44 protein-coding genes and 1 tRNA gene (1 of these 45 cut by a window edge) are annotated in these 55,469 nt (G+C 68.0%); 17 read left to right on the forward strand and 28 right to left on the reverse strand.

Features of this window, described 5'->3' with window-relative positions:
* Together AB0L53_RS28150 and AB0L53_RS28155 are read right to left on the reverse strand one after the other, a co-directional pair.
* A protein-coding gene (locus AB0L53_RS28150; protein WP_363999706.1) for a hypothetical protein crosses the window boundary here: on the reverse strand, positions 1-703 show its 5' portion. The gene continues 98 nt to the left of window position 1, outside the view; only the first 703 of its 801 coding nucleotides appear in the window; the start codon lies at positions 701-703; its stop codon lies beyond the left edge, outside the window.
* Positions 704-788: 85 nt separating this feature from the next.
* Positions 789-2,399 (reverse strand): ATP-binding cassette domain-containing protein, encoded by a 1,611-nt coding sequence (locus AB0L53_RS28155; RefSeq protein ID WP_363999709.1) that lies wholly within the window; start codon positions 2,397-2,399, stop codon positions 789-791.
* Positions 2,400-2,574: 175 nt separating this feature from the next.
* On the opposite strand from AB0L53_RS28155, the gene AB0L53_RS28160 reads away from it, so the two are divergent.
* Both AB0L53_RS28160 and AB0L53_RS28165 read left to right on the forward strand, forming a co-directional pair.
* Positions 2,575-3,168, forward strand: a complete 594-nt coding sequence (locus AB0L53_RS28160; protein ID WP_363999712.1) for a hypothetical protein — start codon at positions 2,575-2,577, stop codon at positions 3,166-3,168.
* Between the two features lie 116 nt (positions 3,169-3,284).
* Positions 3,285-3,746: a hypothetical protein gene (locus AB0L53_RS28165; protein ID WP_363999715.1), complete on the forward strand. Its 462-nt coding sequence runs from the start codon at positions 3,285-3,287 to the stop codon at positions 3,744-3,746.
* A gap of 362 nt (positions 3,747-4,108) precedes the next feature.
* On the opposite strand, the gene AB0L53_RS28170 is transcribed toward AB0L53_RS28165, so the two are convergent.
* Positions 4,109-5,635, reverse strand: coding sequence for a serine/threonine-protein kinase (locus tag AB0L53_RS28170; protein WP_363999718.1), 1,527 nt, complete (start codon positions 5,633-5,635; stop codon positions 4,109-4,111).
* A 174-nt stretch (positions 5,636-5,809) separates the two neighbouring features.
* Here AB0L53_RS28170 and AB0L53_RS28175 point away from each other — a divergent pair, with 174 nt between their 5' ends.
* The 3 genes from AB0L53_RS28175 to AB0L53_RS28185 are packed head-to-tail and all read left to right on the forward strand — an operon-like array spanning position 5,810 to position 8,762.
* Positions 5,810-6,979: a DUF4185 domain-containing protein gene (locus AB0L53_RS28175; RefSeq protein ID WP_363999721.1), complete on the forward strand. Its 1,170-nt coding sequence runs from the start codon at positions 5,810-5,812 to the stop codon at positions 6,977-6,979.
* Positions 6,976-7,989, forward strand: a complete 1,014-nt coding sequence (locus AB0L53_RS28180) for a DUF4432 family protein (RefSeq protein ID WP_363999724.1) — start codon at positions 6,976-6,978, stop codon at positions 7,987-7,989. Before AB0L53_RS28175 ends, AB0L53_RS28180 begins: the two co-directional genes overlap by 4 nt.
* Positions 7,986-8,762, forward strand: coding sequence for an SDR family oxidoreductase (locus AB0L53_RS28185; protein ID WP_363999727.1), 777 nt, complete (start codon positions 7,986-7,988; stop codon positions 8,760-8,762). The genes AB0L53_RS28180 and AB0L53_RS28185 overlap by 4 nt, the downstream gene beginning before the upstream one ends.
* Here the strand turns inward: AB0L53_RS28185 and AB0L53_RS28190 are convergent.
* From AB0L53_RS28190 to AB0L53_RS28205, 4 genes are read right to left on the reverse strand one after another with little or no spacing between them, the layout of a single operon-like run.
* On the reverse strand, positions 8,759-9,142 hold the full coding sequence (locus AB0L53_RS28190) for a DUF6069 family protein (protein ID WP_363999730.1): 384 nt from the start codon (positions 9,140-9,142) through the stop codon (positions 8,759-8,761). The two genes, AB0L53_RS28185 and AB0L53_RS28190, sit on opposite strands and share 4 nt — an antisense overlap.
* 23 nt (positions 9,143-9,165) lie before the next feature.
* Positions 9,166-9,840 (reverse strand): VC0807 family protein, encoded by a 675-nt coding sequence (locus AB0L53_RS28195; RefSeq protein WP_363999733.1) that lies wholly within the window; start codon positions 9,838-9,840, stop codon positions 9,166-9,168.
* A complete protein-coding gene (locus AB0L53_RS28200) occupies positions 9,837-10,448 on the reverse strand; it encodes a TetR/AcrR family transcriptional regulator (RefSeq protein ID WP_358533625.1) in 612 nt (203 codons plus the stop codon). Before AB0L53_RS28200 ends, AB0L53_RS28195 begins: the two co-directional genes overlap by 4 nt.
* A gap of 39 nt (positions 10,449-10,487) precedes the next feature.
* Entirely contained in the window at positions 10,488-11,351 is an 864-nt protein-coding gene (locus AB0L53_RS28205; protein WP_363999736.1) for an oxidoreductase, read from the reverse strand.
* A 110-nt stretch (positions 11,352-11,461) separates the two neighbouring features.
* Here AB0L53_RS28205 and AB0L53_RS28210 point away from each other — a divergent pair, with 110 nt between their 5' ends.
* Positions 11,462-12,067: a TetR family transcriptional regulator gene (locus AB0L53_RS28210; protein ID WP_363999739.1), complete on the forward strand. Its 606-nt coding sequence runs from the start codon at positions 11,462-11,464 to the stop codon at positions 12,065-12,067.
* A 3-nt stretch (positions 12,068-12,070) separates the two neighbouring features.
* Here the strand turns inward: AB0L53_RS28210 and AB0L53_RS28215 are convergent, their stop codons facing one another.
* The 11 genes from AB0L53_RS28215 to AB0L53_RS28265 form a co-directional block, all read right to left on the reverse strand.
* Positions 12,071-13,033, reverse strand: a complete 963-nt coding sequence (locus AB0L53_RS28215) for a hypothetical protein (protein WP_363999742.1) — start codon at positions 13,031-13,033, stop codon at positions 12,071-12,073.
* Positions 13,024-13,413 (reverse strand): peptidase inhibitor family I36 protein, encoded by a 390-nt coding sequence (locus AB0L53_RS28220; RefSeq protein ID WP_363999745.1) that lies wholly within the window; start codon positions 13,411-13,413, stop codon positions 13,024-13,026. Before AB0L53_RS28220 ends, AB0L53_RS28215 begins: the two co-directional genes overlap by 10 nt.
* Positions 13,414-13,503: 90 nt before the next feature.
* Positions 13,504-14,736, reverse strand: coding sequence for an enolase C-terminal domain-like protein (locus AB0L53_RS28225; RefSeq protein WP_363999748.1), 1,233 nt, complete (start codon positions 14,734-14,736; stop codon positions 13,504-13,506).
* Positions 14,733-17,780 carry a hypothetical protein gene (locus AB0L53_RS28230; RefSeq protein ID WP_363999751.1) on the reverse strand — a complete coding sequence of 1,016 codons (3,048 nt, stop codon included), beginning with the start codon at positions 17,778-17,780 and terminating at the stop codon, positions 14,733-14,735. Before AB0L53_RS28230 ends, AB0L53_RS28225 begins: the two co-directional genes overlap by 4 nt.
* A complete protein-coding gene (locus tag AB0L53_RS28235; protein WP_358533646.1) occupies positions 17,780-18,589 on the reverse strand; it encodes a carbohydrate ABC transporter permease in 810 nt (269 codons plus the stop codon). Before AB0L53_RS28235 ends, AB0L53_RS28230 begins: the two co-directional genes overlap by 1 nt.
* Positions 18,586-19,431 (reverse strand): sugar ABC transporter permease, encoded by an 846-nt coding sequence (locus AB0L53_RS28240; RefSeq protein WP_363999754.1) that lies wholly within the window; start codon positions 19,429-19,431, stop codon positions 18,586-18,588. The genes AB0L53_RS28235 and AB0L53_RS28240 overlap by 4 nt, the downstream gene beginning before the upstream one ends.
* A 112-nt stretch (positions 19,432-19,543) precedes the next feature.
* Positions 19,544-20,791 carry an extracellular solute-binding protein gene (locus AB0L53_RS28245; protein ID WP_363999757.1) on the reverse strand — a complete coding sequence of 416 codons (1,248 nt, stop codon included), beginning with the start codon at positions 20,789-20,791 and terminating at the stop codon, positions 19,544-19,546.
* A gap of 17 nt (positions 20,792-20,808) precedes the next feature.
* Positions 20,809-21,510 (reverse strand): FCD domain-containing protein, encoded by a 702-nt coding sequence (locus tag AB0L53_RS28250; protein WP_357938728.1) that lies wholly within the window; start codon positions 21,508-21,510, stop codon positions 20,809-20,811.
* 125 nt (positions 21,511-21,635) lie between these two features.
* Positions 21,636-22,640, reverse strand: coding sequence for a T3SS effector HopA1 family protein (locus tag AB0L53_RS28255; RefSeq protein WP_363999760.1), 1,005 nt, complete (start codon positions 22,638-22,640; stop codon positions 21,636-21,638).
* 15 nt (positions 22,641-22,655) lie between these two features.
* Positions 22,656-23,639 carry a T3SS effector HopA1 family protein gene (locus AB0L53_RS28260; RefSeq protein ID WP_363999763.1) on the reverse strand — a complete coding sequence of 328 codons (984 nt, stop codon included), beginning with the start codon at positions 23,637-23,639 and terminating at the stop codon, positions 22,656-22,658.
* Between the two features lie 9 nt (positions 23,640-23,648).
* Positions 23,649-36,641 (reverse strand): hemopexin repeat-containing protein, encoded by a 12,993-nt coding sequence (locus tag AB0L53_RS28265; RefSeq protein WP_363999766.1) that lies wholly within the window; start codon positions 36,639-36,641, stop codon positions 23,649-23,651.
* A 131-nt stretch (positions 36,642-36,772) separates the two neighbouring features.
* Between AB0L53_RS28265 and AB0L53_RS28270 the strand changes: the two genes are divergently transcribed.
* The 4 genes from AB0L53_RS28270 to AB0L53_RS28285 all read left to right on the forward strand — a co-directional run bounded on the left by AB0L53_RS28270 (position 36,773) and on the right by AB0L53_RS28285 (position 40,526).
* A complete protein-coding gene (locus AB0L53_RS28270; protein ID WP_363999769.1) occupies positions 36,773-37,762 on the forward strand; it encodes an LLM class flavin-dependent oxidoreductase in 990 nt (329 codons plus the stop codon).
* A gap of 229 nt (positions 37,763-37,991) precedes the next feature.
* Positions 37,992-38,918 (forward strand): ATP-binding cassette domain-containing protein, encoded by a 927-nt coding sequence (locus AB0L53_RS28275; RefSeq protein WP_363999772.1) that lies wholly within the window; start codon positions 37,992-37,994, stop codon positions 38,916-38,918.
* Positions 38,915-39,733 carry an ABC-2 family transporter protein gene (locus AB0L53_RS28280; RefSeq protein WP_363999775.1) on the forward strand — a complete coding sequence of 273 codons (819 nt, stop codon included), beginning with the start codon at positions 38,915-38,917 and terminating at the stop codon, positions 39,731-39,733. Before AB0L53_RS28275 ends, AB0L53_RS28280 begins: the two co-directional genes overlap by 4 nt.
* Positions 39,726-40,526: an ABC-2 family transporter protein gene (locus AB0L53_RS28285; RefSeq protein ID WP_363999778.1), complete on the forward strand. Its 801-nt coding sequence runs from the start codon at positions 39,726-39,728 to the stop codon at positions 40,524-40,526. The genes AB0L53_RS28280 and AB0L53_RS28285 overlap by 8 nt, the downstream gene beginning before the upstream one ends.
* A 12-nt stretch (positions 40,527-40,538) precedes the next feature.
* Here AB0L53_RS28285 and AB0L53_RS28290 read toward each other — a convergent pair whose 3' ends face one another.
* Entirely contained in the window at positions 40,539-41,318 is a 780-nt protein-coding gene (locus AB0L53_RS28290) for a DeoR/GlpR family DNA-binding transcription regulator (RefSeq protein ID WP_363999781.1), read from the reverse strand.
* Between the two features lie 463 nt (positions 41,319-41,781).
* On the opposite strand from AB0L53_RS28290, the gene AB0L53_RS28295 reads away from it, so the two are divergent.
* The 3 genes from AB0L53_RS28295 (at position 41,782) to AB0L53_RS28305 (ending at position 44,152) form a co-directional block, all read left to right on the forward strand.
* Positions 41,782-42,780: a tagatose 1,6-diphosphate aldolase gene (locus AB0L53_RS28295; protein ID WP_363999784.1), complete on the forward strand. Its 999-nt coding sequence runs from the start codon at positions 41,782-41,784 to the stop codon at positions 42,778-42,780.
* 15 nt (positions 42,781-42,795) lie between these two features.
* Entirely contained in the window at positions 42,796-43,833 is a 1,038-nt protein-coding gene (locus tag AB0L53_RS28300) for a class I mannose-6-phosphate isomerase (protein WP_363999787.1), read from the forward strand.
* Between the two features lie 136 nt (positions 43,834-43,969).
* Positions 43,970-44,152, forward strand: a complete 183-nt coding sequence (locus AB0L53_RS28305; RefSeq protein WP_363999790.1) for a hypothetical protein — start codon at positions 43,970-43,972, stop codon at positions 44,150-44,152.
* Between the two features lie 178 nt (positions 44,153-44,330).
* Here the strand turns inward: AB0L53_RS28305 and AB0L53_RS28310 are convergent, their stop codons facing one another.
* A complete protein-coding gene (locus AB0L53_RS28310) occupies positions 44,331-45,131 on the reverse strand; it encodes an SDR family oxidoreductase (protein WP_363999793.1) in 801 nt (266 codons plus the stop codon).
* Positions 45,132-45,182: 51 nt separating this feature from the next.
* Between AB0L53_RS28310 and AB0L53_RS28315 the strand changes: the two genes are divergently transcribed.
* A complete protein-coding gene (locus AB0L53_RS28315; protein WP_363999796.1) occupies positions 45,183-45,773 on the forward strand; it encodes a TetR family transcriptional regulator in 591 nt (196 codons plus the stop codon).
* A 1,147-nt stretch (positions 45,774-46,920) separates the two neighbouring features.
* On the opposite strand, the gene AB0L53_RS28320 is transcribed toward AB0L53_RS28315, so the two are convergent.
* Both AB0L53_RS28320 and AB0L53_RS28325 read right to left on the reverse strand, forming a co-directional pair.
* Positions 46,921-47,574: a 4a-hydroxytetrahydrobiopterin dehydratase gene (locus AB0L53_RS28320; RefSeq protein WP_363999799.1), complete on the reverse strand. Its 654-nt coding sequence runs from the start codon at positions 47,572-47,574 to the stop codon at positions 46,921-46,923.
* A 516-nt stretch (positions 47,575-48,090) separates the two neighbouring features.
* A complete protein-coding gene (locus tag AB0L53_RS28325) occupies positions 48,091-49,380 on the reverse strand; it encodes a hypothetical protein (RefSeq protein ID WP_363999802.1) in 1,290 nt (429 codons plus the stop codon).
* Between the two features lie 412 nt (positions 49,381-49,792).
* On the opposite strand from AB0L53_RS28325, the gene AB0L53_RS28330 reads away from it, so the two are divergent.
* On the forward strand, positions 49,793-50,032 hold the full coding sequence (locus tag AB0L53_RS28330) for a hypothetical protein (RefSeq protein ID WP_363999805.1): 240 nt from the start codon (positions 49,793-49,795) through the stop codon (positions 50,030-50,032).
* A 207-nt stretch (positions 50,033-50,239) separates the two neighbouring features.
* Here AB0L53_RS28330 and AB0L53_RS28335 read toward each other — a convergent pair whose 3' ends face one another.
* Positions 50,240-50,731 carry a hypothetical protein gene (locus AB0L53_RS28335; protein WP_363999808.1) on the reverse strand — a complete coding sequence of 164 codons (492 nt, stop codon included), beginning with the start codon at positions 50,729-50,731 and terminating at the stop codon, positions 50,240-50,242.
* A 419-nt stretch (positions 50,732-51,150) separates the two neighbouring features.
* Here AB0L53_RS28335 and AB0L53_RS28340 point away from each other — a divergent pair, with 419 nt between their 5' ends.
* Positions 51,151-51,447: a hypothetical protein gene (locus AB0L53_RS28340; RefSeq protein ID WP_363999811.1), complete on the forward strand. Its 297-nt coding sequence runs from the start codon at positions 51,151-51,153 to the stop codon at positions 51,445-51,447.
* Between the two features lie 273 nt (positions 51,448-51,720).
* On the opposite strand, the gene AB0L53_RS28345 is transcribed toward AB0L53_RS28340, so the two are convergent.
* Together AB0L53_RS28345 and AB0L53_RS28350 are read right to left on the reverse strand one after the other, a co-directional pair.
* The gene (locus AB0L53_RS28345) at positions 51,721-52,206 is read right to left on the reverse strand and encodes a hypothetical protein (RefSeq protein ID WP_363999813.1); all 486 of its coding nucleotides are present in this window, start codon (positions 52,204-52,206) and stop codon (positions 51,721-51,723) included.
* Positions 52,207-52,208: 2 nt separating this feature from the next.
* Complete coding sequence (locus AB0L53_RS28350) at positions 52,209-52,535, reverse strand: helix-turn-helix transcriptional regulator (protein ID WP_363999816.1); 327 nt, start codon at positions 52,533-52,535, stop codon at positions 52,209-52,211.
* 106 nt (positions 52,536-52,641) lie between these two features.
* Between AB0L53_RS28350 and AB0L53_RS28355 the strand changes: the two genes are divergently transcribed.
* A complete protein-coding gene (locus AB0L53_RS28355) occupies positions 52,642-52,899 on the forward strand; it encodes a tyrosine-type recombinase/integrase (RefSeq protein ID WP_363999819.1) in 258 nt (85 codons plus the stop codon).
* 51 nt (positions 52,900-52,950) lie between these two features.
* Here AB0L53_RS28355 and AB0L53_RS28360 read toward each other — a convergent pair whose 3' ends face one another.
* The 3 genes from AB0L53_RS28360 to AB0L53_RS28370 all read right to left on the reverse strand — a co-directional run bounded on the left by AB0L53_RS28360 (position 52,951) and on the right by AB0L53_RS28370 (position 55,156).
* A complete protein-coding gene (locus tag AB0L53_RS28360; RefSeq protein ID WP_363999822.1) occupies positions 52,951-53,469 on the reverse strand; it encodes a pyridoxamine 5'-phosphate oxidase family protein in 519 nt (172 codons plus the stop codon).
* A gap of 106 nt (positions 53,470-53,575) precedes the next feature.
* Positions 53,576-53,649: transfer RNA gene (locus AB0L53_RS28365), tRNA-Thr, on the reverse strand.
* A 55-nt stretch (positions 53,650-53,704) separates the two neighbouring features.
* Positions 53,705-55,156: an alpha/beta hydrolase gene (locus AB0L53_RS28370; protein WP_363999825.1), complete on the reverse strand. Its 1,452-nt coding sequence runs from the start codon at positions 55,154-55,156 to the stop codon at positions 53,705-53,707.
* Positions 55,157-55,469 lie beyond the last annotated feature (313 nt).

Raw genomic sequence — 55,469 nt, forward strand, 5'->3', positions numbered from 1 at the left:
CCAGGTCCTCGAAGGGCCGTCCGGTCGAACCCCAGGTCCGGGCCGTTACATCGGTCTTGGCCACCACGCTGTCGGCGGGCAGGCCGCTCACGGTCAGGATGAAGCGCGGTGGGCTGCCCGCCTTCACGTCGTCGACGAACGTACTGCCGCCGCCGAGCAGTTTGCCCGCCTTGTCGCGCAGCAACACGTTCACCACCAGGCTACTTGCGGGCAGCTGATAGGGATTGTCGACATAGCCGGTAATAAGATAAGAACGGTCCTTTTGCCGGAGCGTCTGCACCCGCGAAACGGGAAACTCCTTGAACGCCGACGCGATGCGAGCGGCCGGCCGCCACTGGGCGGGGCGATAGTCGATGGTCACCTTGGCCGGCTTCTGGGGCGCGTTGACCTGGCCGGTGAAGGCCAGCGAGCCGCCCGGCGGCACGGCGTCGAGCGACTGGTCCATCCGGACCACCTCGGTGCCGGCGGCGTCACGCCCGACGATCGTCGCCACGACGTGCTCGCCGAAGTGCCACGGGTTGGCGTTGGTGAGGATTCCTGCCCAGTTCACGGCGTAGCCGTCGGACGACTTGACGACGTTCGACACCTGCTCCTTGAGGACGAGGGGCTTGAGCTGCTGTTTGGACGGTTCCTCGCTGGAGCACCCGGCTAGGCAGATCGCCCCGAGTGCGAGGAGGCTGACGGTTCGGCTACGCGGGATCACTTTGCCGTGATAGCCGGTCTATGGGCACGGCAGGGGCGGGACACGCGCCTGCCGTACCAACTCTTTATGGAGCTCTTTAACGCGTTCAGCGGGGACGGACGACCCTGGCCTCATCCCAGACCGGTTCGGAAGCCTCGTAAACGGTGCCATCCGCGCCGAACACCAGGAAGCGATCGAAATCCGCCGCGAACCAGCGGTCGTGCGTGACCGCCACCACCGTGCCCGCGAACGCGTCCAGACCCGCTTGGAGCGCTTCGGCGCTGGCCAGGTCGAGGTTGTCGGTCGGCTCGTCGAGCAGCAGCAGCGTCGCGCCGGACAGCTCCAGCAGCAGGATCTGCAGCCGCGCCTGCTGACCGCCCGAGAGCGTGTCGAACCGCTGCTCCGCGATCTGCCCGGCCAGTTCGTAGCGGGCCAGGACCTTCATCGCCTCGTTCTTCAGCCTGGCGTGCTCGGTCATGACGATCTCCACCGGCGAGCGACCCAGCAGGTCGGGCCGGGCGTGCGTCTGGGCGAAGTGACCCGGGACCACGCGGGCGCCGAGTCTGGCGACGCCGGAGTGGCCGATCTGCTCGCCCGCGAGCAGCCGCAGGAAGTGGGATTTGCCCGAGCCGTTGGAGCCGAGCACGGCGATGCGCTCGGCGTACCAGACCTCCAGGTCGAACGGCCGCATCAGGCCGGTCAGCTCCAGCCCCTCGCAGATGACCGCGCGCTTGCCCGTGCGACCGCCTTTGAGGCGCATTTTGATGTTCTGGTCGGCGGGGGCCTCCTCGGGCGGCCCCGCCTCCTCGAACCTGCGCAGCCGTGTCTGAGCCGCATGGTAGGCGGGGGCCATGCCGTCGTTGTACCTGGCCTTGTTCTTCAGCATGATGACCAGGGCCTTGAGCTTGGCGTGCTCCTCGTCCCAGCGCCTGCGCAGCTCGTCGAGGCGCTCGTTGCGGGCCTTACGGGCCTCCGCGTACGTGGCGAACCCACCACCATGGATCCAGATATTTCCGGACTCGACGGTGACGATCCGGTCGGCCGCGTTGGCCAGCAGCTGCCGGTCGTGGCTGACCAGCAGGACCGTCTTGGGAGTCTCCCTGAGCGCCTGCTCCAGCCATTCCTTGCCCGGCACGTCGAGGTAGTTGTCGGGCTCGTCGAGCAGCAGCGTCTGGTCCGGTCCACGAAGCAGCGCTTCGAGCACGAGCCGCTTCTGCTCGCCGCCGGACAACGTCGCCACATCCCGATATTTCACGTTGTCGTACGGCACGCCGAGCGCGGCCACCGTACACGTGTCCCAGAGCACCTCGATGTCGTAGCCACCGGCGTCGGTGTAGTCGGTGATGGCCTGCGCGTAGCGCATCTGCGCCTTCTCGTCGTCGCGCTCCATCATCACCAGCTCGGCCCGCTCCAGCCGCTCGGCCGCCTCCCGCACGGCCGGCGGAGCGACGCTGAGCAGCAGATCATGCACCGTGCTCCCATCACGCACGCTGCCGATGAACTGCCGCATCACCCCCAGCCCACCGGAACTGGCCACACTCCCCGCCACCGGCTGCAGGTCCCCGGCGACGAGCCGCATCAACGTGGTCTTGCCCGCCCCGTTGGGCCCGACCAGCGCGGCCTTGACGCCTTCGCCGATCCGGAAGGACACGTCGTCGAGCAACGGCCGCCCGTCGGGCAGTACGTATGTCAGATGTCCTACTTCGACGTGCGCCACGGCGATTCCCTTCGCAATTCCCCCGCGCAGGGTACCTACCGAGAACTCAGAACAGCACCTCCTTTTACTCCCCCGGCCTGGCGGCGCTTCGCACGGTTCTTCGGACGTGACGGTATGCGCCGTGTCGATCACATAGAGTGTTGGACTTGCTATAGATGCATAGTAGTATGCATCTATGAGGCCAACCTCGCCCCTGCTGTTGCCTCTCCTTCGCTCCAACGCTGTCGGTGAGCTGCTCGCCTGGTTGTACCTCCACCCGGAGAAGGAGTACTCAACCACCGATCTCGCCGCATGGACCGGAACGTCGCAGTCGACGGTGAGCCGAGAAGCGGACCGATTCGCCGCGGCCGGCCTGACCCGGGAAAGGCGGCATGGCAACCTTCGCCTGATCCGCGCCGACATGGACACGATCATCGCGAAACCCCTCACCGATCTGCTGATCGTGACCTTCGGTCCGGCCGCCGTACTGCCCCCACTGCTCCGGCCCATCTCCGGTATCGACGAGGCGTACATCTACGGCTCCTGGGCCGCTCGACACGCGAACCAGCCGGGACCACCGCCCCAAGACGTCGATGTCCTCATCGTGGGGTCAGCCGATGAGGACGAGCTCTATGACGCGGCGCGGACAGCCGAGCGGGCCCTCGGTCGCGAGGTGAACATCACCCGGATCTCATCGACGTCATGGACCGGCGACAGGCCCGAACCGTTCATGGCATCCCTGCGAGGCAAGCCCCTTCATCCCCTGATCCAGAAAGAGGACAGCCCATGAGATGGATGCGAGGCCGCCCGGCGCGGCGGCCGGGGACGGTGTTTCACGCCAGGGCGATTGGGCACCTCAGCAGGGCCGGCACGTCATATCTGAACTACTTCAGATACACTGCACCCATGGAGACGAAGAGGTTTTCGTACAGCGCTTTTCTTCGTGGCCCCTCGAAGATCCTTCCCTCGCTGGACAACTCCGACGTCATCCTTGAGCGGCGCGACGACGAGGACCTCATCTTGATGCGCGCGGAGCGTTTCGAGGCGGGAACCGCCAGCTTGCGCATCGCCGCACGTGCGCTGGCCATCGTCGCTCGCCGTAACGTCGGCCTGGCCGAGGAGGTTCTTGCCGAGGAACTTCCCTGGGTCACCTGGCTGCCCGACGCCGAGCGCAGTGAATGCGTACGTGAACTGCTGGACCACCTGATCGCGGGAGCGGACACGGGCGAACTGCTGCCCTTCGGCCGCGCGCTGGCCTCCTGGCGATCTACGGCCGTCGTCTGGAGCGATCCGCAACTCGCCCGCGAGCTCCAAGGCCCCTTCCCCGGCGATGGGCCAGAAGTCCCCCCGCCGACCAGCGAGTCATGATGGCAGGCCGCGGTGCCGATGTTCCCCGGCCTCACCCATGGCGGGTACGGTTCGCCGACTGACGCGCCGCCGAAGGTTGGGGGCATCTACTCGCCCAAGCCCGGGAGAACCTCGACCGGGCCTGGGTCGCCATCACCAGTGATCCACGACATGTGGACAGTCGCCAGCACCCCCTCAAAGGCGCTCTGGGCATCGTGAAGGTGGGCGGCGACTCGCTGGAGCAATGGCAGTACGAAGCCACATCGGGGGGCCGCGTATGGTACGCGATCGACGACGAGGGCCGCACCTTGTGGATCACCCGTGCGGGGACCGGGCACCCGAAGCAGACTGACTCACGGCGCGGCTGACCGGGGTTAGGCCGGTCAGTGCTTGTTGCCGTGGGTCTTGGCGAGCTTGGCCGCCTGCTTGGCTGCCTTCTGAGCTGCTTTCCTGGCTGCTTTCTCCGCCTTCTTCAGCGCGGCGGCGGTCTTGCTGGAGGAGGTGGCCGGGGCCGGGTTGAGGCGGGTGTCGGCTCGTTCGCGGCCGTCGGATGTGTCCGTGAGTCGCTGGCGGGACACGGCGTGGACCTGCGGGATGCTGGTCAGGTCGAATGCCAGGGCGGGTGCGACATCGGGTGCGATGTCGGCTGGTGTGCTTCGAGCTGGGCTGCTGGGAACGGTGTTCCACCAGGAGCCGGTGGCTATCACGCTGGCGATCAAGGCGGCGATCAAGGCGGTCTCGCGCCAGCGCTCGGTGATCAGCCGCCGCATCGCCTCTGACCGCCGCAGCGCCGCCGAGCGCCGCGCTGCTTCCGACTGTCGGACCACGCCTGACCGCCGGACCATGCCGGACCGCCACATCACGCCCGACTGTGGCATCGCTACCCACCCTGGCGTCGAGCCTGACAGTGACATCGTCCCTGATCGTGGCATCGTCCCTGACCGTGGCATCGCTCCCGACCAGCGCACCAGCCCTCGCGCTCTCTTCGACGAGCGCGGGCGCGGGTGCAATCTCGGGTGCGGATGGTGGGGCTCATCCGGCGCGTACGCGGCGCGGCCCGCCGAGTACGACAGCGCCGCGAGGGCCGGCTCGCTTCGGGTGGCCACTCGCCGGAGTTGGTCGTGGGCGCGGGCCACGTCGCTGCGCTGGTCGGGGTCCTTGTCCAGCAGGCCGGCGATGACCGGAGCGAGCGGGCCGGCCAGGTTGAACGGATAGGCGGTGGTGGTCAGTATCGCGGTCAGCGTGGCCGTCTCGGTGCTGCGGCCGAAGGGTGAGTGGCCCTCCACAGCCGTGTACAAGGTGGCACCCAGTGACCACAGGTCGGCCTGTGGTGTGGACGGGTCGCCGCCGGCCCGTTCGGGAGCGATGTAGGCGGGTGTGCCGACGACCATGCTCGTCCGGGCGCCCCGGGACTCGTCGTCCACGGTGGTGGCCAGGCCGAAGTCGGTCAGGACCGCGTGCCCGTCGTCGGTGAGCAGGATGTTGGCGGGCTTGATGTCGCGATGCAGCACCCCGGCGGCGTGCGCGGCGCGCAGGGCGTCCAGGAGTTCCAGGCCGATGCGGGTGACGGTGGCCACGGGCAGCGGACCCTGTTCGGCGATCACCTGGGCGAGGCTGCGGGCGGGGACGAGCTGCATGACGATCCACGGGCGCTCGTCGACCAGCACCACGTCATAGATGGCCGCAATGTGCGGATGGCTCAGCCGGGCGGCGATGCGGGCCTCCCGCATCGTCCGGCCGATCAGTTCCTCGTGCTGCGGGCCGACGATGGTGACCTCTTTGACCGCGACCTGGCGATCCAGGAGCTCGTCATGAGCCCGCCAGACCCTGCCCATGCCGCCCCGGCCCAGCTCGGACAGCAACCGGTAGCGCCCGGCCAGCAGCCATCCCTCGTAGCGCGCAAAGGACATGGGGGCGGGTTACCCGATCATCCTCACGTCATGCCCGGAAAAAGCCACAAGATGGCTACGAAACCCCGGAAACCACGCCTTCCACAACATTTGGATCATTGCCCCGTGAGGCTCTAGACACAAAGTGATCAAATGACTAGAACTGTAGGGAACCCCCCTCCCTTAGGACGTGTGATGACGCGATTCCGGTCCGCCCTCATCCCCCTCGCCATCGGATTGCTGAGCCTCGCGGCCGTGCCCCAGCAGGCGCTGGCCGCACCGCCCAAGCCGGTGCCGTCCGTCTCCGCCGCCACGACGCAGCAGGCCACCACCCGTGCGACATGCGGGCCGACGGTGCGGGGCGCGTCCGTGGACGCGAGGCTGACCAGCCTGTTCACCGCGTACGGCAACGACAACAGCCGCCTGGACGACTGGACCGGCGCCGACGGCACCTACTCGCTGAAGCTGCCCAGCGGGAAAGAGGTGTGGGTCTTCTCCGACACCTTCCTGGGCAAGATCAACCCTGACGGCAGCCGCCCGCCGGTGGTCGAAGAGGGCGGCACGACCGTCTTCCTGAACAACTCCTTCGCCGTGGAGCGCGACGGTCGGCTCTCCACGATCCACGCCGGCACCACCGCGAAGCCGACCGCGGTAATGCCCCCGCGCGACCAGAACCACTGGTACTGGGCCGGCGACGCCACCTTGGCGGGCGGCATCGTGGAGGTGACCTACCAGGAGTACGAGCGCTACGGCACCGGCGCGTGGGACTGGCGCTGGCACCGGAACGTGGTGGCCAGGTTCGCGCAGAGCCGGCTCGACCAGCCGATCAGCGTGACCGACCTGCCGTCGTCGGCCGGCGTGTCCTGGGCCTCCGGGATCCTCAAGGACGGCGGCTACACCTACGTTTACGGGGTGGAGGATCTCGGCTCGCCCAAGTACATGCACATCGCCAGGGTGCCCGGCCAGAGCCTGCTCGGACAGTGGCAGTACCTCAAGGCCGACGGCACCTGGTCGAGCAACGAGGCCGACTCGGCCCGGATCATGAGCGGCGTGGCCAACGAGTACAGCGTCACCAAGGTGGGCAACGGCTACGTACTGATCACCCATGACACGACCGAGGTCCTGAGCTCGCACATCGTGGCCTACACCTCGTGCTCGCCGTTCGGCCCGTTCACCGGCAAGCAGGCCGTCTACACCACCCCCGAGACGAACGGGAACATCTTCACCTACAACGCCCACGCGCACCCCGACGTGGCGGGCAACGGACTCGTCGTCTCCTACAACGTCAACAGCTTCGTCAACACCGACCACTACCGGGACTCCTCGATCTACCGGCCGCGCTTCATCGATGTGACTTTCGGGTGAGTACACGGAACTGGGCGGCTCGCCTGCGGCACGTCGTGATCGACGGGCTGCGGGCGGTCGTGCTGGAGAACGAACGGCTCCGCGTGACAGTCGTGCCCGACAAGGGCGGCGATGTCATCGAATTTCTGCACAAGCCAACCGACACTGACTTCGTCTGGCTCTCGCCGCAGGGGCTGCGCGACCCGCACGACCACCTCCAGGGCGCCGCCGACGACGTCGCCCAGTTCATCGACCACTACGAGGGCGGCTGGCAGGAGATCTTCCCCAACGGCGGCGCGCCCAGCGAATACCGCGGCGCCCGGCTGGCGCAGCACGGGGAGGTCGCCGGGCTGCCGTGGCAGGCCGAGGTCGTGGCCGACTCCGAGCAGGAGGTCGCGGTACGGCTCAGCGTGCGCACCCGGCGCCTGCCGTACCGGATCGAGAAGACGTTCCGGCTGGCGGCGGGGACGGCCGCGCTGGAGATCGAGGGGCGCGCGACCAACGAGTCCGGCGTCGAGCTGCACGCCATGTGGGGGCAGCACATCGTGTACGGCCGACCGTTCCTCAAGCCGGGCGCCCGCGTACGGCTGCCGCCGGGCGTGACGGTCATCCCGCACGAGAGCGCCATCGACGCCCACGGCCGCCGGGTCAAGGCGGGCGGGCCGTGGGAGTGGCCCGTGGTGCCCGCCGACGGTGGCGGCGAGACGGATCTGAGCGTGGTGCCGGAGCCCGGGTCGCCGAGCGAGATCGTCTACCTGACCGGATTTACCGAGGGCTGGTACGAAATTTCCGGGCATGTGGGTATTCGTGTGGAGTGGGATGCGACGCTCCTGCCGTACCTGTGGATGTGGCAGGAGGTCGGTGCGACCACCGACTATCCCTGGTGGGGGCGGGCTTACACGGTCGGGCTCGAACCGTTCTCCAGCATGCCCACCAACGGGCTGGCCGAGGCGGTGGCGAACGGCACGGCGCTCACCCTGGGCCCACACGAGACGAAGGTGCTGAGGTTGCGCGCGGAGGTTTTGACGTGAGTGAGTTCGACGGGAAAGTCGCACTGGTGACGGGCGGTTCGATGGGCATCGGGCGGGCGGTGGTCGACCGGCTGGCCGACGGCGGGGCGTCCGTGGTGTTCTGCGGGGCTGACCAGGGGGCGGAGCTCGACAGCGAGCACGTGACCGGGCGGGTCGCGGACGTACGGCGAGCGGGCGACATGCGAGACCTGGTCGACCTGGCCGTGGCCAAGTACGGCGGGCTCGACATCGTGGTGACGTGCGCGGGCGTGCAGCGCTACGGCACGGTCGAGGACACGCCGGAGGACGTCTGGGACGAGGTGCTCGACATCAACCTCAAGGGCGTCTATCTGGCCTGCAAGGCCGCTATCCCCAGGCTGCGGGCGCGCGGCGGCGGCTCGATCGTGGTGATGTCGTCGGTGCAGGCGTTCGCGTCGCAGGCGCAGGTGGCCGCCTACACCGCAAGCAAGGCCGCGCTGAACGGCCTGACCAGGGCGATGGCGCTCGACCACGCGGCCGACGGCATCCGGGTGAACGTGGTCTGCCCCGGCTCGGTCGACACACCGATGCTGCGCTGGGCCGCCGACCTGTGGCGTGGCGGGCTGTCGCAGGAGGAGCAGGTGGCGGAGTGGGGCCGGGCGCACCCCCTCGGCCGGGTGGGCAGGCCGGAGGAGGTGGCTGAGCTGGTGGCGTTCCTGGCCGGGCCGCGGTCGTCGTTCATCACCGGGGCTGAGCACCGGGTGGATGGTGGGCTGCTCGCCCGGAACCCGGCCGCGCTGCCCGAGCAGGCCTAGCGCGTGCGTCGGCGCGGTAGGAGGACGATGAGGACGGCCGCGGTGACCACGTGCAGCGCGGCCAGTGATGCCTTGGCCGCACCGGTGGTGCCCATCGTGAGTGGGCCGGCCAGGGACATGATGAGGAACACGGCGGCGATCCAGGTCCAGATCGCGCGCGGCCGTTCCGTGACGCGTTCGAGCACGGCCAGGAGGCCCCAGCCGGCCAGGCCGGCGACCAGGGCGGCGACGATCACGGAGACCGCGGTCACCTCTCCGGAGGTCGAGGCCAGCTCGACGCCGGCGAGGACGTGGACGACCGCCCAGACGGCCAGGGCGGCGGCGGCCGCGCCGAGCACGGCCAGGATGCGAGGGACGGCCAGGGTGCGGGGGGCGGTCACGCGGGTCTCTCCTTGGGCGGGAATCACGCCGGGGTCTCCTTGAGCGGTAAGTAAAGCGGGGACCAGCGGTTGTACAGGCCGGTGGGGACGAGGTAGCACGCCATCACGACCTGCATCAGCACCATGAAGACGCCGTACTGCAGACCGCCCAGGCCGGGGACGACGTCGGGCGGCAAGGTGTAGGCCATGGTCACGCGGACGGCGGCGTCGGCCAGCAGGCCGATGCCCCAGATGACCGTCGCCACCCGCCAGATCCGGCGGAAGGCGGGCAGCCGCTCCCACAGGACGTCCCAGGACTCGCGGCCCGAGCCGTCTCCCCCCTTGAGGGGACCGATACGGCCTTCCAGGACGAAGCGGGTGAAGGCGAAGGCCAGCGGCTGCCGGCCTCGGACGCTGGCCAGGAACCACAGGCCCGAGATGGCGGTGATCCAGCCGTCCTTGGCCAGCAGGAAGCGGGGGTCGTGGACGAGCAGGGAGACGGCCGCGCTGCCGACCATCATGGCCGTCATGAACAGGCCGAGCCCGTCAGGCCGGCGGCGGCGCACCAGGCTGGCGACCACGCTCAGGCCGGGGAGCAGGGAGCTGATCAGCAGCGCGGAGTGATAGCTCACGTCCATCGCGCGCAGTACGTAATAGAGGCCGATGGGCAGGGCCATGTCGACGAGGACGAGCAGCAACGTCTTGGCGCGAGAGCTCACGGCGTGGCCCGGGTCGCCAGGCGGAAGAGCTCGACCAGCTCATCCGCGTACACGTCGAGGTCCGCGCCGGGGTCGCCCTCCAGCAGGAACGGCAGGCCGTCCATGGCCCGCTGGATGGCCATCGCCATCACACGGGTGTTGAACCGGCGGAACTCGCCCGACTCCTGCCCCCAGAACAGCAACCGCTCGATGTGCCCCAGCGAGGCCGGGTCCACGGCCGCCTCCTGCGCGGTGGTCCCCTTCTCCGGCCGGAAGTTCAGGAAGATCTCGGTGGCCGCGCGCATCTCACGGCGGTGGTCCCGGATGAACCCGATCAGCGAGCGGATGTAGGTGTCCAGCGCGGCGCCGGGGCTGGTCTGAGCGCTGACCCGCTCGGTCATGAACGTGGCGATTCCCTCGTAGATCGTGACAATCGCCTGGCCCATCAGGTCGTCCTTGCCATCGAAGTGGTACGAGATCAGCCGCGTACTGCTGAGCCCGGCCCGCTCCGCGATGCGGGCGAAGGACGCCTGGTGGTAGCCCAGGTCGGCGATCGTCTCGATCGTGGCCGCCACGATCTGCGCCCGGCGGGCGGAGGTCGTGACGGAGTCTTCCTTCCTTACTTGCATGAGTAATTTTTAACTCATGCGAGTAATTCTGGCAAGTCCTCAGGCGCCGATGGCGTCGAGCTCCTCGATCGCGTCGGCCGGGAGGACCAGGCTCGCCGCGGCGATGTTCTCGCGGAGGTGGGCCACGGACGAGGTCCCGGGGATGAGGACCATCGTGGGTGAGCGCCGCAGCAGCCAGGCCAGGGCGACCTGCTGCGGTGAGGCGTCCAGGCGGGCGGCCACGTTCGTGAGCGTCTCGGACTGGAGCGGGGTGAAGCCGCCCAGGGGGAAGAACGCGGCGTAGGCGATGTTCTCGGCCGCGCATCGGTCGACGAGAGCGTCGTCCTGCCGGTTGGCGAGGTTGTAGAGGTTCTGCACGGTGACGACGGGTGCGATGGCCTGCGCCTCGGTGAGCTGGGCCCCGGAGGCGGCGCTGAGACCAAGGTGGCGGATCAGGCCCTCCCGCTGCAACTCGGCCAGGGCGCCGAACGGTTCCGCGAGCGACTCCTCGCCGGCGCCTCCTTCGGCCAGGCGCAGGTTGACGACGTCAAGGGTGTCCAGGGCGAGGCGCTGGAGGTTCTCGCGGACCTGGGCCTTGAGGTCCTCGGGCTCCAGTGCGTGATTCCAGCTGCCGTCCGGGCCACGGCGAGCGCCGACCTTGGTGACGATGCGCAGGTCCGCCGGGTAGGGGTGCAGGGCCTCCTTGATGATCTCGTTGACGACGAAGGGCCCGTAGAAGTCGCTGGTGTCGATGTGGGTGATGCCCTGCTCGACGGCCTCGCGCAGCACCGCGACGGCCGCGTCGCGGTCCTTGGGCGGCCCGAAGACGCCGGGCCCGGCCAGCTGCATGGCGCCGTAGCCCATGCGGGTGATGGTGAGGTCGTCGGCGAGCGTGAGAGTCCCACCGGGAAGGCTGCCTGCCATGTCCGTACCTTTCATCTGAATTGCATCTCCAACGGTGCGGTTGCTTTTGATGCTAGCGGGGGCAAACTCCAACCGCAACGTTGCGGATGGGGTGGCGCTAGGATGTCGCCATGGCGTGGGACACCGAGGGGACGCGGCGGCGGCTCAAGGAAGCGGCGACGGTCGAGTTCGCCGAGCGCGGACCGGACGGCACGACCATGGCCCGCATCGCCGAGCGGGCCGGGATCAACAAGGAACGCCTGTACAAGTACTTCGGCGACAAGCAGGCCCTGTTCGAGACGGTGCTGACCGACGAGCTCAAGAAACTCGCCGAGACGGTGGGGCCGCCCCCGGGTGATTTCGAGAACATCGGCGAGTTCGTCGGGCGCAACTTCGACTACCACGTGGCGCATCCCCATCTCGTCCGCCTGCTGCTGTGGGAGGGCCTGGCCGGTGGCCCCGTGGCCGACGAGGCGCAGCGCGCCGCCTTCTACCAGGACAAGACGCGGGCCTACGCCGCCGCCCAGCGCGCCGGGATCCTCGACGACGACCTCGACCCCGATCATCTGGCGTTCATGGTCATCGGGCTGTCCGCGTGGTGGGTTTCGGCGCCCCAACTCGCCCGCATGCTCACCGGTGCCGACGACGAGGATGCGACAGAGCACGCCCGGCGTCGCGCCAGCGTGGTGCGCGCGGTACAACGGCTGGCCCGACCGCCAGGCGTCGACAGGCGGTAGTGGTCAGCGGGTCTCCTGGAAGACCTTGGACGCGCGCGCCAGGCGGCTGCTGAGGTTGGCGCGGAGGGCGGCGAAACGGTCCGGATTGCCGACGACGATCTTCCGCTGAAGGGCGGAGTCGGCGGCGAACCAGGCCGCCACCAGCCCCGACTCCCACTTGCACCTGGTGTCGGCCGTGGCGGTGCGCTTCTCCTCGGCGGTGACCATGGGCTGGTCCAGGTTCCAGCGGGCGTCGGCGATGGCGGCCTCGGCGGTGGAGTAGGCGTATCCGGCCTTGACCATGCAGGCTCGCCAGCTGGTGGCGGCCTGGACGACGGCCGGATACGTGGCGGCCTTCTCAAGGGTCTCGGCGTCCTGGACAGCGAGCCAGGGCCAGTCGGCCGGCTCGGCGCCTCGGGTCAGGACGGCTGCGGCGCGGCTCATGCAGCCTGAGTCGGCGGTGTCGCCGTACAAGTGGGTTCTGGCGGTTTTGGAGAGGTTGGCCTCCCACTGGGGCGGTCTGCCGTGCGAGTCCGAGCGGGACAGGTGGTAGCCGGTGAGCGCGGCCTGTGCCGGGTCGGCGACGCCGTAGCGGCGGGTGTTGCCCGGATCGCCGGCCTTGACGGCGGCCACCGCGACCATGGGCGGGGCCGCCGAGACGCCGTGGCGGCGCATGCACCGCGCGACCAGCTTGGCCTGGGCGTTGGCCAGCAGGACGCGCTGCTCCGGGGTGGGCTTGTAGGCGTCGAACGGAAGCATGAGATCGGCAACCGAAGCCACAGAGGAGACGGAGGGCTCCTCCGGGCGCGGCGCGGCCGCGCAGGCCGTGACGACCAGCAGCAACGACGCGGCGACCCAGAGGGCGGCGGCGGGTGGGGATGGCAGCGCTCTCTGGCAGCTGGTCGCCGGTCGCCCCAGAGCACTACCGCGGCCGGTCGCCGGTCGCCCGCTCCGGAGCCCGGCTTCGCCGTCCATGGTCAGCGACACCAGATGTCGACTGAGCTGACGCTGTCGTCGGCGAAGTAGTCGTCGCTCTCGTTCGCGATGAACGTGCTGTGCGCCCCGGTGAAGTAGGGGTGCTGCCACAGCGTGGTGCCGCAGCCGATCCGGTTACTGAACGAGCTCGTCTCGTCGGCCATGCTGTGCCGGGTGCTGCCGTGGTCCCGGTCGAGCCAGGTGTCGTCGCTCAGGTCGGAGTCGTCGGCGACGAAGTCGCGCCAGTAGTCCTCGGTCCCCCGGTTGTAGTCGGAGCCGGCGTACAGGCAGAGCCGGCCACCGGCGCATCTGCCGCTTGGTGTCGCGGACGCGCTCATGGCCGGGACGACCACGGTGCAGAGGGCCGCCACGACGCTGCTGATGAGCCGCACGTTTCCTCCTTGTTCGCGTGAGTACCCCCACCCTGGTTCAGGGCCCGGGGCAGCAGAAGCAGACTCACGCGAACAAGGACGATTCTTTTCCTATGTGCTGACTTCCAGGGATACGGTCGGGTCGGCGAAGCGTTCGTTCGGCACCTGGGCGTACCAGCCGGGCCGCCCCGGGTCCCGGTCGTAGGGGTATCCGCCCAGCTCCTGGTAGAGCTCGGCGTAGCGGGCGACCCGGTCCTTGTCGAGCCGGACGCCCAGCCCCGGCCCGGTCGGCACCGCTATGGCCCCGTCGGCGTACGACAGCTTGCCGCCCTCGATCACGTCGTCGCGCAGCTGGTGGTAGTGGGCGTCGGCCGCGTACGTGAGGTTGGGCAGGACCGCGCCGAGATGCAGCATGGTCGCCAGCTGGATGCCCAGCTCTCCGGAGGAGTGCACGGCCACCCCGAGCTGGAAGGTCTCGCACACCCCTGCCGCCTTGACGCACGGCCGGATCCCACCCCAGAACGTGGTGTCCAGCAGCACCACGTCCGCGGCCCGGCGCAGCACGTTGGAGGCGAGCTGCTCGAAGTTGACCACGACGGTGTTCGTCGCCAACGGCACCCGGACCTGCTCGCGGATGGCCCTGAGCCCTTCGAGCCCCCAGACCGGATCCTCCAGGTATTCGTTGTTCAGTTCCTCGATGGCCCGCCCGAACCGCAGGCCCTCGGCCACCGACAGCACCGCGTTCGGGTCGTAACGGAGCCGGTCGTCGGGGAAGGCCGCCGCCAGCGCCCGGTAGCACTCCAGCTCGAAGTCGGGCGGGAACACCCCGCCCTTGAGCTTGTGCACGGTGAACCCGTGGGCCGCCTTGAGCTGCCTGGTGTGCTCGACGAGCTGGTCCGGCGTGCGTACCTCGGCGTATCCCTCCGCCGCGTAGCGGAAGAACAGGTAGGAGGCGAACGGCACGGTGTCGCGCAGCCGCCCGCCGAGCAGGTCGCTCGCGGGCACGCCGAGATGCTGCCCGATCAGGTCGATACAGGCGAACTCGATGGCCGCAAGGAGCTGGGTGCGGTTGTTGTAGAGCGACGCGGTCGGGTTGGCGATCTTGAACCGTAGCGCCTCCAGCTGGAACGGATCATGACCCTTCAGGTACGGCAGGAGCGCCCGGAACGCCGCCTCGGCGCTCTCCCCACCCCCGCCCATCTCCCCCAGGCCGATCAGCCCGTTGTCGGCCTCGACCTCGACGATCGTGCGGACGAACCGGCCCCAGTGGGCGCCGTTACTGTGCCGGAGTGGCGCCTCCAGCGGAACGGCGACCGTGGTGGCCCGGATGTCAACGATCTTCACTCGCACGTCCCCCAAATAGCGGCCACACCGCACGCGGGCAGCCGTACCTTGACCGATTCCCCTGAGACCTCCAGGGGCCGCAGCTCCCGCTCCAGACCGGCGCTCACCAGAGCGCGCCGGAGTCCTGGCAGCCGGACCGTCGCCTCGACCGGCTCGGCGGCCAGCGACTGCAGCCGGACCACGATCTCGTTGTCGCCGTTCTGCCCGAGCGAGGTGACCAGCACGTCGGGGTGGTCGACCGAGACGAACGACTTGGCCGCGTCCGGCGCGCTGGTGAGCAGCGCGCCGACGAACTGATCCGTCAGCCCGGCCGCCGCCCGCGCGCCCAGCCGCCTGCCCTCGATGCCCGGGGCCGACATGATCGAGTAGCGGAACGTGGTCTCCCCCTGTTGCTGGGCGGGGAAGTTGGTGTCCCAGATGTTGTTCAGCGCCCAGGAGTAGACCGTGCCCGGCTCCTCGTCCAGCGTCGGCGGGAACGGCGCGTACGGCATGTGGATGGTGCCCAGCTGCACCAGCGGCGCCTCCAGCGTGGCCCAGGCGACGGTCAGCTCGGGGTCCTCGAAGGCGATCCAGTGCCTGATCGGCAGCATGTACTCGGCGGAACCCGGCACCCGTGGCACGTCCGGCCCGCCGACGCCGCCGGTCAGCTCCCAGGCCGTCGCGGGGCCCGAGGCGAACGGGAAGGCCAGGAAGACGGCCTCCTTGGCGGGCGTGCCCTGCTTGGCCAGCTGGTAGGTCAGGTCGAGCCGGGCGACGCCGTTGTGCAGCTCGATCGTGGTGCGCAGCCAGTCGACGCCCTTGCCCTGCAGCTCGACGACCAGCTTCTCGCCCACGGCGGTCCGCTGCGCCTTGACGATGGTGGCGTTCCTGCCGATCGCCCGGTCGCCGAGCAGGGTGCGGTCGTGCGCCCCGATGTGCCCGGACAGGTGGTTGAAGTGCGGGGCGGTGGCGTAGCGGTCGTAGACGTACTGTCCGAAGCCGGCGGCGGCATTGTCGTTGACCAGCTCCCGCCCGGCCGCCTTGTCGAAGATCGAGCGGATGACGCCTTCGCGGACGTCGTAGCCGACCCGGTAGAACTCGTTCTCGATCACCCCGCCCAGGTCGAGCTCGACCGGCTCGGCCGCCTGGGCCTCACCCCTGACGACGTCGATCCGCGCGTAGCCGTAGCCGGGAACCTCCGGCACCACGGCGTGCAGGTGCCGCCCGATCGGCCGGGTCGGCCAGTCGGCCGGGTCCACGAGCTCCTCGTGGTGCGGGATCGTCTCGCCGGTGCGCGCGTCCACGAGGGCGATCGGCACGTCCGCCGGGACCACGTCCCGGGGGAGGAACGCGCGGACGACGTCGGTCCTGCTCGCCGTCCCGGGATTGAAGACGGCGAAGGACGTGAGCGCCGACGCATCGGCCACACCACCGTCGGAGAGCGCGCCGCCCCCCGAAAGCACACCGCCGTCGGAGAGCGCGGCGCCGAACCGGCGGGCGGCGGCGTGCAGCAGGTCGGCCGCGTCGTCCTGGGCGTCGTAGGCGCCCGACGACTTGCGGGTCCACTGCAGGCCGCCCGAGTCGCCCGCCTCCTCGGCGTCCTCCCAGGGGTTGGCCGCGCCCCAGGTGTGCTCGTTGAACAGCGCCACCTTGTCGTATGCCTCGTCGATCTGCTCGGTCGCGTCGGCGCCGGCGATCGTGTGCAGCGTCTCGGCGATGCGCAGCGCGGACTGCGCCCGCCGTACGTATCCGAGTGGCCGTGCGCCGGAGCCGAGCCCGTCGGCCCACCAGTCGGTCCAGTCGCCCTCGTGTACGGCCAGGCGGTCGTGGTAGCGCTCTTCCACGTGCTCGAAGAAGTCGCTGTTGACCGCGGACCGCAGCCGGGGGAAGGCCCACTGCTCGTTCCACTTGCGCGCGATGGAGGCGGGCACGATCGAGGGTCCGGCGTTGTCGGCGTGCGCGCCCTGGACCCGCAGGTGCAGCACGTCCAGCTCGTACGGCTCACGCGGCGCGTCCGGACCCTGCCAGCCGAACGTGCCGGGCCCGTAGGGGTAGCCGCGCGAGGCCAGCGCCGACAGGTAGCGCGGCAGCAGGTCGTCGGCCAGCTCGTAGGAGTCGGTGAGCCCGACGGTATTGCCCTCCATGTACGCCATGCCGTGGGGCGTGTCGGTGAACCAGACGATCACCTCCTTGCCGCTCGGCGCCCGCCACCGGAAGGGCCGGGTCAGCTTGTCACCCCCGTGCAGGTACGGCACGGACCGCCCCGCCCAGTTGTGCGCCGCGGCGAGGTAGCGCACCCCCGCGGCGTTCAGCGCGTCGATCACGCCGACGACCGCGCCGGGCACGTCGGTGTGCATGGCCGACTTGGTGGCGAAGCCGTACTTCTCCTGGAGCCGCGTGGTGAAGCGGAGCTGCCGGTAGAGCTCCTCGGTCGAGCAGGCTTCAGTGTGCAGCTGGAACGGCAGCGCGGTCACCTCGATGACGCCGGCGCGGGCCAGCGCGGCGAACTTGGCGACCTGGTCGGCGGGCCGGGCATCGAGCCACTTCAGCGCCGGCATCGACGACTCGACCGACCACCGGAACCTGGCGTCGTCCGGCCAGGAGGCGGTCTCCTCGGCCAGCCGGAGGGCCGCGTCGAGGTAGTCGAGGTGGTGGCGGAGCACCGTGCCCTGCGGGTCGGTGTAGCCGATGTCGAGGTGAGAGTGGTGGACGACGAACACGCTCCACTTGCGCTGCGGAGTGATCGTGATCTCCGCGGAGCCGATGAGCCCGGCGTCGTCGCGCGACTCCAGGGTCAGCACGCGGGGCGTGGTCACCTCGGGCACGAGCAGCGTGACGTCGGTGCCGGAGGCGCTGTCCTCGCCCACCAGCACGTGCGTCAACGGCACGGTGCTCGTCACCCTGACCGCCTGCCGGCCGTCATGGGTGAACAGCGGCAGCACCGCGACACGCACCTCCACGCCGCGCACGCCGATCACCGCGGTCGAGGTGTCGTTGCGCAGCGCCTGCCTGATCCCGTCGTAGTCCGGCGAGCCGAGGCTCCGCTGCAGCAACCGGCTGGTCATCAAACACTCCCTAGAGAAAGGCCACGGGCGAACAGCCGCTGGGTGGCGAGGAACAGCAGGACCGTCGGCAGCGAGACCGTGAGCCCCGCCGCGAGGCCCACGGGCACCGGGGTGCCCGCGTAGACGTCGGTCATCAGTCCGGCCAGCGCGGTCATCACCGGCCGTACGTCCTCGGTCTGCGTGAGTGTCAGGCCGAAGATGAGGTCGTTCCAGATGAAGGTGAACTCGAGGATGAACACGGCCGCCAGCGCGCTGACCGACAGCGGCAGGTAGATGCGCCAGAAGATCCGCCAGGTGGTGGCGCCGTCCATGCGGGCCGCCTCGAAGATCGAGAACGCCACTCCACTGTAGAAGTTACGCAGCACGAAAGCGGCCAACGGCACGTTGATCGCCGTGTAGACCAGGAGCAGGCCGCCCCTGGTGTCGTACAGGCCGAGATCGCTGTAACCCACGAACAGCGGCACCAGCAGCATCTGCGACGGGAAGATCGTGCCGCCGAAGATGAGCAGGAACCACCAGAATCCGTGCCGCAGCCGGAGCACCACGATCGTGTAGCCGGCCAGCGCCCCGATGAGCACGCCGAGCGTGGGCGACACGATGCTGTAGAGCGCGGTGCTGGCCAGGCTGTCCGACAGGTTCGCGCTGTCGAAGGCCCGGGCGATGTTGTCGAACAGCGCGAAGCTGCCGGACGGCTGCCACGCCTTCGACGGGTCGTACGACGCCGCGGGCCGCGCGGCGTTGACGAGCAGCAGGTAGGTCGGGCCCAGCCAGATCAGGCCGAGCACGATGAGTACGGCACGCCGGATCATCGCACCTGCCTCCTGAGGTAGAGGTAGGACGCCAGCCCCGTGACCACGGTGAGCATCACCGCGACCGAGGCGCCGTAGCCGTAGTCGCTGGCCACGAACGTGTCCTTGTACATGGTCACCGCGAGCGTCTCGGAGTTTCGCCCAGGACCACCCTGCGTCAGCACCCAGACGATGTCGAACGTCTTCAGGCTCGCCACCAGCGCCAGCCCCACCACGACCGCGGTGAGTGGCGCCATCAGCGGCCAGATGACATGCCGGAACAGCTGCCACCCGGAGGCCCCGTCGAGCCGCGCGGCCTCGATCGGCGCCTTGGGGATGGACTGCAGCCCCACCACGAACAGCAGCGTGTTGACGCCGAGCTGCTGCCAGGTCCAGACCAGCAGCATGGCGATCGTGTTGTGCGGCGCCTTCTGCAGGAAGGCGGTGTCGACGCCGAGCAGGATGTTCGCGATGCCGTCGTGCGAGAGGATCGGGCTCCAGACCATGGCCAGCCCGGCGCCGCTGAGCGCGTAGGGCAGCATGAACGGCACCCGGTACCAGACGCCGCCCTTGAGGTCGTACGACAGCACCGCCACCAGCAGGCCGAGCCCGACCGGCAGCGCCATCGTGCCGACCACCCAGATGAGCGTGTTGCCCAGGGCGGTAAGCAGGGCGGGGTCGTCGAGCAGCTTGCCGAAGTTACGCAGGCCGACCCACTCGGGCGGCGCGAGCCCGTCGTATTTGGTGAAGCTCAGGTACGCAGTCCACAGGAAGGGCACGTAGAGCAACCCGGCGACCAGCAGTGCGGCAGGAGCGACATAGCCATGCCTGAACCGGCCAAGCATGGGAGTGCCCCTGTTCATGGCCTCACTCCGTGAGGCGGGCTCGGTCGCCCAATGCCGCCGCCTTCCCCCGTCGCTCTGGTCGCTACGCTCCCGCCGCTCCTCCTCCAGGCGACGGCACTCCCTCGCCGGCTCACTGGTGCGTACTCCAGTACTCGTCGGCCGCCTTCTGAATGGTCTCCAGCACTTCCTTGTACGTGCCGGGCTCGGTCACGAACTTGCTGAAGCCGTCGAGCGCGGCCGTGAGGATCGGCGGTGGCGTGGCCTCGAAGTAGCGGTTGACCAGGCGGTACTTGCCGCCGCCCGCGTCCTTGGTGACCTGGCCGAGTGCCTCGTCCTTGATCGTCACCTTGGGGTTGGCGCTGACGTCGCCGCGGGTCGTGGCCCACTTGTCCTGAGCGGGCTGCGTGGTCCACCACTTGAGGTATTTCTGGCTGGCCTCGGGGTCGGCCGCCTTGGTCAGCGAGCAGAGCGGGCCGCTCTCGAAGATCATCGAGGTCTTGGGGAGCGAGGCGTTCACGTTCGGGATCGCGAAGAAGCCGTAGTCGGTGCCGGCCTTCAGGTCGCGCTGGGTCATGCTGGTGTTGAACCAGGTGCCGAAGGAGACCATGGCCGCCTTGCCGTTCTTCAGCACGTCGCCGGGGTCGGTTTTATCGCCGGGATTAATGAAATATCCGGCGTCGATGAGCTGCTTCCACTTCTCCATCACCTGGACCACGCCGGGGTCGGTGTACTTGGCCTTGCCCGTGGAGAGGCGGTCGTACAGGTCGGGGTCCATGCCCGCCATGAGCTGCTCGAACCAGACGAAGGAGAACAGCACGCTGGTGTGGTAGAAGGCTTTGACGTTGTTCTTCTTGAGGGTTTCGGCCACCTTGACCAGCTCGTCCCACGTGGTGGGGGGCTGCAGGCCGTACTTGTCGAAGACCTTCTTGTTGTAGAACATCCCCCAGTAGGCGACGTTCATCGGCACGCAGTACTGCTTGCCGTCCACCGTGTAATAGGGGGCCAGGTCCTGCGACAGGTCGCCGGCCTTGATGGCCTCCTGCCAGATGGCCGAGGTATCGGCCACCTGCTTCTGCTTGACGATCTCTTCCAGCATTCCGCCGGTCTGCCAGGTGAAGAGGTCGGGTTTGACGTTCGTCCGGAACGACGCCTTGATGAACGCCTGATACTGGGCCGAATCGGTGTAGCCGACCGGCTTCATGCCTAAGCTGATCTGCTGCTTCGACAGAGCGCCCATCTCGTCGAAGTATTTGCTCCAGGCGCCCTTGTCGTTGTACAGCGACAGTTCGGACTTCTTCTGCGGCGCCTCGGTATTGCCGCCACAGGCGGCGAGAAAGAGAGCTGCCACGCCGAGCGTGACAACGCGTGACCGGATCATGCCCCGGCCTCCTTGTTTCATTTGGGGGGGTCTTGCAACCTCTGCTCTATTACGGTCTTGACGTCCACCAGGTGAGCCCGCATGCGCTCCTCGGCCGCCGCGGCGTCACGCGCCTCGATGGCCTCCAGGATCGCCAGGTGCTCGTCGTAGTCACGGCGCCGGTCGTCGAAGAGCTGCAGGATCTCCCGCTGCTCGGGGCCGTGGACGGTCAGCAGCGAGTCGACCACCTCGTGCAGCACGCTGTTGCCCGCCAGCCGGGCCGTCGCCCGGTGGAAGGTCATGTTGGTGTCGTGCAGCTCGGCGTCCTGACCGCGCAGGTGCCTGGCGGCGGCCTCGAGCACGCGCTGGAGCGCGACCAACTCCTCGCCGGTCGCGCGTGCCGCGGCCATCGCGGCCAGCGGCGGCTCGATGACGATGCGCGCGCCGAGCAACTCGAGCAGCTGGGCGGCGTGCATCTCCCGCATGTTGGGGTTGGGGAGCACGAGCCGCTCGATGTCGGCGCCGACGTAGATGCCGGACCCGTGCCGCATCTCGATGGCCCCGGTGGCCTCGAGCCTGCGCAGCGCCTCACGCAGCGTCGGGGTGGTGACGGCGAAGCGCTGGGAGAGCTCCCGCGTCGAGGGCAGCCTGTCGCCCGGCCGGTGCCCACCTGTACGGATGAGCTCCAGCATGCGCTCGGTCAGAGCGTCGGAAAGGCTGGGCCGCGTTACCTCGGACATATCAAGTCATCTAATCACTTTTCCTCATGGTCGTCTATGAGGAGATTAGCTTTGAGTAAAGAACCTCAGCGCTCACCCCAGGTGGCCGCCTGGCGAGGTGCTCGCGCAGGCGGCGACCAGCGGCCTCAGGGCGTCTTGACGTGCCGGTGCGGCTTCACGGGATCTATGCGCTCACTCCGGAACGCGTTGTCCACCAGTGTGGCGAACGCGGCCTCATTGGGCACCGCGTCGTTGTTCTTTATGACGTCATCGATGACGTTCGCCCGGGTCTCGGTGAAGCTGTTGTCTAATTTCTGAACGTAGTACTTCGGCTCCTCCGCCCAGGCGACTCCGGGGGTGAGGAAGGAGTAGAAGGGGGCGAACGCCGAGTCCCGGTCCCCTTCGGGGACGGCCGTCTCGATCGCCGAGACGAGCTGGTTACCGACGTCGTCGGCGCCATTCGGGTCCTTGAGCGCGTAATAAACGACAAGTTTGTCGTATTTGACGGATTTTTTGGTGTCTGCTCTGCTGGACAGGAACACCTTGAACGACCTGAAGAACGGGCCGACGTCGGCGTTCCTGAACAACGGGACGAGACCGCGCACCGCCTTCAGCGCGGCCGCCTGGTTCTTCACGTTGACGATGAGGCGCCGAGCGCGATTTGTCAGGGTTTGCGTCTTCTGCGCGCGCGGCAACGGGAAGGCCTCGTTGGTCAGGTGGAAGTAGTCGCCGTCCCGCAGCTCCTTCCAGTTGTCCGACGAGTTCTGGGCCTCCACCTCATAGCCGCCCTGCCTCTGGTCGTCGAGCAGACTTTGGAAGTCCCGGTTGCCGATCGGCATGTTCAGGTAGCCGGGCGGGCCCTCACCCATGAAGGAGTACACGCGCTTGACCACGTTCTGGGGGCGTCTGCGGCCGGCGCTGTTGTAGTACTCCCGGTAGGCCTTGGCGAGGAAGTTCCGGTTGATGACGGCGTCGCTCGGGCGGCGGGCCGGGGCCGGGGCCGAGTGCGCGGGCTGGGATCCGGGATTCGCGATCACCGCCGCGCGCTTGGTCTTGCTCACCGACTTGACGACGCCGTGTGAGGCACCGGAAACGCCCGGAGTGGTGGAACGCTTGTTCTTCTTCTTTTTCTTGAGCTTGTTCTTGGGCATCGACCGTCTCCGGGGTCAGGGCGTCTTGGCGAGGTGGGTGTGCGGCGCGGCCGGGTTCACGCCCTTGGCCGTGAAGGCCGCGTTCACCAGGTCGATGAAGTCGTCCGCGTTGCCCACCTTGTCGTTGTGCTCTATGACGTCCGCGATGATGTCGCGGCGGTTGCTGGTGAAGCTGCCTGCCTGCTTGTTCAGGAAGTACTTCGGCTCCTCCGCGAAGGCGACCCCCGGTGTGCGCGTCTTGTAGAAGGGGGCGAACGCGTCGTCCAGTTCGTCCGGCCGCACCGCCCGGTTGATGGTGTCGGCGATGCGGTCCCCGACCAGGTCCGACCCGTTCACGTCCGCGTCGGAGGTCATGTAGTAGATGACGAGCTTGTCGTACTTCACCTTCTTCTTCGCGGCCGCCGTCCCCGACAGGTAGATCTTGAACTTCCTGAAGTACGGCGAGACGTCGTCGTCCTTGAAGAGCGGTGTCAGGGCATTGGCCACCTTGAGCCCGGCTTCCTGCGTCTTCACGTTGACGATGATGCGCCGCGCCCGATTCTCCAGCGCTCTGGGTTTGTAGGCCTTGTTGCTGACGTGGAAATAGTCGCCTGCCGCCAGCGCCTCATCCAGGGGCTTCGCGTTCTGGCTGGACACCCTGTAGTCGGGATTGTCGGCGGTGAAGCCGTTGAACTCGGCGTCCGTGACCGCGTGCTCCAGGTAGCCGGTCTCGCCTTTGCCCATGAAGGAGTAGATGCGCTTGCGCCGGTTGGCCATCGGGGTACGGACCCCGTTGAGGTAGTACCTCTGGTAGGCGTTCTCCAGGAAGGCCCGGTCCGACGGCGGGTTCACCGGCGCCTTGGGCGGCGTGGCGGGTGGCGACAGGTCGGCCAGCGAGTCCGACCGCTTGGGCTTGGTCAGCACGACCGTGCCGGCCAGCCCTTTCGCGGTGTCGGCCGGCGCGGACTTACGCGTCTTCTTCCTGGTCGTGGCCTTCTTGAGCTTGCTCCATAGCGACATGTCCGCCCCCTACTGGACATTCGCCCGGTACGTGAGCACCAGGCCGAGGTTGGTGAGAGCCGCCTTGTCACCTTCCAGGACCAGCACCCACGGGTTCCCGCCGACGCTGAGACCGGGGGTGCGCAGGAGCTTGCCGTCGTTGAGCGCGAGCCTCTTGTCGCCGTTGAGCAGGAAGCGCACCGAACCGCGCCCGGCCAGCTCGTACCTGGGGTAGACGCCGGTGATCTGCCGCCCGCTCATGGCGGGGAACAGCTCCGGCGTGAACGGCAGGACGAGCTGGTCGTCCTCGCCCTCCTGGAACTGGGCCCACTCGTCGGGGAACTCGCCGGCCACGTCGAAGTAGCGGGCCGACGCGTACGGCTTGAGCATGCCCTTGACCGCGTTGGCGAAGACCTCCCCGCCCTGGTCCGCGCTGTACTTGACGGTGACGACCACGTCGCTCAGGCCGGCCGGAGCCGGGCCCGACAGCTGCAGCCGCCACCGCGAGACCGCCCCCGTGCCCTCGAACGGCAGGTAACGGTCGTCGTCCAGGCGCAGCTCGAACAGCCCGTTGTTCTCCTTGTACTCCTCGATGTCCGACAGCGCGATCTGCTGGCCGGAGCGCCAGTCCGGGCGCAGCGTGTTGGGCGGCGCGCCCTTCGGATCGAGCAGGAACTTGACCGCCTTCGGGTCGGCAGCCAGGACGGTCTTGCTGTCGAGCTGCGTCAGCGTCGCGTAGACGCCGAGCGGCCCGTCCGCGCCCAGGAAGGAGACCGACAGCGTCCGGATCCGGCGCCGGAAGTGCCCGGGGAAGTCCCTGTCGAACAGCGCCTCGGTCAGCGCGAACTCGCAGCGCCCCTCGCCGCGCAGGGCCAGCAGGGCGAGCGGGTCCAGGCCCAGCAGCGAGACCTTCTTGGTGATCTCCATCCCGCGGCTGTCGGTGTCGACGTACGCCTTGCCCAGCCGTTCCAGGTCGAAGCCGAGGCTGTCGCCGGCGAGCAGGCCGTTGCGCCGGCTCTCCCAGTACATCGGCTTGATATAGCCGCCGTCGCCGTTGGTCTCGCCCCGCTCGAACTGGTAGGCCCGCTCGGCGGACCGCGCCATCTCGTACGCCAGGTTGTAGGTCTGGAAGTACAGCCCGGACATCCGCCCGGCCATCCAGTGGTAGAGCTCGGCGCCCGCGAACTTGTCCTTCATGAACGCGGCCACCGCCTCCTGGTTCGCGATGTCCTGCGTGACGACGGCGAGCTCGCGCTGGGCGATCGTCAGCTGGTGCTGGGCGCTGGTCAGCTGGTGACCGAGCTGGGTCACGTCGCTCTTGGCCATGTTGAGCTGGAGATCCCAGTCCTGCGCCGTGCGCTGCTGCTCCGACCGCACACCGATCAGCTCGCCAAGTGTGCTGTATCCCTCGGCGAACGTGGAGGAGACGTCGGCCACCTTGTCGAGGGCGTTGCCGATCTGCTCGCCGCCGAAGCCCGTACCGAAGATGAACGGGCCGAGCAGTGCCTGCGGCACGCCCAGGGCGATCGAGGCGGCGATCTTCAGGCCGCCCGCGACGAAGTGCGCGTCGGAGCCGCTCTTCATCCGGGCCAGCTGCTCGACCTGGAGCGCGGAGAGCCCGTCGGCGATCAGCTTCTCGTAGTGCCGGACCCGCGCCGTCGCGCCGTCCCTGCTCGCCTCAAGCTCGGCCAGGTTCTCCTCGGCGACCTTGATCTGCGCCTCCTTGATGCCGCGCGTCAGGGCGAGGATCGTGCCTTCCTGCCGGTTCTGCAGCAGGGCGAGCTCCTCCACGTCGCGCCGCTCCAGCACGTTGAGCAGGTCGTTGCCGAACTGCCGTACCTTGTCGGCGAGGTCCTGGGCCTTCCTGAACACGAAGGCGAACCGGTAGTACGGCACCGGAGCCGCCATCCCCTGCGTGAGCTGGTCGAGCGAGGCACCGGATGCGGCGCCGCGAACCAGCGCCATGACATCGGCGGGCGGCTCGAACAGCGGCAGCGGCCGGCTGACGCCCATGATGTCGAGCGACTGCCGGATCTTCCGCAGCCGGTCCTCGACGCGGGTCCAGTACTCGAAGAAGACGCTGTTCTCGGGCACGTAGAAGTACGGGCTCGCGACGCTCTTGTGCACCTCCCCGGGCCCCTCCAACAGCGTTCCCCCGGCGGTCAGCGCCTTCAGCTCGTCGTCCAGCTCGTCCAGCTCCGCCAGCGGGAGGTGCCGGAGGCCCTCGTAGGTCAGCGCGGCCGACAGCGGGCGCGGGCCGAGGACGTCCGGCCGCTCCCCCAGCAGGTCGTAGGCGAAGATGTAGAGCATCCTGGCCTCGTCGACGCTCTCGGCCGTGTACTGGCGGAAGAGCAGGTCACCCCAGTCGAGCAGGTTGTCGATGTAGGCCATCACCACGGCCCGGCGGTAGGCGGACGGGCGCAGCTCCGCGATCGCGTGCGGGTCGAACGGATCGTCCATGTACGCCTTGATCAACTTCCCACGGTCGCCCATGAGGTCGTACTGCCGCCGGAGCCAGGCGATCATGGCGATCCGCTCCCGCAGGCCGGACGTCCCCGGCAGGGCCTTCAGCGTGGTCTCGATGTCCTTCAGCCCGGTGCCCGCGAGGCCGGCCAGGAAGTCCTTGTCCTCCTGCGAGAGCTCGTCGGCCTGCTCGAACGCCGGGGCCAGCGCCGACAGCCGGGTGAGGATCGGTTCGAGTGCGGTCGCGACGGCCGAACCGTCGAGGCCCAGCCCGGCCAGGTCGGCGCGGCAGCTGTCGACCAGCGCCCGCAGGTCGACCGCCAGGAACGGCAGGAATCGCCAGTACCTCACCCGCTCCGTCGGGTCGAAGACGTACTCGTACCAGATCCGGGCGTCCTCGAAGCGCTGGGCATTGTTCAGCGCCTGCGCGATGAGCAGCGGGGCGTGGAAGAAGATCTCCCAGTAGTAGATGCCATTGGCGCTCTGGAAGTCGAGGTGCGAGCTGGACGGCGTCCCGGCCACCTGCGGCCGCACCTTGATCGTGGTCGCGTCGGAGTCGTCGAAGCTGAAGGCGGGCAGTTCGTCCGTCTCCTGCGTCTCGGGAGCCAGCAGCGCCGCCACGCCACCGGTCAGCAGCTCCTTGTTCAGCCGGTAGGCCGTGCTCGACGTCAGCCGGACGATCTCGTGCGGCAGCCCGGCGAACTCGTACGGCCGCTGGGCCGTCGGCTCCGACGAGTAGACGACGTAGTCGGCGCCGAGGAACAGGTAGAGCTTGGCGCCGTCGAGCACGCCGGTGAACTCGGTCTGGAAGCCCGCGGGCAGGCCGCCCCAGTTGCCGGCGACCGGCCGGTACGCCAGCTGTCCCGTCGGCTCCTGCCCCGCTTCCAGGAGCGCGTACTCGCTCGTGCCGAGCACGTAGCGCTGCCGGTTGCGCTGGATCACGGCCTTGACCTGGCTCTTCAGCTGCTTGGGGTAGCCGTCGTCGACGTAGTCGGGGACGGTTCCGTCCTTGGGGAGCGTGTAGCGGACCAGCTCCAGGCCGCTGGTCAGGTAGAGCTTGCCGTCGTCCACGTACGCGGCGTCGACGGACTCGGTCGTGCCTATGGCCGTGGGTATGCGGCCCAGCTCCCTGGTCGGGTAGCTCCGGCCGTCCGGGGCGAGGTAGGTGCCCGCCGTGTTGTCGAAGAAGTAAGCGCGCTCCTCGTAGGAGAACGCCGCGCCGACAGGGCCGCTCTGGGGCAGGCCCTCGGTGTTCTCGCTCAGCGGCTTCGGATCGTCGGGCCTGTCGTTGCTGAAGCGGATGTAGGTGTCACCTGCGAAGACGTAGAGGCGGTCGCGGTGGAAGAAGGCCGAGTCCGCCACCGTGCCCTTGGGCAGTTCCCAGCGAGCGCTGATCCGCTTCACCTCGCGCAGGTTCGTGGAGTCGACGTACTCGTTCCGCGCGAAGGAGAGGAAGTACTCCGTGCCGTCGAGCGTGAACGCGGCGTCCACCTTGGCCCAGCGCGGCAGGTTGTCGGGGTTGGTGTCGAGCTGCTGCGGGTATCCGGTGTCGGGCGCCCCGAACGGTGCGCCCGAATAGCGGTAATACTCGGCGCCGGAGAAGACGTAGATGTGTCCGCCGCGCACGAGGACGGCGTCAACGACGCCGGACCTGAGCAGGCCGCTGCCGATGATCCCCCACCGCTCCTTGATCGGCGTCAGCTTCTCGGTGCCGAGCTTGAAGCGCTTGCCCGCGTTGTCGAAGAAGCATCGCCTGCCGTCGGGCAGCTCGAACGCGGCGTCGATCCGCTTCCACTTCGGCAGCCCGTCCGGGTTGCTCCCCAGCGGGAGCAGCGGCTCCGCCCCGCTCGGCGCGGTGACCGGCCGGCACAGGAAGCTGCCGCCCTTGTGGTCGACGCTCAGCCACGGCCGGTCCAGGGTCCCGGCCGGCATGTTGAACCGGACGGCCCCGGGCTCGTCCACGGGGCTGGTGTCGGGCTCGGCGAAGATCTTGTCCAGCCGCACGGCGCGCGGGGGCTCCGCCACGCCTTCCGCCTTGACCGCGTACAGCTCGGGCGTGAGCGCGAACGCCGACCTGACCCCGACGGCGTCGGAGCAGGTGACGATGATCGAGTCGTGCAGGCCGTCCGGTCCGCCGGGGACGGTCCTCGACGCCTGCACATAGAGCCGGACGCCGGTGATCTGCTTCTCCTGGGCGTCGTCGGCGGCCAGCAGCTGCGCGGCACCCCATTCCCCATTCAGGTTGAGGAAGGAGTAGTAGATCTTGACGCGGTACTTCGGCGGCGGGGTCTTGACGTTCTGGGTGTCGCCGGACCTCGTGGCGGCGATGGTCGTGTCGGACGTGACCACGACCGGGACCGTCTCCATGACCGTCCAGAACACGAACACGCGGCCGAAGGCGTGCACGGGGTAGACCCGTTCGGCGTCGATCTGGACGTCCACCTTGAGCCACGGCTCCCAGGTGGCGGAGAGGTTCACGCCGTCCCTGAACTCCGCGCCCCGGTAGTAGTAGCGGGCCGGCGCGGTCCGCGTCCGGCCGAACAGGACCAGGCGCCGGGTGCCCTCATCGGCTCCGTCCTCGGGGTAGACGTACCCGCCGGCGATCGCCAGCCTGGAGACCTCCGTGTACTCGTCCAGGTACCTCTTGTAGACCCGTTGTACGGTCTCCGGTGTGATCTCGCCCTGCAGCAGGTCGCTCTCCAGCGCCTCGAACGCGGGCGTCTTGTCGGAGCGCAGCTCGGGGCGCAGGTAGTTCTCCGGATAGAGGAAGACCTTCCTGTTGGCCTCCCAGAGCCGGTAGTTCTTCAGCCACCCCCACCAGGTCTTCAGCCGCCGTCTGACCTCGTCCTCGTCGCGGCCCGGCGGGAGCGCGACCTCCTCCAGGTCGAGGAGGTAGCGGTGCACGAAGAGCTGGGTGGCCGCGATGGCCTCCCGGACGCGCGAGGTCCGGCCGGCGCCGCCCATGTCCGCGTCGATCAGGAACTTCTCGTACAGGTCGCGGGTGGACCTGAAGCCGTCCAGCCGGATGATCGCCGACGGGGCGAGGGCGTCGCGCTTGAGCAGGTTCAGCTCGTCGTGGATCTGGCCCGACAGGGTGACCCAGTCCGCTGGACTGCACGTCCGTTCGAGCAGGCCGGACAGGGCGGTGTTGGCGGCCTCGGGGGCCGGGGTCGCGCCGAAGACGCGGGACCAGACGTCGGTGTAGATCGTGGACGGCCCCGCGTCGAACGTGTCGGCGACCGCGAACACGTCCACCAGCTTGAGCACGAACTCGATCTCGAAGCGGTCCTCCTCCGGCGTGCCGGCCGTCAGCAGGGCGGCGTTGCGCTTGGCCCAGCGCAGCTCGTCGGCGTCCCAGCCGAACAGGTCCGCCAGATACCGGTACGGATCCTCGACGGCCGCCGGTCCGTTCAGCAGGAACGCGGCCAGGCCGTCGGGACGCGACCGGGCCAGTTCGACGAACCTGACGATGGTGTGCAGATCGCTCAGCCGGTAGTCGGCGCTGTCCGACCAGCGGTGCTTGATCGGCTGCGGGAAGGTCCGGTCCACGGCGTCGTAAGCACCCGAATAGCGGACGTACTCGTCGTCCCTGAGCAGGTACGTCCGGCCCTCGAAGACAAAGGCGCCGTCCGGCCCCGCCTCCTCGAAGGCGGCGGGCAGGTCGCCCCAGTCGTCCTTGACGGTCCGGGGATAGCCGGCGGCGACGTATTCGAGGTCGTTGGGCTGGTATCGGATGTACTGCCCGTGCTTGAAGGCGTACAGCTCGCCGGTCGGCGCGGCGAAGGCGGCCTCGATGCCCGGCCCGTCGGCGAACGCGTTGCGCACCTTGCCCCACAGGCTGTTGACCGCCTGGTCCGGCTCGGCCCGGTCGGCACGCAGGTATCGGGTGCCCTTGAACAGGTACGTCCCGCCGTCGAGCCCCCGGAAGGCCGCGTCGAGCCCGTCGGCGAACGCGTCGGGCAGGGTCGGGAGGTCCAGGTCCCAGCTGAGCGAGCCGTCGATCGTCCGGGGGTAGCCGTCGTCGACGGTGTCGTATTCGGTGCCGGAATAGCGGACGTACTGGTCGCCGGAGAACAGGAAGGTGTGCGGGCCCCTGACCAGGGCCGCGTCGACCTTCTGCCGCTCCACGAGCGTGTTGCGCACGCCGCCGAGCAGCCCGAGGTCGTAGTCGGCCTCGGCCGTCACGGACACGACGTGGCAGGCGCCGCCCACGAACAGGTACAGGTTGCGCCGGTTGGCGAGCACCGCGTCCAGCGGTCGGTCCGTCACCGCGTCCTCGAACGCCTCGGGCAGGCGGGCGAACACCTCCTCCTGGCGCAGGTTCCCGATGATCTTCTTCGGGTAGCCGGGGTCCACGTAGCGGTACTCAGCGTTGGTGTAGCGGACGTACTGGTCGCCCGAGAACAGGAACGTGGTCTGGCCCCCGTACACACAGGCGGCGTCGACCGTGGTGAAGGGGTGGAGCGCGCGGCCCCACCGCTCGCGGATCGGGGCGAGCGGCGAGAAGGCGCGGTCGGCGTAGCGGGCGTAGCTCTCCCGGAAGAAGAAGTACGTCGCGCCGTCGGCCGCGGTGAACGCGGTCCTCAGGGCGTCGCCCGGCTCCAGGCCGCGGCCGAAGTCCCGCCAGATCCGCTCGGTCGGCCGAGGGTAGGACCACCGCCCGGTCGTCTCGTCGAACTGGACGCACCGCTCGCCGTACAGCAGGAGCATGGTGCCGCCCTCGAACAGCACCGCGTCGGGCACCTCGGCGCTCTCCTCGCCGGGAACCTCCCAGAAGCCGGCGTCCGTGACCATGGGGTAGCCGTCGTCGGGCTGCCGGTAGTCCTCCCCCGAATAGACCAGGTAGCGCAGCATGCCGTCGTCGTCCGCGTGCTCGAACACGTAGGTCTTGCCGTCGCGCACGTAGGCGAGCGCCACCCCGGTCAGCCCGGCCCAGTGGTCGGCGATGGGCAGCGGGTCCCCGTCGATCGTGTCGCTGGTGCCGGTGTAGGTGACGAACTGGTCCCCACTGAACAGGTAGGTCTTCCCATCCAGCCCGGTGAACGCCGCATCCACCGCGTTGTCCTGATAAATCGTGTTACGGGGTCGGCCCCACTCCTCCGTGAGCGGGTACGCCCGGTTCAGCCGGGTGTTGAAGCAGTTCGGGCCCTTGAACAGGTACGTGGTGCCGTCGGCTCCCTCCAGGACGGCGTCCAGGCCGGTCCTGAACTCCTCCGGCACCGGGCGCAGCGTCCGCGGCCGGACCGGCGTCGCTGTGACGGTCGTTCCCTCGATCGCCGACAGCCGTCGCCAGCCGCCCGGCCCCTCGACCAGCACCGCGCCGTCCTCCACGAAGGCACAGCTCACCGGTGCGACATCGTCGTAGCTCCGGTACAGCTCGCTGGAGACGACGTGGCACCGCGCCCCTCTGAACAGGTAGACGTTGCGCCGATCTACGAAGGCCGCGTCCACGCCGTCGAGCGTGACGCTCAGGTTGCCCAGCCGGGGCTCCCGGTGCAGGTCCGCGAGGGCGCGCGGGTAACCCTCCTGCACGGTGGTGTAGTCGTACCCCTCGTAGCGCACGTACTGGTTGCCGGAGAACAGGTACGTGTACGTACGCGTCACCTCGACGCCCTCGACCAGCTCCGTCGCGTCCATGACCAGCGTGGCGTCGACCCGCCCGGTCCTGGCCAGGTTGCTGACCACGTTGCCCCAGAACGCCGGGACACTCGCGGGATAGCGGTCGTCGACCCTGGTGTAGTCGCGGGTGGAGTAGCGGGTGTACTGGTCGCCCGAGAACACGTACGTCCGGCCGTCCTTGCCGATGAAGGCGGCGTCGACCCTGCTGAAGGGGATGCTGTCCCAGTGCTCGCGCAGCGTGCGGGGCTCGGACCACCAGCGGTGCCGATGGTCGAACACCACGAAACGCTCGCCGGAGAAGAGGTACGTCTGACCGTCCCCGGCGCTGAAGACCGCGTCGATCGTGGTGAAGGCGGGGTCGTCCGCCAGCGCGGCGGGCAGGTTCCACCAGTTGTCGGCGACCGGCTTGGGGTAGCCGACGTCCGGCTTGGCGTAGTCCCTGGTTGAATAGCGGACGTAGAAGTGGCCCGCGTCGGCCTGCACCCGGATCCGCTTGGCCTCGCGGACGAGCGTGACGTCGATCCGCTGCTCGGTGACGACGTGCCAGTCGGTGGTCGTGCCACTGACGCTCACGCCTTCCGCGAACGTCAGTCCGTGCTCCATGAACCGCCGTCGCAGCGCGGGCGACAGGCGGCCGGCGTTCAGCTCGTTCTCCTGCTCCAGCGGCACGTCGAAGAGCTCGCCGCCTTCGCCGAACAGGTACGTCTTGCCGTCCATGACGAACGAGGCGCCCACCGCGCGTAGCCCGCCCCAGTCGGCGGCGATCGCGCGCGGGTAACCGAGGTCCACTACGGAGTAGTCGGCGCCGGAGTATCTGAGGTATCTCCCGCCGCTGAACAGGTAGGTCTTCCCGTCCAGCCCGGTGAACGCGGCGTCGACCGTACCGCTGGGCAGCACGGGAGCCTGCACGCCCCAGCGCTCGGTCGTCGGGACGGCGGCGCCGTCGCCCTTGGCCGTCCGGCCGTCCTTGAACAGGTGGACGGCCCCGTCCCAGTCGGCGAAGGCCGCCTCGACACCCGACTCGAACTGCCCGGGGATGCCGGGATAGTCCGACTCGATGCGCCGTGGGTAGCCGTCGTCCACGCGGACGCCGTCGTTCTCGATGCTGCCGGAGTAGCGGATCACCTGGTTGCCGGCGAAGAGGTGGACGCCGCTCGCGTCGGCGTAGGCCGCGTCCACGCGTTCGGCGCGGTCGAAGACGTTGCGGACCCGGCCCCACCGGTCGGCGATCGCCTCCTCCGTGCCCCCTACCGCGAGGTAACGCTGTCCCGTGAAGAGGTGGATCCCGCCGTCGCGGTCCTGGAAGGAGGCGTCGACCGACTTCTTGAACGCCTTGGGCAGCGGGGTGTCGTGGCCCTCTCCCTGCCACCATTCGTCGATGCCGCGCGGGTAGCCCTCGTCGACCACCGTGTAATCGGGGGTGGTGTAACGGACGTACTGGTCGCCGGAGAAGAGATAGGTCTTGCCGTCTTCATCCACGAACGCGCTGTCGATCCGCTGGGGGTCGTCGAAGTTGTTCCTGACCTTGCCCCAGACCTGCTCCTTCGCCGCCCAGCGAGTGCCGCCGCGCTCCCTGATGAAGGCGTGTGAGACGCCGTCGCCGCCGTGGCCGATGATCCACTCGCTGCCGTCGGGGTGCGCGAACGCGGCGTCCACACCGGTCAGCCCGGTGAACCGGGTCGACAGCTCGATGAGCTGTTTCGGCCGCGGGTCGGCCAGCGCGTACGTGGCCTTCGCGTAAGTCCAGTAGCCGCCCTCGCCGAACAGGTAGATGTTGCCGTCGGAGCTGTCCAGCACGGCGTCGAACCGGTCGAGCCCCGGCGGGAGCGCCAGCGGCTCGGGGTACTTGCCGACCAGGTCCTGGTCCTGGAAGGACACGGTGACCTCGGTGGGGTCCAGGCCGAGCTTGGCCGCGAGCAGCGCGAAGCGCCGGATCCGCCGGTAGGCCTGCCGGAAGTGCGGATCCGGCGGCACGGCCGTGACCTCGCCGCGCTCCTCGGCAGCTATGAGGGCCGGCGCGGCCAGCACGTCGAGCGCCTCCTGGACGCCGCCGGTCACCGCGACGCAGATCGCCTCGACGGTCGCCGCGGGCACGCCGAACGCGTCGGCGAGCACCGACCATAACGCCGCCTGCTGCTGCTCGGCCCGCCGCTCCAGCGTGTCCGTGATCTCGTCGACCGCCGCGCTGAGCTCCTTGGCCACGGGGTGCAGCAGGAAGAACAGCTCCTTGGCGTAGTCCTCCACGCCGGGCACCGTGAAGTCGAGCGCGTTGGTCGCGGCGCCGAAGTAGTCGAGCCAGTCCTCGGGCACGGCCAGCGCCTCGTCGAGGTGCCCGGCCGCGACGAGCACGCTCACCAGGTCGGCCCGCTCCTCGTCGTCGAAGCCGAGCTCGGTGACCGCCTGGAGGTCGAGCCGGTACGGCTGCTCGTCCTTCAGGATCTCCGCGATCCGGCCGGCGACGATCACCTGCTCGGCGGGCCGGAACCCATCTCCCAGATCCACCTCACTGGCCTCGTCGAGCACCCGGCCCTCTTGGAGGTAGGGGCCTTCGAGGGCGTCGATCACCCGCTGGGCGATCGCGTCGTCGGCGACGTCCACGAAGTCGTCGGGCGTGAAGGCGTACGTCTCCTTCTGGAAGGCCGCGATCTGCTCCTTCATCGCGTCGAGGACGGCCCGCCGGCGCGGATAGAACTCCAGCGCCAGCCCGAAGTCGTCCAGCCGCAGCCCGGCCAGCGCCGCCTTGTCGAGATAGACGCCGTCCTCGTCGAGGTAGCCGTTGAAGCGCAGGCTGGCCAGCAGTGCCGCCTCGTCCACCCGCAGCTCGGTGAAGATCTCGGGGTCGAGCGTGAGCCGTTCCTGCCTGAACCGGTCGACCCGGTCGAGCAGCTCGGCCAGTACGCCCGGCGCGACGTCGTCGAGGTCCGCGTTGACCATGAACCGCCCGGCGTTCGCCTCGTCCGCGAAGAAGCCGGGGTCGGTGACGTCGCCCTCGCTGTCGAGGTAGCCGTTGAAGACGAGGTTGTCGTACAGCTCGGCCTGCTGCTCCTCCGTCAGGTTGCCGAGGGAGGCCAGGTCGGAGGGGAAGAAGGAAGCGGTGCCGTTGCCGAGGCTGTTGATCAGCTTGAACAGCGGCTCGGCGAACGAGCTGTAGTCTCTCGCCGGCCGCAGCTCCGCCACCGTCTTCGGCAGCCCGTCGGCGACGAGCGCGCCGTCACTCTGGAGGCGGCCCGCGAAGACCAGGTTGGCGAAGATCTTCGCCGTCAGCCGCTCGTCCAGCCCCAGGCCGACGAAGTCCTCCTTGACGATCAGCCCGAGGTCGGTGACGGCGTCGTAGGCGGCCTGCCGCGCCTTGGTCCGGTCGAGGCGGAGCAGGCGTTCGTCCCGGGCGGAGACCACGCCGTCGTCGTAGGCGGTCAGGACGTCGTGGAGCACGTGGGACGCCCGTTCGCCGAACCGGCGCGACACGAACAGCTCGGGGGTCATCACGGCCGACTCGAACCGCCGGTTGATCCCGTCGAGCACGGCCACCTGGTCGTCGTCGGCCGGCGTCCCCCCGCCGAGGATGTCGGCCAGCTCCTGCGCGCTGAACCCGCCGTCCTGCATCCAGCGCCCGACGGCGAGCAGCGTCTGCGCCAGCCACAGGCTCGATGCCACGTCCGAGCCCTCGAGGATCCGGTAGCAGTCGCGGGTCCGCGGCTCCGTACCGCCGAGGATCGGGAACGTCGTGTACCGCTGCAGCGACGGATCGCTCTCCAGCACCTCCAGCAGGTCGAACAGCTCACCGACGGACAAGCCGAGCGCCGCGACGAGCCGCCCGGCCCGTTGCAGCAGCGCGATCGCGGACAGCCCGATCTCCCCCCGGTCGAACGGGCTCGGCTCCAGCGCGTTGTACCTGTCGCGGTAGCGCGTCACGATGTCGACGATGTCGTTCTCGGCCGTCTCGATGGAACGTGCCAAACGGCGACGGTACTCCTTGTTGTGTGTTGCCAGGATGTCCCCGGACACGTCGGGCAGATCCTCGAGCTCGGCCGGTTCGATCGGCACGGCCAGGCCGCACACCCCGTCGACGGTCAGCTCGTAGCCCTTCTGGAGGAACACGACCACGGCGATGGTGCGCAGCGCGGCCAGGTCCAGCTGGTTCTCGCAGCAGGTGGTGAGCACCCGATCGAGGTCGGTCATGCTCAGGCCGGTCTTGCGGGCCAGCCGGACGAACCTGTTGACCCGCTCGAACCACGCGAACCCGGCACCGACCAGTCGCCGGCCGTCTATGGCGGTAGGGGTGTCATTTCCCCCATTGACGAAGAACGTGGACGGCGGCCGCTGCGGATCCTCACTCTGATAGACCAGCTCGCGTACCTCGACCGTGGTCAGCCCGGTCGCCCGCCTGAACCGCTCGACGTCCTCCAGCGCGCTGAGCGACTCCTCCGCGCCGAGCCCGTAGTCGGCTCTGAGCTGGTCTTCCGAGGTGACCGGTACGGTTACGACCTGGACGTCCTCGGCCGAGAGCGCGAGAGACAGCCGCGCGACCACATCGGGATCCACGTCGGGGGCGAAGAGCCGGTAGAACTCCTCGGGCGCGACCTTGAGCTGGCGCAGGTACATCTTGAACTGCTCGGCCAGCAGGGAGAACGGCATCCCGAACGGGTGGCGGGCCGCGCGCAGCGTCTCGTACGGGTCGCTCCTGACGACCGTCTCCAGCACCTCGTTGACGATGTCGAGGTAGGGCGACTCGGTGAACGTGTGCTCGGCGTCGAGCGGGATCCTGGCCAGATCGGGCCGCCGCGCCAGCAGGTCGGGATCCCGGAAGACGCCTTCCAGGAGCCGGAGGAGGTCTACGAGATAGGCGGCCGGTGAGTAGACCGACCGGGCCTCGTCGCCCTCATAGAAGTCGAGTTCGCCGAAGAGCTGCTCATAGCTGGGTAACGCGTCGTCCCTGCGCAATGTGATCCCCCCTGTTTGGATCCCCGTGTGTGCCGCCCCATGCTCGCCTAGCCATGGAGGGAGGAATACTGGCCGCCGAGGTAACTGTTCGGTGCCGAAATAACCCAGACTCGTCCGCGGTTGCACCGTTCATGGCTTTCCCGCTCTCCATCCTTGACCTTGCACATATCGGCGACGGAGAGACGGCTGGCGACAGCTTCCGCGCCAGCGTGACCATGGCCCAGCGCGCGGAGGAGTGGGGCTACCAGCGGATCTGGTACGCGGAGCACCACAACATGCCCTCCATCGCCTCATCCGCGACCAGTGTCCTCATAGCCCACGTAGCCTCACAGACCCAAACGATCCGCCTCGGGGCCGGCGGCATCATGCTGCCCAACCACGCCCCGCTGACCATCGCCGAGCAGTTCGGCACGCTCGAAACCCTGCACCCCGGGCGCATCGACCTCGGCCTCGGCCGGGCGCCGGGCAGCGACCAGCAGACCATGCGCGCCCTGCGCCGCAACCCGGCCTCCGCCGACGACTTCCCGCAGGACGTACTGGAGCTCCAGGGCTACCTGACAGGCGAATCCCGCATCCCGGGCATCGACGCGACCCCGGGCAAGGGCACTGACGTGCCGCTCTACATCCTCGGCTCGTCCCTGTTCGGCGCCAAGCTCGCCGCCATGCTCGGCCTCCCGTACGCCTTCGCCTCCCACTTCGCCCCGACCGCGCTGGAGGACGCCGTCGCGCTCTACCGGCGCGAGTTCCAGCCGTCCAGGCAGCTGGCGGAGCCGTACGTCATCGCCGGCGTCAATGTCATCGCGGCGGACACCACGGAAGAGGCGGAGGCGCAGTTCCTGGAGGCCAAGCGCAGCAGGGTGACCCGGTTCCTCGGGCGTGGCCAGACGTTCACCCCGGAGGAGGCCGACGTCATTCTCGCCTCACCGGCCGGGCAGCAGCTCCTGCAGATGGCCAAGTACTCCGGCGTCGGAACCGCCGCCGAGGTGCGGGACTACCTCGACCGCTTCGCCAAGCAGGCCCAGGCGGACGAGCTGATCGTCGTCTCCATGGCCCCCGACCGGAAAGCCTGGCTCCGCTCCCTCGAATTGCTGTCACCCATCACGGGAATGTCTGGCGGCTGACTTCGGTTACATAACTCGTGGCCGGTGTGCCCAGTGTCCCCGGGCCTCACCTATTGCCTTCGCGGAATACCGTTCGGCTGGAGCCGCGTTGCGCCTTTCGCCGAGAGGCGACACGCACACCGGTACGCACTCGTAAGGCTGAGGCCCCGCCAGAACATTGGCGGGGCCTCAGCTGTTTCTCGGCCGGAAATTAGTTGCCACACCGCATCCTTCACTGAAGGATGTCTTCATGATCAAGGTCGAGTCACTGACGAAGGTCTTCCGCCGGCCTCGAACCTTCTCCGGCCCCATGGGCGCCCTGCGTACCCTCCTCACCCGCCAGTACGACGAGCGGATCGCCGTCGACGACGTCAGCTTCGAGATCCCCGAAGGCGAGGTCGTCGGCTACCTCGGCCCCAACGGCGCGGGCAAATCCACTACCGTGAAAATGCTGACCGGCATCCTCACCCCCACCAGCGGCCTGATCGAGGTGGCCGGACGGGTGCCGTGGCGGGACCGGAAGGCCAACGCCAGGTCCGTCGGCGTGGTCTTCGGCCAGCGCAGCCAGCTCTGGTGGGACCTGCCGCTGATCGAGTCGTTACGCCTGGTCGGCGACCTGTACGACGTACCCGCCGACCGTTTCACCACCTCGCTGCGCCGCATGCGCGACCTGCTCGGCCTCGACGACTTCCTGGACACCCCGGTCCGTCAGCTCAGTCTCGGCCAGCGGATGCGCGGCGACCTGGCGGCCGCGATGCTCTACGACCCGCCCATCCTGTATCTGGACGAACCGACCGTCGGCCTCGACGTCCTGGCCAAGCAGGCGGTACGCGAGTTCATCTCCGACACGAACCAGGCCGGGCGCACCACGGTCGTCCTGACCACCCACGACCTGGCCGACGTCGAGGCGCTGTGCAAGCGCATCATCGTGATCGACAAGGGCCGGGTGCTCTATGACGGCGGCATCGACGCGCTCGTCACCGCCTTCGCCCCGCCCCGGCGGCTGGCGATCCACCTGGCCGACGGCCAGACCCGCATCTTCGACATCGCCGGCGGCGCCTCCGTCCCCGAGTTGATCGGCCAGGTCGCCGCCGAACAGACCATCCGCGACCTGTCCATCCAGGAGCCCGACCTGGAGGGCGTGATCAAGCAGCTGTACATCGAGGGCGCGCGATGATCCGCCCCCTGTTCGGCCCCCTGTTCGGCCCTTTGATCGGCCCTTTGATCGGCATGGCCCGCATCGGTCTGCGCTTCCAGCTCGCGTACCGCAGCGATGTGATCATGACCGTGCTGACGCTGATCGCGCAGGTCTTCCTGCTGCGCATGGTCTGGACCTCGGTGTACGGCGCGCAGCAGCAGGCCCAGGGCATGACGCTCCCACAACTCCTGGCCTACCTGAGCCTGGCCAACCTCCAGGCGTTCGCCACCACGCCGGTCATTCCGTATATCGCCCTGCTCAGGATCCGTACCGGCATGGTGTTCTTCGACCTGTCCCGGCCGACCGGCTACCTGCCGCAACTGGCCGCCTTCCAGGCCGGACACACCGCCGGCGGCCTCCTCCTGCTGGCACCCGCCATACCCGTGGTCCTGCTGGTCGGCTCGATCACCCCCACCGGACAGCCGCTCGCCTACGCCGGGACGCTGCTGCTCGGCTACGCCATCTCGGTGCAGCTGTCGCTGCTCATCTGCCTGATCGGCTTCTGGACGCTGGAGACCAGCGCGATCGCGCTGCTGTACCGGCTGACCAGCCAGTTCTTCGCCGGAACCCTGGTCCCGCTCTCGTTCTTCCCCGGCGCGCTGGGCACCCTGGCCGAGGCACTGCCGTTCAAGTACCTGGGCTACGTGCCCGCGGCCGTCTACGTGGGCCACCTGTCGGGCGCCTCGGTCCTGCATGCGCTGGCCGCCGAGGTCGCGTGGGTCGCCGGGCTCACGGTCCTGCTGTGGGCGGTCTGGCAGCGGGCCCACCGCAGGGTGGTGATCAACGGTGGCTGAGCTCGCCCGCACCCTGCGCCTGTACTGGCGACTCCAGCGTGCCACCATGCGCGGCGCCCTGCAGTATCGGCTCAACGCGCTGATCGGCATCGCGACCGGAGCGGTCTACCAGGGCAGCGGCTTCGCCTTCGTATGGGTCGTCATGCACACCTTCCCCTCCATGGCCGGCTGGACCCTACGGGAGGTCGCCTTCCTGTACGGCCTGCGCCTGACCGCCCACGCGCTCTGCATGCTGCCGCTGAGCAGCCTCATCTTCATGGAATGGCTGGTCCGCGAGGGCGAACTGGACCGCGTCCTGCTCCGCCCGCTCAACCCGCTTCTCCAGATCATGACCAAACGCATGGGCGTCGGCCAGGTAGGCGACCTGCTGACCGGCCTCGTCCTGTTGCTGGTGGCGGCCCCCGTCTGGAGCCCGTCCATGGCAGCTCTCTGTCTGCTGGCCGTCATAGGCGGCGCGCTGGTGGAGGCCTCGGTACACCTGTCGCTGGCGTCCCTGTCGATGCGCATGCTGGACACCGCCGCTCTGCGCGGGTTCCTGGATGACGTGTTCAGCAAGTTCGGCTCGTACCCGATGAGCGTGTTCGGCGGGGTTACGCAGTGGTTGCTGACGTTCGTGCTACCGGTCGCGTTCGTGGCGTACGTACCGGCGAGCGTACTGCTGGGCAAGGCAGCGTCGCTGAACGTACCCGCCTTCGTGGCGTACTGCAGCCCGCTCCTGGGCATCGCCCTGTTCACCCTCGCCTACCGCTTCTGGTGTCACCAACTCCGGCACTACCAGAGCGTGGGCAGCTAGGACGTCGGGGCCTCATCCCACGGTGACCAGCTCCACCTCGGCGTCCTTCAATGCCACGGCGAGGTCATCGGGCGGCGGCGCGTCGGTGACCAGGACCGATACTCGGTCAAGGCCGCAGATGTGCACGAAAGCGCTCCTGCCGAACTTCGACGCGTCGGCCACGACGACCACCCGCGTGCCCGCGTCGATCATCTGGCGCATCATCTGGGCCTCTTGCAGGTTGCTGGTGGACAGTCCACCACTGGCCGAGATGCCGCCGACGCCGATCACCGCGGTGTCGGCGCTGATGCCCTGGGTGTCGGCGAAGGTCACCGGCCCAATGGTGACATTCGACGAGATACGGCAGCTGCCGCCGATGACATAGAGGTCGCGCACGGCGTCCTGCGGGATCTCGGGGGGCAGGCGCAGATTGTTCGTCACCACCGTGAGGTCACGCTTGCCGGCGAGCGCCCGGACCACCGCGAGCGTGGTCGTGCCGCCGTTGACGATCAAGGTCTCGCCGTTGGAGATGAGCTGTGCCGCGGCGATGCCGATGGCCCGCTTGGCCTGGTGGTGCACGGCCGCGCGGCTGTCAAAGGGGATGTCGGCCGTGGCCAGTTCGTCCGTGCGCATCGCGCCACCGTGGGTCCGGGCGATCAGCTGCCGCTCCGCGAGGTGGTCGAGGTCACGACGGACGGTGTCCATCGACACGGCGAAACGTTCTGCCAGTTCGGCGACGGTGGCGTGACCGCGTTCGCGGACGTGCCTCACGAGTTCGGCGCGACGCTTCGCGGGCAGTGCCGTGTCCTGCATGATTCGCTCCTGCGATGCGGCTAGTTGCGGCTAGCTTCAGGTTCCTGCAATTTCTTGCAACCCAACCATTGACCCATTCGCAATAACAAGCATACTGTGGCAGATGTAGGCAAGCCTGCCTAGCGAATACGGCAGGAACCCGCAACCTTGTCATCCCCCGGACCACTGTGTTCAGACTCCTGCATCTTAGGAGAAGCGATGACAGCCAGCAGGCCTCGGCCCTTCGGGCGGCGCGCCGCACTGCGACTTGGCGGCGCAGCGGCCACGGCGCCGCTGCCGGTCTGCTGTGGTTCCCCGTCAGGCGGGCCGACGCCGTACCTGGCCCATCCGGGCCCACCACGATCGGGCTCGACGACACGTTCGTCACCGGCGTGCTGCTCTCCGACTGCCCGCACGATGAGCGGGCGAGCCGGAGCAGGCCACCGCTTGAGCCCTACGTTCAAGTAGTACCTGGAGACACCCAGTGAACTCGATCATCGATCCTGGCAAGATCCGTGGCCTGCAGCGCGTCACCAGCGCCGATGGCTACTTCCTCATCTGCGCTCTCGACCACCTGTCCGACTTCGCCGAACTGCTCGCGCCCGATCAGGCGAGCGTCACCTTCGCCGACGTCGTCGCCGCGAAGGACGCGGTGGTCCGCGCCGTGGCCCCGTCGATCTCGGCCGTGCTGCTCGACCCGTTGTACGCCCTCGGCCACCTCGTGGCCTCCGGCGCGGTGCCCGGCACCGTCGGGCTGATGTCGAGCATCGAGGACGAGGACTACCGGCACGCGGACGGACCGCGCCGTACCCGGCTGCGCGCGAACTGGAGCGCCACCCAGATCAAGATGGCCGGCGCCGACATGTGCAAGTTGCTGTGGTTCTACCGCCCCGACGGCGGTCGAGTCGTCGCCGAGCAGCAGCGGCAGCTCGTGGCCGGCCTCGTCGCCGAATGCGCCGAGCTCAGCCTGCCCCTGGTGGTCGAGCCGATCTGGTACCCGCTGCCGGGCGAGGACCCGACCACCGCCGAGTGGAAGGCCGCCCGGGTGCGCGGCATCATCGCCTCCGCCGCGACCGCCAACAAGCTCGGCGTCGACATGCTCAAGGTGGAGTTCCCCGGCTACGTCGACACGGGAGAAGGACGCAGGCAGGCGGCCGCCGCCTGCGCGGAGTTGGACTCCATGGTGAGCGTACCGTGGGTCATCCTGTCCGCCGGCGTGGAATATGCCGACTTCAAGACGCAGGTCGAGATCGCCTGCCAGGCCGGCGCCGCCGGCTACCTCGCCGGCCGGTCGATCTGGCGCGACGCCGTGTCCACCCACGACCCCGCCGCCCGCGAGGAAGCCACCTCGGCGGCCAGGGCGCGACTCGAGGAGCTCAACGAGGTGACGCGGCGGTATGGGCGCCCCTTCACACCGGCCCGGCCACTCGACGTAGTGGTCAAGGAACTACCCAGCGAATGGTATCGATCATGGAACGCCTGACCTCGGAGCACATGCATGCCCAGCTTCCTCCTGCCCGCGAACACCCCGCGCTCGTTCTACCGGGGTGCCGGGCGCATCGGCCGGTTCCGCGGGATTCCGTCCGCCGATGATCCCTACTACCCGGAGGATTGGGTCGCCTCGACCACCAGCCGGCACGGGGCGGCGCCCGCGGGACTGACCACGCTGCCCGACGGCCGGTCACTCGCCGAGGCGATCGCCGACGATCCCGTGTGGTGGCTGGGCGAACAACACGTCGCGGAACACGGCGCCGACCCCGCGATCCTGGTGAAACTGCTGGACGCGGGAGAACGGCTACCACTGCACGTGCACCCCGATCGGCGATTCGCCGCCGACCACCTGGCCTCGCCGTACGGAAAGACCGAGGCATGGGTGATCGTCTCGGCCGAGCCGGAGGCGGCGGTGCATCTCGGCTTCGCCAGGGACGTCGAGCCGGACGAACTGGCCCGCTGGGTCGCGGACCAGCGAATCGATCAGATGCTCGACGCCACGAACCGCGTGCCGGTGCGGCCCGGCGACGCCATCGTGTGCCCCGCGGGTCTGCCGCACGCCATCGGGGCCGGGATCCTCATGGTGGAGGTGCAGGAGCCGACCGACTTCTCCGTGCTGCTCGAATGGGAGGGCTTCGCCGTCGACGGCCCCGCCGTCGGGCACCTGGGGCTCGGCTACGACCAGGCGCTCGGCTGCGTCGACAGGAGCGGCTGGGGCGCGGACCGGCTGAACGAGCTACGCCGCGCCCGCCGATCGGCGAGTGACGCCAGGCCCGGGGTCCGCCGCCTCTTCGCCGAGTTCGCCGACGAGTTCTTCGCCGCCGAGAGGCTGCGCCCCGATCCCGTCAGCGTGCTGGAGCCGGCGTACTCGATCGTCGCGGTCACCGATGGCGCCGGGATCCTCGCGAGCGAACATGCCCCGCCGGTCCCGGTCAAGGCCGGAGACACGCTGCTCCTCCCGTACGCGGCCAGGTGGTGCACTCTGCGCGGGGACACCGCGGCGGTGCGCTGCAAACCAGCCCAGAAGTCCGCTGCAGGCTCGTAGGTATGTTCCAGGCATGACCGAGGGGGAATCGAACCGGCACGCCGTCATCATCCCCGGTGGGATGTCTGGTTGACGCCGCTGCTCACGAGGCCCGCGTGCTCGACGCCATCTTCGCCGATTCGCTGGAGCGCCGGAAATGAGAGTCTCGCCGTCGACCACGACGTCCGCCTTGGCGGTGGCGTTCGCCCAGTCCTTGGTCGCGGTCACGTCGAACAGCCGCGTCAGCGCCTTCGCGACGTCGGCGATGATCGCCTCGGTCTTCACCTGGACGCGCGTCGACTCGGGCGGCAACTGCTCGCCCTCGTCGTCGATCGGCTGATAGGTACGAGACAGGCCCGACAGGAGCGGCGCCTTCTGAATGGCGTGATAGGCGTCGGACACCGCGCGCTGCGTACTGGCCTTCACGCCCTTCTCTACGGCGAGGATCTGGTTCAGCTTCGCCACGGAGGGTTTCCGTTCGTTGGGGGTCGGCGGGATAGGGCAGTGGCGGCGCCGCCCTACGACAACGCCTTGTCCCGTACAGCTGAGGTGGCGAGCGCCACCCGAGCCCCGAGGTGGAGCCCACCGCTGGCGTCCAGCACCTGCCCGGTCACCCAGCGGGCATCGTCGGAGGCGATGAGGGCCACCACGTCGGCCACGTCCTCGGCCCGGCCGACCCGCCCCAGCGCAGCCTGCCCCGCGAGGAACGCCGCCGCCTCAGGGGGGAACAGCGACGTGTTCGCCTCGGTCATGGTCGCACCCGGCGCGACGACGTTCACGGTGATGCCGCGCTCGCCCAGCGCCAGGGCGAGGGTGCGGCTCATGGTCTCTATCGCGCCCTTGGTCATGGCGAAGGAGGTCTGCGCGGGATTGGCGATCCGGGTGACGGCCGAGGAGACGCTGATGATGCGCCCGCCATCGGCCAGCAGCGGGAGCGCGCGCTGGATGATGAAGTACGGCGCCTTGACGTTCACCGCGAAGAGCCGGTCGAACTGCTCGGCCGTGTCGGTCTCGATCGGACCGGCCGGGGCGGCCGCGGCGTTGTTGACCAGGATGTCCAGGCGCCGTCCGGCCAGACCGGCCGCCAGTTCGGTGAACAACGCGTCGACGGCCCCCGCGTCCTCCAGGTCCGCGCCGATCGGGAACGCACGCCCGCCGGCCCGTTCGATCCGCTCGACTGTTTCCTGCGCCGCTGCCGCGTCCTTTCCGTAGTGAACGGCGACGAGGGCCCCGTCGGCGGCGAGACGCTCGGCGACCGCCCGCCCGATCCCGCGTGAGGCCCCGGTCACCAGTGCCGTCTTCTCTGCCAGCTGTCCCATTGCGTACCCCGCAAACTTGTTAGTAACTATCAGCATGGTAGGTTCTACCAGGTGACAGGAGAGACGGCAAGCCTGCGTGAGCGGCGCCGGGCAGAGACCCGGCGCACGCTCCAGGCGCACGCAGTACGCCTGTTCATGGCACGGGGCTATGACGCGACCACGATCAACGACGTAGCGCAGGCGGCCGGGGTATCCGCGATGACCCTCTACCGGCACTTCGCCACCAAAGAAGACCTGGTGCTCTACGACGAGTTCGACCGCGAGACCGCGGCCGCACTGACGGCACAGGAACAGGAGGAGCCACTACGTCAGCGGATCGGCCGGGCCCTGGTGCAGACCGCCGCCATGGCCGTCAACTCCGACCGGGACCTCCTGCTCGCCCGCCTCAACCTGATGATCTCCACACCCGCCCTGCAGGCCCGTCATCTGGACAGCCAGTACGCCACCGAGATCGCCGTCGTCAACGCGCTCTGCGCCGGCATCACCGACCCTGACCTGGAATTCCGTATCCGCAGTACGACTGCCGCATGTTTGGCGGTCATCCATGTCGCGCTCATCCGCTGGGCGGAAGGAGACGGCCGGCAGGACCTCCCCAGCCTCATGCGCCAAGCCCTGACCTCAGCCTTCGACACCGCATTCTGAAGGGGTCCGCTCACCATGGGCCCCTCGGGCCACGATGGTCGGGACCTCTTCGATTGACGCGCTCCCCGGGCTGCGCCACCGCACCCGGTGTCCCCGCGGTTCAGTGGCGTTCGCAGTCATCGGCGCTCACCAATCGTTCGGGGCTGTCTTTCCGCGCGGGTTCGAGCTCCTTCACTCTGCCATCGGTGCCCCTCGTAGCGCCGACGGCCGTGCCTCTGCACGCCATAGACCTGGACAGCACTCGCCTTTGCCATGTCGTCGCCGACGGTAGCCATGTATTCCGCGTCAGCTCTGCAGGCGTTTCATACCCCAAGGCTCGACCACGAAGAACCCATCATGAACAGCGCACGTCCGAGGCTTAGGTGCCCCACGTATCGAGGGCATTTCCGAACCGACCGTCTCGAACAGAGCGCCTTCAAAGATCAGTCCCACTTTGGGAACATCGATGCCGCGTCGGCCGTCTGACGCTCGGACAGGTCTCGTACCCTCGGGCCAGATGGGAACGAACGTCGAGAACAGGTTCTCCGTGTTGCCATATCTCTTGACGACCAGGCACGAATCGCCTTCCACCGACTCCAGGCGTGCCGTCAACGGCATCAGCGTGGAGTAGAACTCTCCCTGGTAGACAACGATGGCTGGATCTGTGCCGACAGCCGCGTAGCACACGCTGCCAGAGGGGCACGAAGAAGGCTTGACCGATGGAGCAGGCCGGTCGGTGCCGGCGCTGCAGGCGACTGAACTCAATGCTGTGCTGAGTGTGGCGACGATGCTCCATAGTCGTCTCACGAGGGCGAATGCTAACACGGCCTTTCAACAACGTGTAAGACTTGTTCTCACGGCCATTCGGTGCAGTGGTGTACGCATCTGGACAGTCGCCCTCCGCTGGGCGCCGACTTCGAAACGGGCCCGCTCTTGCATTATTCGCAGGTAATCCTGGATTGGTGCGCCCGAAAATGATGGCAGTACGTGGTCCGGATGAGTATCTGGAATCCGCGCAAGCCGTACATTCAGCTCCTTATGAGCGTTGCGCATCTGTTGCCGCAGGACGCGAGCGTGACGAGCCGCGACCGGCGGAGAGCTTCAGTGCCGAGCCGGATACGACCGACCAGATGACGCCCTTGTTCTGCTGCGAGGCCGCAAACATCTATCAGCCACGGGACTGCCAGGTACACAGGCAGGCCCGGTTGCCTTCCGCATCGGCGAGCACCCAGAAGCTCGGCGCCTCCGCGTCGCTGACCAGCGTGCCGCCGGCGGCGAGCGCCGCGTCTATGCGTGACTGAACCTGCGCAGGATCCACCCATATGTCGAGGTGCCAGCGCTGGCGGGGTTCCTCGCTGCCGGACGTCTGGAACCACACGGCAGGCAGAACGTCGGCTGGGTCGCGGAGTTCGTCGCCGATGTCGGGGCCAGACACATGCTCCATCGCCAGCACCGCGGCCCAGAACGGCGGAATCGACTCTCCGGCCGGGGTGTCGAGGGCGAGTTCGAGCCGGGAGACGGTCGAGGACTCCAACTGTGCCCCGGCGTCGGCGGCGATGGAGGAGATGACGCGAGCCAGCCGGATATCGCGGTTTGTGACCGCGCGCTCGTCGTGGCTGGTCAATCGGACGTCTACGTGGGTGTAGCGCAGGTCGAGGTCGGGATGATGGCTCATCTGCTCGGCTGCCGCGCCGATGGCGTTGACGACTGAGAGCCCGGCCGCGAAGTTCGTGGTGAGGATGCGGGTCTGCAGGCCGCCGAGCAGGTATGCCCACCCGTCCAGCCCTTCGTCTGCGATCTGCTGTCCGGTCAGCTTGCTCATAAGACATCCTTGCATGTCAGGACCTGACGACGAATCGGTCATTCGGCCCGTTCCCCAAGGAGTTCGCCGACATCTTGACGACTCCATTGAGAATCGTCACAGCCTCGACTGGCGACATCGTGCCCGCGTAAGTGCGGCGGATGGCAGCCCAACACGAATGCTCTTCGCGTTTCAGGAGGTCCACTCACGGAAGGCAGAGAGAGCAGCTCAACGACAACCTAGATCGTCGGGCCCGGTAGCTGTATGTCGCTGCTGTACGCCCAGGTAAAAGGCCCCTCGCGATCACCGCGAGGGGCCTTCTAACTGGGAGCCGCCTTCGGGATTCGAACCCGAGACCCCTTCATTACGAGCAAAACCAAGGACTTGCTCATCCTCCCCCACCGAGGAGGCGACCTGCCTTTTGCCGTCCGTCAGAGTCCGTGGACGTCCATGATCGAACGTCTTCGTTGTCACCCACTTCGTCACCCAATCGGGGCGTCCCGTCGCGCCGACCCGAGCGGCGGGCCTACACCTTGGTCATACGGGCCGGTCGTTGACCGTTGCGCAAGTCACGTTCGCGCTCTCACGCTTGCCGTTCTGGTTCTTGAGCACCCATATGCCGTTTTCGTTGAAGCGGATCCATGCCTCGCCATCATTGAGTCCCCGTATCCAGCCGGCGGACACACCACCGAATATCCGCACGCCCTTGTCTTGTTCCAGGAACTCGATATACCCCTTGCCTTCGCCTGATCCGCGAACCTGCTTGGTGATCACGCCGTTCACATCGGCCTGGTCGGCGGACACCGTTCCCCAGTCCTGTCCGGCTCCCTTGTGCACGTTCAGCCCCTCCTTGGAGAAGCCGATCCATCCGTCGTCGGTGCTTCTTCCCTGTACCCATTTGGTGTTGATGCCGTTGAGGTCGGCCTTGTCGGCATGCACGGTCCCCCATGCTCCGCTTCCCTGGCGGACGTCGAGTCCGTCCTTGGGGAAGGTGATCTTCCCGTCGTCGGTGCTTCTCCCCTGCACCCACCCGGTGTTCACACCGTTGAGGTCTGCCCTGTCGGCGAACACGGATCCCCAGGATTGCCCGGCCCCCTTGCGCACGTTCAGCCCTTCCTTGGGGAAGCTGATCCAGCCGTCATCGGCGCCTCTCCCCTGCACCCACCCGGTGTTCACACCGTTGACGTCAGCCCTGTCGGCCGTCACGGTCCCCTGCCCGCCGGAGTTGTCGGAGATCTCCACCCCTGTGCCGGTGAAGGTGACGCGCCCCTTCTTTCCGTCCACCGCCCCCTGGACCCAGGGCGTGTCAATCCCGGTCGTGGCGGTGAGTGTTTCCAGGACGGGGAAGCGCACTTGGACGGTGGTGGTGAGGAAGTGCTGCTGCTGGGTGATGGGGTCGGTGGCGACGAGGGTGTAGGTGGTGGCCCGCTTCGGCGCATCGGCCAGGGGCCAGGTACGCGCGCCCGAGGGGATGTCCGCCGACCCGCCGGTGAACAGGATCCTGTAGTCGAATTCGGGGGACCCCTCCCAGCTCAGCGTGAGGCTTTCGCCGGCGTCCACCATGCCCTTGTCCGGGTGGAAGTCGCGCGGCGCCGGAATCTCCTTGGGAGCGGTCTTGACCAGCGCCACCGACGTGTAGCGGGTGTGCTCCCCGTCATCGTCTTCGGTCTTCTCCCTCACCGTCAGCACGGCCGGCCCGGCGGTGGCGGCGATGGTGACGTTCTCCATCGTCAGCACCAGGTAGTCCCCGGGTTTGAAAGAGGCTACGCCCCCGCTCTGGGGGGTGACTTCAAAGACGTTGGTGCCCTGCTGCGCGTCGACCTTCACCTCCTGGGTTTTCGCCTGGGTCCCCCACCGGTTGTCGGTGTACTCACCCTTCATCTCCGGGAGGTTCGGGGTGAGGTCGCCGACGCCGTCGCCGACAGGCACCCTCACCTCGATCCTGGACCAATCCGTCCTCCTTGCGGTGTTGGTGACGACCAGGTACACCGTCCCTGTGGACCTGGACCTCCGTCCGGCCGCTGACGCCTCCACGGACGCCGGGTCGGTGAAGACGGTGTAGGTCAATGCGGTCATGATCACGACTCCTTTTTTTGGAGGACGGCGCAGTCCGATGACCTGCCCACGACGAGAGAACCGCGCAAGGCAGGACAGGCGGCGGCACGGTGACGCATCCGAAACGCGCCGCTTGCTGCGCCCCGCAGAAGACACCCCTAGATCCAAACGTCAGGATTGGAGCGTGACAAGGGCACTCAAGGACGCCATAACAGGGCGACTTGGCAACATCCTCACCGTCTTGACACGCATTCAGACCACCATGCGTTACTGCGCCACGACGAGCAGCAAACCCTCTGTGTCGCGCGACGCCTCCTCCGCGATGCACGCGGTCAAACCGTCCTCCACCGGCGAGGATGGCGATGCGAACCCCATGGTCGGCGCCGCGAACCCAGCCCGAATTCTCGAACGCCGATGGCGATGATGCGGTGGCTGGTGAACGAGCCGATGCCGACGCGGTCTCGCAGGCCGGAGGGCGAAGGCGCAGTATCTCAGCGAGGGCACCGCGAACGCGATCATGGTGACGGTCGGGGAGTTCCTCCCGGCAGCTGTCCCATCTCAATCGGTGTGTCGCACCCGCTTGAGACGGGACAGGCGCCCCCCTAGAAGCTCACGTAGATGGGTTGCCGGTCTAGTCGATATCCTGAGCGATGAACTCGGCGTAACCGTCCGCGTCCCAATTGAAATCGGACTTGGGCTTGTGGTCATGGATCTCCATCTCAAACAGCCAGCCCTCGCCGTAGGGGTCCCTGATGAGTAGCTCCGGAGTGTTGGCGAGCTCGGTGTTGACGGCGACGACTTTCGCCTCGACTGGTGCGCAGAAATCGCTCCAGTCCTCGTCAGGAGCAGCATCCCCGTCCTCCCACTCCTCGTCAGAATCAGCATTCCCCTCCTGACTCCAGCTGACCCGACCGAAGTAGTCACCCAGCTCGACGTAGCTACCTACCTCAGGCAACTGCACCTGCAGCTCTCCGTCGGGGATCTGACCTATGAAGAAAGTGGTGAAGCCCACCCTCACCCGGTCGCCAGGCGTGTCCAGCTTCCTGTTGCGCTTGAACCACTCCCCGTTGCCCCACATGTGCAGCTCACCGGCGTACAGGCGATCCTGGGGGTACTCGCTCACTTCTTCCTCCCGGGGAAAGGCAAACCGAACTCTTCCGATCTTCGCCCCGCGGCGGCCGTAGTGTCGAGGGCCGAAACCCCCCGCGGCACGGTGCTGGACGACCGAGTCGCGGAAGTAGGTCGCCCACCCGCGCGACATCCGGTTCCGACTCGTGATCGCTCGCCTGACGGGCTGCCCCTTCCGGGCGGCCCGCCAGGGCCAAAACCTGCTGCAACACACCGGGGCTTCGTGTCCCTGCTCTCAGATCAGGGCATTCAACTGGATGAGATCTCCAAGTTGGTCGGCCATAGCAGCAAGCACGGCCGTGACCGAACTGGTCTACAGGAAGCAGATCCGCCCCGTACTCCAGGAGGGCGCAGTGGCCATGGATCGGATCTTCAAGACATGAGATGCCCGCGCACGAGCTACCAGATCCGGCCTTGCCTGACCTTTCCGCCCTGTGGCGGTCCCGTTGGCCGGACTGCCCGCCCATCGGCCATGAGTTGCGTTCTGACGCCGACTGCTGGGTGCGCTTCCATAGCTTGCCGGGCTCCAAGCGCTACGCGGAGACGGAGGCCGAGTACCGGACGATACTCCACCGCTACAACACCGTCCTGACCGAGATGTTCGCTGGCCAGGAGGTCTATGTCACCACGGTCACCTACGTCACGGACGAAGGCTTCACCGACCTGACGCCCTTCGACGCGCACGCCCTCAACCCCGGCTCGCGTCCATGAACCAGGGTGCGTGAGGACGACGAACTCGTGTCCCTTCCGGATGAAGATGCCAGAAGGGACGCCGGTTGTCCTGCAGCCCGTCATGTTGATGCGGACGGTTTCGGGCGGAGTTGTTCAGATCTTGTTGTCGGTGAACCAGGGCCTGAGGAACAGCCGAACAGTAAGGTCCGCACGTGCACGGATACAAAAACGGCGGTGGCCCCGTCGTCGACCAGCCTGTTCAGCAAAATGGACGCGTGCCGTCAACGTCGGCGCCGCCGACTTGCTGGCCGCCTATGGCGAGTTGCCCTGCAGGTCCAGGTTGAATTCGTGTCTCCTCAGCTGGTAGAGGCGCAGGGATCGCTGCGGGAGGAAGCCGAGCATGCGGATGAGTGTTGAGAGGATCACCGTGTGGACCAATTCGATGGGCATGAGACCGATGAAGGCCCACAGGGGTGATGTCGCGAGTAGCCACGTCGCGCACTGCCGCGCCAGGTAGCGCGAATCGAGCAAGTCGTCGCGTGCCCACCAGCGGTAGGCGTAGGGAAGGCGCTTGTGGAACAGGCGATACAGCGCCCAGTGCCACAGTGGCGGACGTTCGCGCAGGCGCAGTGCGCTGCCGCCACGTACGACGTCGAGTGAGTCACGCAGGATCGGCCTGGTCTGCTGCGGCTTGGCCAGGTCCAGCAGCGTGCCGATCAACTCCTCGCCGCGCGTCTGCCGATATCGGAGCGGGTAGGCCCGCGCGAGGATCCGGCAGTGGCGTTCGTAGCTATCCATGATCACGTGCCGGGCTGGAGTCGTGCGCCGAGGCGGCGCTGCGCGGTGGCGGCGAGGCGGGTCAGGCGGGCGGTCTCCTCGGTCAGGAGCTCGGCGCCCTGACCGGTCAGCTCGTAGTAGCGGCGGTGTCGGCCGTCCACGACTTCTTCGCTGACCACACGAGCGAACCCCGCTTCGGTCAGGCGGTCAAGTGCGCCATAGAGGGTGCCCGCGCCGAGGCGTATGCGGTCCTCCGACAGCTCGCGCACGGCTTTGATCACGCCGTAACCGTGCAATGGGCCTTCGGAAAGGGCCAGCAGCACGAGATAACTCTGTTCACGTAGTGGCATATCCGATATATATCGCTAACCGTACTATTGGTCAAAGAGGGGGTCGGTCGCAGAACCGGGCTCTTCACCCGCCACCGGCCTTGAACCGGTCGGTGGTGCGTTGGCTTTGCCAGATCGCACGCTCATCGAGGCCCACAACGAGACCGCCTCCGACCCACTACCGGTGATCCGTCTGCACGACCTACGCCACGTCCACGCAACCGTGTTGCTCCTGGCCGGCGTTCCCGTACACGTCGTCGCGGCCCGCCTCGGCCATGCCGACCCCGCGATCACCCTCCGGGTCTACGCCCACGTGATCCGCTCCGCAGAAACAGCTGCGGCCGACATCTTCGCCAAGTCCCTCGAAACCGCTGATCAGCAGTAACGACAGCCGTAGGAGGCCCCTAGATCACGTGGGGCCTCCCCGCTTTCAGCCTCAGTCCTCCTGCCGCTTCCAGAACTGACGCGGTGCATACCCGCTTCGTCGAAGCCAGTGTTCTGTATAGACAATCCGATCAGCTTCGACAACGGTCAGCGGGGCGGACGGCGGTTCATCGAGCGGGCGCGAACGCTCCACATGATCCGACTGCCACCTGAACGCGGGCCAGTAGTGCGAGAACTCCGGATCATCGATCCCGAGAACGCGGGCTCGTCCGAAGACCTGGGCACCTCGGCTGCTGGCCTGTCCCACCAGCGGGGCGAATATGCCGATCGAGACCCTGGGGTCTGCGGCTACGTTCCGCATCTTGGGAGACGTGGGCACCGCCGTGAACATGAGCGCGAAGCCCAGGTGGAAGTAACGCACAGGGGTCGCCAGCGGCCCGTCCGGCCCCGATGTCGCCAGGACACACATGTTCTGCGATGAGAGCAGGTTCAGGATGCGCTCTTCCAGCAGTTCTCTGTCCAGGCGCTTGGTTGGTGATGGACCAGCCAGCCATTCATTGGTTACGGGCATGGCAGAGGGTCTCATAGGACATACAAGGGCCCGGCACGACGCCCCTGTTAGCAAGAGTGTTAGCAAAGGGCCCTCCGCGATCATCGCAGAGGGCCCTTGAGCTGGGAGCCGCCTTCGGGATTCGAACCCGAGACCCCTTCATTACGAGTGAAGTGCTCTGGCCGACTGAGCTAAGGCGGCGTGCCGTACAGCGTGAACGAGTCTACAGGAGCCCGGGGGGTTCTTGCTCCCCCGATCAGCCGATGCCCGGACAGACTGTTCCGTCCTCTGGTGGCGTACCCGTCAGCAGGTAGCGATCCACCGCGTCGTCCACACATGTCGAGCCGTTGAAGTACGCCGTGTGACCGTCACCGTCATAGCCGAGGAACACGCCCGAGTTCAGTTCGCTCGCCAGGGCCTGCGCCCATGCGTACGGTGTGGCCGGGTCGCGTTCGGTGCCGATGACCAGGATCGGGGCGGCACCTTTGGCGGTGAGTGGGCGGTTTGTGAGTGTCGGCTTGGCGGGCCAGAAGGCGCAGGGGAGCGAGCTCCACATGAGGTAGGAGCCGAACCTGGGCGCCTGGCGTTCCGCCTCCGTCGCCGCGACCGCGTACGCGGAGACGTCCTTGGGAAAGGCGCCGTCTACGCAGTTGATGGCCATGTTGGCCTCGGTCTGGTTGGAGTAGGCGCCGTTGGCGCGTCTGTCGATGAGTTGGTCGGCGTTGCGGAGGAGCAGTCTGCCGTCGCCGTTCAGGGCCTGGCGGAACGTTTCGGTTAGTTCAGGCCAGGAGTCGCGGTCGTAGAGCGGCGTCAGGGCGCCGAGCGTGGCGAGCGACTCGCCGGCTTGGCGCCCGTCGGCCGGCAACGGACGGGCGTCTGTACGGTGCAGGAGCTCGGTCACCTCGGCCAGAGCGCCGTCGACGGTACGGCTGCGGAACGGGCAGTCGCCCTCGGCCAGGCAGGACTCCAGGTAGGCGCGGAGGGCGCGTTCGAAGCCCATCGCCTGGTCGGCGTTGAGCTTCAACCGGGAGATGGCCGGGTCGAGAGCGCCGTCGAGTACGAGGGCTCGGACCCTGCTGGGGAACATATCCGCATAAACAGCGCCCAGGAAGGTGCCGTAGGACTTGCCGAGATAGGTCAGCTTCTGGTCGCCAAGTGCCTGGCGCAGCCCGTCCATGTCCCGTGCGGCGTCCACGGTGCCCACATGTGGCAGCAAACGGCCTGACCCGGCCTGGCAGCCCTTCGCGAACTCGCGCGAGCCCTGCTCAAGTGCGGCCCGCTCCTGCGGCGTGTCGGGGGTGGTGTCCAGGGCGATGAACGCGTCGAGCCGCGAGTCACTCAGACACTCGACGGGCGACGACTCACCCACACCGCGTGGATCGAACCCTACGACATCGAACCGTTCGCGCACTTCCTCGCTCACGATCGATCGGGCGGCTCGCGCATACGTGACCCCGGAACTTCCTGGACCGCCTGGGTTGACCACGAGAGACCCGATTCGGTCGCCGGTGGCCGGCAGCCGGACCACGCTGATCTTGATGTGCTCGCCGTTCGGCTGACCGTAGTCGAGCGGCACCGACAGCTTCGCGCAGTCGAACCCGTCGCCACAGCTGGACCAGCTCAGCCCGTCCGCCGGTGCCTTTGTCCCGGCACAGGCGGAGGCGAACAACACAGTCGCGGCGACGACGGTCAGTATCCGAACCCACACGCTCCGAATCCTACGCGCGTCCTGTCGCCCTCCCGCCTGCGGATGGCGTCATGCCCGCTGGCTGTCGCCACTACAGCGCACTGCTGTGCGTGACATTCGGCCAGTGGGCCATCGAAATTCCCTTTGCTGGCGCACGCCCAGTGGCCACCATGATTCCTGTGATCACAAAGCTGATGGAGCACTACACGAAGGAGACCTCCGAGAGCACCCGGGGGTATCACTCTAGGTGTGGAAATGATCACCGAACGTAGACGGAAGTCTGTAAAGATCATTCACCATCTCGGGGGAAAACACGATCATGTCCACGACACGG

Origin of the sequence: Nonomuraea sp. NPDC052129, assembly GCF_040680095.1 — a bacterium.
Taxonomy (GTDB): Bacteria; Actinomycetota; Actinomycetes; order Streptosporangiales; family Streptosporangiaceae; genus Nonomuraea.

Excerpts from the sequence above, each read along its gene's own strand:
- AB0L53_RS28160 (WP_363999712.1), top strand. The coding sequence starts at position 2,575 with ATGAGGCCAACCTCGCCCCTGCTGTTGCCTCTCCTTCGCTCCAACGCT.
- AB0L53_RS28165 (WP_363999715.1), top strand. The coding sequence starts at position 3,285 with ATGGAGACGAAGAGGTTTTCGTACAGCGCTTTTCTTCGTGGCCCCTCG.
- AB0L53_RS28170 (WP_363999718.1), bottom strand. The coding sequence starts at position 5,635 with ATGTCCTTTGCGCGCTACGAGGGATGGCTGCTGGCCGGGCGCTACCGG.
- AB0L53_RS28175 (WP_363999721.1), top strand. The coding sequence starts at position 5,810 with ATGACGCGATTCCGGTCCGCCCTCATCCCCCTCGCCATCGGATTGCTG.
- AB0L53_RS28200 (WP_358533625.1), bottom strand. The coding sequence starts at position 10,448 with ATGCAAGTAAGGAAGGAAGACTCCGTCACGACCTCCGCCCGCCGGGCG.
- AB0L53_RS28205 (WP_363999736.1), bottom strand. The coding sequence starts at position 11,351 with ATGGCAGGCAGCCTTCCCGGTGGGACTCTCACGCTCGCCGACGACCTC.
- AB0L53_RS28210 (WP_363999739.1), top strand. The coding sequence starts at position 11,462 with ATGGCGTGGGACACCGAGGGGACGCGGCGGCGGCTCAAGGAAGCGGCG.
- AB0L53_RS28230 (WP_363999751.1), bottom strand. The coding sequence starts at position 17,780 with ATGACCAGCCGGTTGCTGCAGCGGAGCCTCGGCTCGCCGGACTACGAC.
- AB0L53_RS28235 (WP_358533646.1), bottom strand. The coding sequence starts at position 18,589 with ATGATCCGGCGTGCCGTACTCATCGTGCTCGGCCTGATCTGGCTGGGC.
- AB0L53_RS28240 (WP_363999754.1), bottom strand. The coding sequence starts at position 19,431 with ATGAACAGGGGCACTCCCATGCTTGGCCGGTTCAGGCATGGCTATGTC.
- AB0L53_RS28245 (WP_363999757.1), bottom strand. The coding sequence starts at position 20,791 with ATGATCCGGTCACGCGTTGTCACGCTCGGCGTGGCAGCTCTCTTTCTC.
- AB0L53_RS28250 (WP_357938728.1), bottom strand. The coding sequence starts at position 21,510 with ATGTCCGAGGTAACGCGGCCCAGCCTTTCCGACGCTCTGACCGAGCGC.
- AB0L53_RS28255 (WP_363999760.1), bottom strand. The coding sequence starts at position 22,640 with ATGCCCAAGAACAAGCTCAAGAAAAAGAAGAAGAACAAGCGTTCCACC.
- AB0L53_RS28260 (WP_363999763.1), bottom strand. The coding sequence starts at position 23,639 with ATGTCGCTATGGAGCAAGCTCAAGAAGGCCACGACCAGGAAGAAGACG.
- AB0L53_RS28270 (WP_363999769.1), top strand. The coding sequence starts at position 36,773 with ATGGCTTTCCCGCTCTCCATCCTTGACCTTGCACATATCGGCGACGGA.
- AB0L53_RS28275 (WP_363999772.1), top strand. The coding sequence starts at position 37,992 with ATGATCAAGGTCGAGTCACTGACGAAGGTCTTCCGCCGGCCTCGAACC.
- AB0L53_RS28280 (WP_363999775.1), top strand. The coding sequence starts at position 38,915 with ATGATCCGCCCCCTGTTCGGCCCCCTGTTCGGCCCTTTGATCGGCCCT.
- AB0L53_RS28290 (WP_363999781.1), bottom strand. The coding sequence starts at position 41,318 with ATGCAGGACACGGCACTGCCCGCGAAGCGTCGCGCCGAACTCGTGAGG.
- AB0L53_RS28300 (WP_363999787.1), top strand. The coding sequence starts at position 42,796 with ATGCCCAGCTTCCTCCTGCCCGCGAACACCCCGCGCTCGTTCTACCGG.
- AB0L53_RS28305 (WP_363999790.1), top strand. The coding sequence starts at position 43,970 with ATGAGAGTCTCGCCGTCGACCACGACGTCCGCCTTGGCGGTGGCGTTC.
- AB0L53_RS28310 (WP_363999793.1), bottom strand. The coding sequence starts at position 45,131 with ATGGGACAGCTGGCAGAGAAGACGGCACTGGTGACCGGGGCCTCACGC.
- AB0L53_RS28320 (WP_363999799.1), bottom strand. The coding sequence starts at position 47,574 with ATGAGCAAGCTGACCGGACAGCAGATCGCAGACGAAGGGCTGGACGGG.
- AB0L53_RS28345 (WP_363999813.1), bottom strand. The coding sequence starts at position 52,206 with ATGGATAGCTACGAACGCCACTGCCGGATCCTCGCGCGGGCCTACCCG.
- AB0L53_RS28350 (WP_363999816.1), bottom strand. The coding sequence starts at position 52,535 with ATGCCACTACGTGAACAGAGTTATCTCGTGCTGCTGGCCCTTTCCGAA.
- AB0L53_RS28360 (WP_363999822.1), bottom strand. The coding sequence starts at position 53,469 with ATGCCCGTAACCAATGAATGGCTGGCTGGTCCATCACCAACCAAGCGC.